The 57,671-nt window shown below is 72.6% G+C and carries 48 protein-coding genes (2 of these 48 only partly in view); 31 read left to right on the forward strand and 17 right to left on the reverse strand.

Annotated elements, in window-relative coordinates; translation table 11 throughout:
* Both pepN (IE275_RS07950) and IE275_RS07955 read left to right on the forward strand, forming a co-directional pair.
* Positions 1-1,056: the final stretch of an aminopeptidase N gene (gene pepN, locus IE275_RS07950; protein ID WP_189709125.1), read on the forward strand. Its footprint begins 1,515 nt before the window's first position; only the last 1,056 of its 2,571 coding nucleotides appear in the window; the start codon falls outside the window, past its left edge; the stop codon is at positions 1,054-1,056.
* 187 nt (positions 1,057-1,243) lie between these two features.
* Positions 1,244-2,317, forward strand: a complete 1,074-nt coding sequence (locus IE275_RS07955; RefSeq protein ID WP_189709127.1) for a hypothetical protein — start codon at positions 1,244-1,246, stop codon at positions 2,315-2,317.
* A 77-nt stretch (positions 2,318-2,394) separates the two neighbouring features.
* Here IE275_RS07955 and IE275_RS07960 read toward each other — a convergent pair whose 3' ends face one another.
* Positions 2,395-4,167 carry a TIGR03767 family metallophosphoesterase gene (locus IE275_RS07960; RefSeq protein WP_189709129.1) on the reverse strand — a complete coding sequence of 591 codons (1,773 nt, stop codon included), beginning with the start codon at positions 4,165-4,167 and terminating at the stop codon, positions 2,395-2,397.
* Positions 4,168-4,427: 260 nt separating this feature from the next.
* Positions 4,428-4,892 (reverse strand): NUDIX hydrolase, encoded by a 465-nt coding sequence (locus IE275_RS07965; RefSeq protein ID WP_189709131.1) that lies wholly within the window; start codon positions 4,890-4,892, stop codon positions 4,428-4,430.
* A gap of 237 nt (positions 4,893-5,129) precedes the next feature.
* Between IE275_RS07965 and IE275_RS07970 the strand changes: the two genes are divergently transcribed.
* Entirely contained in the window at positions 5,130-8,444 is a 3,315-nt protein-coding gene (locus tag IE275_RS07970) for a S8 family serine peptidase (RefSeq protein ID WP_189709133.1), read from the forward strand.
* Positions 8,445-8,523: 79 nt separating this feature from the next.
* Here IE275_RS07970 and IE275_RS07975 read toward each other — a convergent pair whose 3' ends face one another.
* Together IE275_RS07975 and IE275_RS07980 are read right to left on the reverse strand one after the other, a co-directional pair.
* The gene (locus tag IE275_RS07975; protein WP_189709135.1) at positions 8,524-9,297 is read right to left on the reverse strand and encodes a hypothetical protein; all 774 of its coding nucleotides are present in this window, start codon (positions 9,295-9,297) and stop codon (positions 8,524-8,526) included.
* Between the two features lies 1 nt (position 9,298).
* Positions 9,299-9,826 carry an RNA polymerase sigma factor gene (locus IE275_RS07980; protein ID WP_373299181.1) on the reverse strand — a complete coding sequence of 176 codons (528 nt, stop codon included), beginning with the start codon at positions 9,824-9,826 and terminating at the stop codon, positions 9,299-9,301.
* Positions 9,827-10,145: 319 nt separating this feature from the next.
* On the opposite strand from IE275_RS07980, the gene IE275_RS07985 reads away from it, so the two are divergent.
* Positions 10,146-11,162, forward strand: coding sequence for an aspartate-semialdehyde dehydrogenase (locus IE275_RS07985; RefSeq protein ID WP_189709139.1), 1,017 nt, complete (start codon positions 10,146-10,148; stop codon positions 11,160-11,162).
* A 30-nt stretch (positions 11,163-11,192) separates the two neighbouring features.
* Here IE275_RS07985 and IE275_RS07990 read toward each other — a convergent pair whose 3' ends face one another.
* The gene (locus IE275_RS07990) at positions 11,193-11,672 is read right to left on the reverse strand and encodes a DUF1203 domain-containing protein (protein ID WP_189709140.1); all 480 of its coding nucleotides are present in this window, start codon (positions 11,670-11,672) and stop codon (positions 11,193-11,195) included.
* A 59-nt stretch (positions 11,673-11,731) separates the two neighbouring features.
* Positions 11,732-12,916 carry an MFS transporter gene (locus tag IE275_RS07995; protein WP_189709142.1) on the reverse strand — a complete coding sequence of 395 codons (1,185 nt, stop codon included), beginning with the start codon at positions 12,914-12,916 and terminating at the stop codon, positions 11,732-11,734.
* A 160-nt stretch (positions 12,917-13,076) separates the two neighbouring features.
* On the opposite strand from IE275_RS07995, the gene pepN (IE275_RS08000) reads away from it, so the two are divergent.
* On the forward strand, positions 13,077-15,644 hold the full coding sequence (gene pepN / locus IE275_RS08000; protein ID WP_189709144.1) for an aminopeptidase N: 2,568 nt from the start codon (positions 13,077-13,079) through the stop codon (positions 15,642-15,644).
* A 104-nt stretch (positions 15,645-15,748) separates the two neighbouring features.
* On the opposite strand, the gene IE275_RS08005 is transcribed toward pepN (IE275_RS08000), so the two are convergent.
* Positions 15,749-16,729: an EamA family transporter gene (locus IE275_RS08005; RefSeq protein ID WP_189709146.1), complete on the reverse strand. Its 981-nt coding sequence runs from the start codon at positions 16,727-16,729 to the stop codon at positions 15,749-15,751.
* Between the two features lie 78 nt (positions 16,730-16,807).
* On the opposite strand from IE275_RS08005, the gene IE275_RS08010 reads away from it, so the two are divergent.
* Positions 16,808-17,329 (forward strand): MarR family winged helix-turn-helix transcriptional regulator, encoded by a 522-nt coding sequence (locus tag IE275_RS08010; RefSeq protein ID WP_189709148.1) that lies wholly within the window; start codon positions 16,808-16,810, stop codon positions 17,327-17,329.
* 13 nt (positions 17,330-17,342) lie between these two features.
* Here IE275_RS08010 and IE275_RS08015 read toward each other — a convergent pair whose 3' ends face one another.
* A complete protein-coding gene (locus IE275_RS08015; RefSeq protein WP_189709150.1) occupies positions 17,343-18,842 on the reverse strand; it encodes an FAD-dependent monooxygenase in 1,500 nt (499 codons plus the stop codon).
* Positions 18,843-18,970: 128 nt separating this feature from the next.
* Between IE275_RS08015 and IE275_RS08020 the strand changes: the two genes are divergently transcribed.
* On the forward strand, positions 18,971-19,582 hold the full coding sequence (locus tag IE275_RS08020) for a TetR/AcrR family transcriptional regulator (RefSeq protein ID WP_189709152.1): 612 nt from the start codon (positions 18,971-18,973) through the stop codon (positions 19,580-19,582).
* Between the two features lie 182 nt (positions 19,583-19,764).
* Here IE275_RS08020 and IE275_RS08025 read toward each other — a convergent pair whose 3' ends face one another.
* The 3 genes from IE275_RS08025 to IE275_RS08035 form a co-directional block, all read right to left on the reverse strand.
* Positions 19,765-20,022, reverse strand: coding sequence for a hypothetical protein (locus tag IE275_RS08025; protein ID WP_189709154.1), 258 nt, complete (start codon positions 20,020-20,022; stop codon positions 19,765-19,767).
* A gap of 73 nt (positions 20,023-20,095) precedes the next feature.
* Positions 20,096-22,162 (reverse strand): 4-alpha-glucanotransferase, encoded by a 2,067-nt coding sequence (gene malQ, locus IE275_RS08030; RefSeq protein ID WP_189709156.1) that lies wholly within the window; start codon positions 22,160-22,162, stop codon positions 20,096-20,098.
* Complete coding sequence (locus IE275_RS08035) at positions 22,163-22,369, reverse strand: hypothetical protein (RefSeq protein ID WP_189709158.1); 207 nt, start codon at positions 22,367-22,369, stop codon at positions 22,163-22,165.
* A gap of 221 nt (positions 22,370-22,590) precedes the next feature.
* On the opposite strand from IE275_RS08035, the gene IE275_RS08040 reads away from it, so the two are divergent.
* The 5 genes from IE275_RS08040 to IE275_RS08060 are packed head-to-tail and all read left to right on the forward strand — an operon-like array spanning position 22,591 to position 27,047.
* Complete coding sequence (locus tag IE275_RS08040; RefSeq protein ID WP_189709160.1) at positions 22,591-23,166, forward strand: RNA polymerase sigma factor; 576 nt, start codon at positions 22,591-22,593, stop codon at positions 23,164-23,166.
* Positions 23,163-24,320, forward strand: coding sequence for a zf-HC2 domain-containing protein (locus IE275_RS08045; RefSeq protein WP_189709162.1), 1,158 nt, complete (start codon positions 23,163-23,165; stop codon positions 24,318-24,320). The genes IE275_RS08040 and IE275_RS08045 overlap by 4 nt, the downstream gene beginning before the upstream one ends.
* Positions 24,317-25,123, forward strand: a complete 807-nt coding sequence (locus IE275_RS08050) for an ABC transporter ATP-binding protein (protein WP_189709164.1) — start codon at positions 24,317-24,319, stop codon at positions 25,121-25,123. The genes IE275_RS08045 and IE275_RS08050 overlap by 4 nt, the downstream gene beginning before the upstream one ends.
* On the forward strand, positions 25,120-26,448 hold the full coding sequence (locus IE275_RS08055) for a hypothetical protein (protein WP_189709166.1): 1,329 nt from the start codon (positions 25,120-25,122) through the stop codon (positions 26,446-26,448). The genes IE275_RS08050 and IE275_RS08055 overlap by 4 nt, the downstream gene beginning before the upstream one ends.
* Positions 26,445-27,047, forward strand: coding sequence for a hypothetical protein (locus IE275_RS08060; RefSeq protein ID WP_189709167.1), 603 nt, complete (start codon positions 26,445-26,447; stop codon positions 27,045-27,047). Before IE275_RS08055 ends, IE275_RS08060 begins: the two co-directional genes overlap by 4 nt.
* 177 nt (positions 27,048-27,224) lie before the next feature.
* Here the strand turns inward: IE275_RS08060 and IE275_RS08065 are convergent, their stop codons facing one another.
* Positions 27,225-27,761 (reverse strand): HNH endonuclease, encoded by a 537-nt coding sequence (locus IE275_RS08065; protein WP_189709169.1) that lies wholly within the window; start codon positions 27,759-27,761, stop codon positions 27,225-27,227.
* A 314-nt stretch (positions 27,762-28,075) separates the two neighbouring features.
* Between IE275_RS08065 and IE275_RS08070 the strand changes: the two genes are divergently transcribed.
* From IE275_RS08070 to IE275_RS08145, 16 genes are all read left to right on the forward strand, one after another.
* On the forward strand, positions 28,076-29,182 hold the full coding sequence (locus IE275_RS08070; protein WP_189709171.1) for a mechanosensitive ion channel family protein: 1,107 nt from the start codon (positions 28,076-28,078) through the stop codon (positions 29,180-29,182).
* 136 nt (positions 29,183-29,318) lie between these two features.
* The gene (locus tag IE275_RS08075; RefSeq protein WP_189709173.1) at positions 29,319-29,945 is read left to right on the forward strand and encodes a Uma2 family endonuclease; all 627 of its coding nucleotides are present in this window, start codon (positions 29,319-29,321) and stop codon (positions 29,943-29,945) included.
* A 119-nt stretch (positions 29,946-30,064) separates the two neighbouring features.
* Positions 30,065-30,898 carry a hypothetical protein gene (locus IE275_RS08080; protein WP_189709175.1) on the forward strand — a complete coding sequence of 278 codons (834 nt, stop codon included), beginning with the start codon at positions 30,065-30,067 and terminating at the stop codon, positions 30,896-30,898.
* Positions 30,899-31,137: 239 nt separating this feature from the next.
* Complete coding sequence (locus IE275_RS08085) at positions 31,138-32,349, forward strand: ROK family transcriptional regulator (RefSeq protein WP_189709177.1); 1,212 nt, start codon at positions 31,138-31,140, stop codon at positions 32,347-32,349.
* Positions 32,350-32,443: 94 nt separating this feature from the next.
* Positions 32,444-33,793, forward strand: coding sequence for an ABC transporter substrate-binding protein (locus IE275_RS08090; protein WP_189709179.1), 1,350 nt, complete (start codon positions 32,444-32,446; stop codon positions 33,791-33,793).
* A 2-nt stretch (positions 33,794-33,795) separates the two neighbouring features.
* On the forward strand, positions 33,796-34,764 hold the full coding sequence (locus IE275_RS08095; protein WP_189709181.1) for a carbohydrate ABC transporter permease: 969 nt from the start codon (positions 33,796-33,798) through the stop codon (positions 34,762-34,764).
* A gap of 1 nt (position 34,765) precedes the next feature.
* Entirely contained in the window at positions 34,766-35,659 is an 894-nt protein-coding gene (locus IE275_RS08100; protein ID WP_189709183.1) for a carbohydrate ABC transporter permease, read from the forward strand.
* 7 nt (positions 35,660-35,666) lie between these two features.
* The gene (locus IE275_RS08105; protein ID WP_189709184.1) at positions 35,667-36,932 is read left to right on the forward strand and encodes a 6-phospho-beta-glucosidase; all 1,266 of its coding nucleotides are present in this window, start codon (positions 35,667-35,669) and stop codon (positions 36,930-36,932) included.
* Positions 36,923-37,897, forward strand: a complete 975-nt coding sequence (locus IE275_RS08110; RefSeq protein ID WP_189709186.1) for an N-acetylglucosamine kinase — start codon at positions 36,923-36,925, stop codon at positions 37,895-37,897. The genes IE275_RS08105 and IE275_RS08110 overlap by 10 nt, the downstream gene beginning before the upstream one ends.
* Before the next feature lie 203 nt (positions 37,898-38,100).
* Positions 38,101-39,549, forward strand: coding sequence for a GlnX family signal transduction membrane protein (locus IE275_RS08115; protein ID WP_189709848.1), 1,449 nt, complete (start codon positions 38,101-38,103; stop codon positions 39,547-39,549).
* A gap of 14 nt (positions 39,550-39,563) precedes the next feature.
* A complete protein-coding gene (locus tag IE275_RS08120) occupies positions 39,564-40,601 on the forward strand; it encodes a glutamate ABC transporter substrate-binding protein (protein WP_189709188.1) in 1,038 nt (345 codons plus the stop codon).
* A 51-nt stretch (positions 40,602-40,652) separates the two neighbouring features.
* Positions 40,653-41,972, forward strand: a complete 1,320-nt coding sequence (locus IE275_RS08125) for a coiled-coil domain-containing protein (RefSeq protein ID WP_189709190.1) — start codon at positions 40,653-40,655, stop codon at positions 41,970-41,972.
* 2 nt (positions 41,973-41,974) lie between these two features.
* A complete protein-coding gene (locus tag IE275_RS08130) occupies positions 41,975-44,470 on the forward strand; it encodes a serine/threonine-protein kinase (protein WP_189709192.1) in 2,496 nt (831 codons plus the stop codon).
* A 12-nt stretch (positions 44,471-44,482) separates the two neighbouring features.
* Complete coding sequence (locus IE275_RS08135; protein ID WP_444545876.1) at positions 44,483-46,051, forward strand: PP2C family protein-serine/threonine phosphatase; 1,569 nt, start codon at positions 44,483-44,485, stop codon at positions 46,049-46,051.
* Between the two features lie 121 nt (positions 46,052-46,172).
* Complete coding sequence (locus IE275_RS08140) at positions 46,173-47,522, forward strand: vWA domain-containing protein (protein ID WP_189709196.1); 1,350 nt, start codon at positions 46,173-46,175, stop codon at positions 47,520-47,522.
* 47 nt (positions 47,523-47,569) lie between these two features.
* A complete protein-coding gene (locus IE275_RS08145) occupies positions 47,570-49,186 on the forward strand; it encodes an FHA domain-containing protein (RefSeq protein WP_189709198.1) in 1,617 nt (538 codons plus the stop codon).
* Positions 49,187-49,204: 18 nt separating this feature from the next.
* Here the strand turns inward: IE275_RS08145 and IE275_RS08150 are convergent, their stop codons facing one another.
* A complete protein-coding gene (locus IE275_RS08150) occupies positions 49,205-50,221 on the reverse strand; it encodes a methyltransferase domain-containing protein (RefSeq protein WP_189709200.1) in 1,017 nt (338 codons plus the stop codon).
* A 130-nt stretch (positions 50,222-50,351) separates the two neighbouring features.
* Between IE275_RS08150 and IE275_RS08155 the strand changes: the two genes are divergently transcribed.
* Complete coding sequence (locus IE275_RS08155) at positions 50,352-50,756, forward strand: globin (protein ID WP_189709202.1); 405 nt, start codon at positions 50,352-50,354, stop codon at positions 50,754-50,756.
* A 54-nt stretch (positions 50,757-50,810) separates the two neighbouring features.
* Here the strand turns inward: IE275_RS08155 and IE275_RS08160 are convergent, their stop codons facing one another.
* The 3 genes from IE275_RS08160 to ettA are packed head-to-tail and all read right to left on the reverse strand — an operon-like array spanning position 50,811 to position 53,575.
* Positions 50,811-51,494 (reverse strand): DUF8185 domain-containing protein, encoded by a 684-nt coding sequence (locus IE275_RS08160; RefSeq protein WP_189709204.1) that lies wholly within the window; start codon positions 51,492-51,494, stop codon positions 50,811-50,813.
* A complete protein-coding gene (locus IE275_RS08165; protein ID WP_189709206.1) occupies positions 51,491-51,904 on the reverse strand; it encodes an acyl-CoA thioesterase in 414 nt (137 codons plus the stop codon). Before IE275_RS08165 ends, IE275_RS08160 begins: the two co-directional genes overlap by 4 nt.
* 6 nt (positions 51,905-51,910) lie before the next feature.
* Positions 51,911-53,575, reverse strand: coding sequence for an energy-dependent translational throttle protein EttA (gene ettA / locus IE275_RS08170; RefSeq protein ID WP_189709208.1), 1,665 nt, complete (start codon positions 53,573-53,575; stop codon positions 51,911-51,913).
* A 374-nt stretch (positions 53,576-53,949) separates the two neighbouring features.
* On the opposite strand from ettA, the gene IE275_RS08175 reads away from it, so the two are divergent.
* Together IE275_RS08175 and IE275_RS08180 are read left to right on the forward strand one after the other, a co-directional pair.
* Positions 53,950-55,155, forward strand: a complete 1,206-nt coding sequence (locus IE275_RS08175) for a cytochrome P450 (protein WP_189709210.1) — start codon at positions 53,950-53,952, stop codon at positions 55,153-55,155.
* A gap of 582 nt (positions 55,156-55,737) precedes the next feature.
* A complete protein-coding gene (locus IE275_RS08180) occupies positions 55,738-56,796 on the forward strand; it encodes a type III polyketide synthase (protein WP_189709212.1) in 1,059 nt (352 codons plus the stop codon).
* A 96-nt stretch (positions 56,797-56,892) separates the two neighbouring features.
* Here the strand turns inward: IE275_RS08180 and IE275_RS08185 are convergent, their stop codons facing one another.
* Positions 56,893-57,671: the 3' end of a multicopper oxidase family protein gene (locus tag IE275_RS08185; RefSeq protein ID WP_189709214.1), read on the reverse strand. Its footprint extends 934 nt past the window's final position; only the last 779 of its 1,713 coding nucleotides appear in the window; its start codon lies off the right edge, out of view; the stop codon is at positions 56,893-56,895.

Below are 57,671 nucleotides of genomic sequence, written 5' to 3' on the forward strand. Positions count from 1 at the left end.
CTCGTGCGGTACGCGCGTGCCGAGACGGACGTGGACGGCCCGCGCACGCTGGTGACGGAGCTGGCCGGCCAGGACGCCCCGGAGCTGGTGCTGGTCAACGACGACGATCTGACGTACTGCAAGATCCGGTTCGACGAGACCTCGCTGGCCACGCTGCGCGAGCACCTGGGGGCGACGGCCGATCCGCTGGCCCGTGCCCTGTGCTGGTCGGCGCTGTGGAACCTGACCCGGGACGCGCTGCTGCCCGCGCTCGACTTCGTGGATCTGGTGACGCGGTTCGCGCACCGCGAGTCGGACATCGGCGTCCTTCAGATGCTGCACGCGTGGGCGGACTCGGCGCTGGTCCACTACGTGCCGCGGGACCGGCGCCGGACGGGCGAGCTGATGCTGGCCGAGGTGGCCCTGCGGGAACTGCGGGCGGCGGGGCCGGGCAGTGAGCACCAGCTGGCCTGGGCCCGGTTCTTCGCGTCGGTGGCCTCGGCGCCGGACGACCTGGCCCTGCTGCGCGGTCTGCTGGACGGCGCGGAGAAGATCGAGGGGCTGGTGGTCGACCAGGAACTGCGCTGGGCGTTCCTTGAGCCGCTCGCGGCGCACGGGGTCGCGGACGAGGGCCTGCTCGCGGCCGAACTGGCCCGCGACGACACCGCGTCCGGCAAGCGCCACCAGGTCCGCTGTCTGGCGGCCCGCCCCTCGGCGGCGGTGAAGGCGCAGGCGTGGGCGCAGCTGGTGGAGTCGGACACACTGTCCAACGCGCTGGTGGAGGCCACGATCGCGGGCTTCGCGCAGTCCTCGCAGCGGGAGCTGCTGGCGCCGTACGCGCAGAAGTACTTCGCGGTGATCGGGCGCATCTGGTCCGAGCGTTCCATCCAGATCGCGATGAACGTGGTCAAGGGGCTGTTCCCGGACCTCCAGGACTCCCCGGAGACGCTCGCGGCGGCGGACGCCTGGCTGGCCGCGCACACGTCGGCGCCCCCGGCGCTGCGCCGGCTGGTGCTGGAGGGCCGGGACGACCTGGCGCGGGCGCTGCGCGCCCAGGAAGCTCTGCCCAAGGATTAAGCCGGCCGTCACCGTTACGGAATTCGTTCAGTCATACCCGTAACCCCTGGTCCGCCCCGGGCGGACCAGGGGTTTTCCGCGCCCTATCGGCACCCGAACACCCGTCCTTTAGTGCCACCTTGTCCGGATTTGTCGACGAGCGTGTAACAGCGGTTACAGGGCACCCAGGATGCGGAATCCCCGAGTCATGAACCACAACACCCCGCTCCCCCCGGCCTCCCCCCGCCCCCTGCGCCACGTCTCCACCGACGTGCAGCGCCGTGTCATGACCGAGGCCCAGCTCCGCTCGCACGGCGTGTCGCCGGCCGAGGCCGGTGAGCAGTGCCGTCCCGGCGGGCCCTGGCAGCAGCTCCTGCCGGGCGTGTACGCGCTCCACCCGGGACCGCCGACCAGCCAGGAGCGGTTGCACGCGGTGCTGCTGTACGCAGCCCGCGAGACGCCGGCGACGGCGGCGGCCGGGGTGCCGGCGCAGCCGGACGCGGACGGCCCGCACCGCCCGGTGTACGCGGAGGCCATGATCACGGGCCTGGCGGCGCTCACCCTGCACGGCTTCACCACCGCTCCCCCGCTGCCCGCCCTGGAACGCGTCGACGTCCTGGTCCCGCGGCAGCGCCGGCTGCGTTCGTCGGGTTTCGCCCACGTCGTCCGCACGGTGAACCTGCCGGTCCCGGAGCAGGCGACGGGTGTCCCCGTGGCCCCCGTGCCGCGCGCCCTGGCCGACGCGGTGGCCGGGCTGACGGACGCGGGCGCGGTACGGCGGCTGCTGACGGAGGCGGTGCGCGGGGGCCACTGCGAACCGGCGTCGGTGGTGAGGGAGTTGAGCGGCGCGAAGCTGCTGAGCCGGCCGCACGTGGTGGACGCGGTGGACTCGCTGCTGGCCGAGGGCCGGGCGATCGCGGAGGAGCGCCTGTACCGGATGGTCACCGAGTACGGGCTGCCCGACCCGGTGTGGAACGTCGACCTGCGGCTGCCCGGCGGGCCGCACCTGGGCGGGCTGGACGCCTACTGGCCCGAGCAGGCGGTGGCCGTCGAGCTGGACACCCGGGCGCCCCGCCAGGGCCATCGGCAGGACGACGACGCGCTCTGGTCGGAGTACGCCCGCAAGCGGGAGCACCTGGAGCGGCTGGGCATCACGGTCGTCCACATCACGCCCAGGAAGCTGCGGGACGCCATGGAACAGCAGGCGGCCGTGGTCCGCACGGCCCTGATGGCGGCCGGGGACCGCGATCCGGCCGCGTATGTCGTGGTGCTGCCCCGGTAGGAGGGGACCGGGGCAGCACCAGGAGGGGAGAGGAGGGGCCACCGGACCCGGGGACCCGTGGCCCCTCCTCCAAAGGGTCACCGCCGCTTCAGCAGCAGCTCCGTGTTCCGGTCCCGGGCCTCGCCGCTCAGCCGGGCCCCGTCGGAGCGGGCGTTCGCCGAGAGCTCCCGGTAGAGGGAGGCCAGACCGGTCTGGGACAGGTCGCCGAAGTCCGTGCGGTGCGGGGCCGCGGACTCGATCAGGGTGGTGTGGACCGAGAGGGTGCCGTCCTTGTTGTCGACCAGCTCGACCACCCGCGCCAGCTGCGGGAACTCCACGTGGGAGGCGGTGGAGACCTCCCAGAAGGAGCCCGCGGAGCCCCGGTGCGGGGTGATGTCGTTGCGGTGGATGTGGCCGTTCACCCACGCCACCACATTGCGGTGCCGGCCGAGAAGGGCCACCAGCTCGGCGCCCTCGTGGCGGCGCTCGCGCGGGTGCGCCGGGTCCGGGCGGGTGTTGGACATGCTCTCGCTGGTGTGGTGGCTGAAGACGACGGCGTACTGGTCCCGGTGCGCGCGCAGCGTCGCGTCCAGCCACGTCAGCTGCGCCGTGCCGATCGAGCCGTTGTAGTGGCCGCCGGGGTCGGTGGTGTCGAGGCTGATGCCGAGCACGTTCTCGGCGATCGGAAAGCTGTAGTACTGCGTGCCCGCCTCCAGGTTGGCCCGTGTGTAGCCGTGGCCGACCGGGCCCGCGCCCCGGTACACCGGGTCCAGATGGGCCCGGACGTGCTCGGCGGGCGTGTACGGCGCCCGGCGTTCGTCCGGGGTGACCGCGCGCTGGGCACGGGCCGTGGACTTCAGCAGGTCACGCAGGACGGTGCCCCGGGGGTCCCGGTCCTCGCTGATGCTCCGCTGGAGCCGCACCGCCTCGGCGGGGGTCAGCTCCATCAGCTTGCGGCCGCCCACGGCGTACTCGGCGAGCCAGCTGTCACCGTGCGCGTAGCAGCCCAGCGGCATGGCGTCGTGATTGCCGACGGTGGAGTACCAGGGCAGGGTCAGGCCGGGGCTGCGCACCTCACGGATCGCGGCCGCCAGGAAGCCGTCCAGGCGGGGGAAGCCGCGCTGCTTGTAGGCGTCGCGGGAGGCGGAGTCGGGCTGCCAGTACAGGGGGACGCCGCTGTTCTGGACGCCCTCGTAGTGCCGCGGGTCGCCGGAGTTGGGGGTGATGCGCCCGCCGCTCATCACCGTCAGGTACCAGTCCAGCTCGGTGCGGGCGTTGTTGTCGGTGTTGTCGCCGGTGGTGACGACGAAGTCCAGCGGCGCCCCGGTCACCGGAGCGGCCCGCAGCGCGTTGACCCGCTCCACGAGCGAGACGGCGCCCTGCACGGTGAGCGCCTCGTGCGGGCGCCAGGAGATCTCACTGGCCGCCCGCAGGTACTCCAGGCGCATCGGGTGCTGGCTGTCGATCAGGTGCAGGTCGGTGAGCTGGACGAAGGCCGCGAGCGTCGTACGGCGGCCCGCGCGGCCGGACTTGGGCGCGGCGAGATCGCCGCGCACGACGCGCCCCCAGCCGGGCTGGCTGTCCAGGCGGCGGTAGCCGGATCCGGGGCGCGGGGCGGCGACGGAGGCGAGCGTGGTGCCCTTGGTGAAGGGGGCGAGCGGAGCGGCGGCGGGCGCCGCCGAGGCCCGCGGGCCGGCGGCCGCGGGCTCCGGGCGGGCCGCGGGCACCTGCGCGGCGGGCGCCGCCTCGCTGTCGGTGGGCCGCAGGGCGTAGCCGACGCCCGCGGAGACGGAGACGGCCGCGGTGGCGGCGAGGACGGTACGACGGTCGACCCCCAGCACGGAGGACGTGACAGAGCGTGTGCGCGACATGGCGCGATCTCCCCGAGTGCGAACGCGTCGGCAGTGGACGCGGGTCGGTCGCAGCCGCGAACGTCCCGCTCGTACCGGATGCTCGACACCGGGAATGGCCTGCGCGTGAACGCCCCAGCAACGACAGACGCCGATCGCGAACGTGGATCTAGGCCGGCGCGACGGGCCGTCGACTGCTCCCCGGCCGCTCCTCGGACCGCCCGGAGCCGGTCACTCCCCGTTCATCTCGCGGGGCAGGACCCCCACGCCGCGCACCGTCCCTACCCCTTCGGCGGTACGAACACCCGGCCGTCCACCGGCCGTTCCCGCCACAGCTTCAGCGCGATGTCGACCAGCCGGACCCGGGTCAGCGCGGGCACGTCGGCCAGGTCGTGCCAGGCGGCCAGGTCGGTGGAGCCGTCGACCTCGTAGCGCAGTGCGCCGCCGACGATCCGGCCCTCGTAGACGATGCGCAGCCCGTGGTGGTCGACGGGGCCGCGCAGGCCCTCGCGGGGGAAGACGTGGCGGGAGGAGTCCATCCCGAGCAGGCCGGTGACCTCGACGCGGTAGCCGGTCTCCTCGTCGAGTTCGCGCACCACGGTGTCGAGAGGGTCCTCGCCGTGCTCCATGCCGCCGCCGGGCAGCACCCACTCCGGCGTGCCGTCGGTGGCCGGCGAGCGGGCCAGCAGGATCCGGTCGTCACGGACACAGACGGCGTAGGCCGCCACCCTCAACTTCTTCCGCACACAACGACGTTAGCCGTTCGGGAGCGGACACGGGCGCACAGCGTACGGACACCGCCCATACAGGGTTCACGTAGAGGGTTTTCCCCATACATCCATATCGATTCGGTCAACGCTCCCCAAACAACCGCCTCTTACGTAAAGCTTTGCGGTCGTCCGGGTCCACATTCCGGACGTTCGCGATCGGGTATGACCAGCCCGTTCGCCCGACGCTCGTTCCTTTACGTACAAGGGATGCCGATGACCTTCTCCCCCCAGCGCGAAGCCGCCCCGGGCGCCAGACGCGTGGTCCGTATAGCCGTGGCCGCGGGCCTGGTGGCCGCGCTGTCCGCGGCCGGACCCATACCCATGGCCTTCGCCGCGGACGCCGGCCAGACCCCGGCCGCCGACCCGGGCGCCAAGTCCGCCCCCGCCAAGCTCGGCTCCGACGACGCCGACCTCCTCGCCGAGGCCAAGGCCGACGGCGACAAGAACGTCACGATGATGGTCGCGACCGCGCCGGGCAGCACCGAGCAGGTCGCCGCGCAGCTGGACGCCGTCAAGGGCGGGCTCGTGGGCCGGACCTTCGACAAGGTCGGCTACGTCCGCGCCACCGTCCCCACCGACCGGGCCGACGCGGCCATCGCCGCCGCCGCGAAGCTCTCCTCGGTGCACGCCATCGACCTGCGCGAGGACATCCCGCTGGACGACCCGACGCCGGGCGCGGACACCGCCAAGGGCGCCAAGGGCACGTCGAGCGCCAAGACCTACCCCGCGCCGGGCAGGAACACCCCCGCCGAGAACCCGTACAACCCGTCCTTCGAGACGGGTGCCGTCGACTTCGTGAAGAAGAACCCGAAGGCGGACGGCCGCGGTGTCACCATCGGTGTCCTGGACTCCGGTGTGGACCTGTCGCACCCCGCGCTCCAGAAGACCACCACCGGCGAGCGCAAGATCGTCGACTGGGTCACCTCGACCGACCCGGTCTCCGACGGCGACCTCACCTGGCGCCGGATGACGAACGTGGCCGACGGCCCGCAGTTCACCCGGACCCCCGCGACCACCGGCGTCGCCGAGACCTTCAAGGCCCCGGCCGGCTCGTACCGGTTCAACTACTTCTACGAGTCCGCGACCACCGGCGGCGACCAGCTGGGCGACGTCAACCGCGACGGCGACACCACCGACGCCTGGGGCGTGCTCTACGACGCCGCGACGAACACGGTGCGCGTCGACGCGAACGACAACCTCGACTTCACCGACGACGCCGCCATGAAGCCGTACAAGGAAGGCTTCCAGAGCGGCTGGTTCGGGACGGACGACCCGGCGACCGATGTCGCCGAGCGCATCCCGTTCGTCGTGGAGACCCGCAAGGACGTCGTCTACGACGCGGCCGGCAACAAGGCCGACTACGTCAACATCGGCATGATCTCCAGCGAGCACGGCACCCACGTCGCCGGCATCACCGCCGCGAACAGCCTGTTCGGCGGGAAGATGAACGGCGCCGCCCCCGGCGCGAAGATCGTCTCCTCCCGCGCCTGCGTCTTCGGCGCCGGCTGCTCCAACGTCGCGCTCACCGAGGGCATGATCGACCTCGTCGCCAACCGCGGCGTCGACATCGTCAACATGTCCATCGGCGGTCTGCCCGGTCTGAACGACGGCAACAACGCGCGCGCCGAGCTGTACACCCGCCTGATCGACACCTACGGCGTCCAGCTGGTCATCTCGGCCGGCAACGAGGGCCCCGGCGCCAACACCATCGGCGACCCCGGCCTGGCCGACAAGGTCATCTCGGTCGGCGCGGCCATCTCCAAGGAGACCTGGGCCGCCAACTACGGCTCGCAGGTGAAGAAGAAGTACGCGCTGCTGCCCTTCTCCTCCCGCGGCCCGCGTGAGGACGGCGGCTTCACGCCGACCCTGGTCGCCCCGGGCGCCGCGATCAACACCGTCCAGACCTGGCTGCCGGGCGCCCCGGTCGCCGAGTCGGGCTACAAGCTGCCGGCCGGCTACGCCATGCTCCAGGGCACCTCGATGGCCTCCCCGCAGGCCGCGGGCGCCTCGGCGCTGCTCATCTCCGCCGCCAAGCAGAAGGACATCGCCCTCACCCCGGCGACCCTGCGCACCGCGCTGACCTCGACCGCGGACCACATCAGGGGTCTCCAGGCCTACGAGGAGGGCGCCGGCGCCATCAACATCGTGGACGCCTGGAAGTCCATCAGGAAGGGCGCCACGGCCCACGAGTACACGGTCAAGGCCCCGGTCGACACCGCGCTCGACTTCGCGCTGAAGACGCCGGGCTTCGGCACCGGCATCTACGACCGTGAGGGCGGCCTCAAGGCCGGCCAGAAGAAGACGTACGAGGTCACCGTCACCCGTACGACCGGTGCCGACAAGGCGATCCGCCACGAGCTGCACCTCGAGAACAACGCGGCCGGCACCTTCCGGATCGTCGGCTCCGACGAGGTGAAGCTGGGCCTGAACAAGCCGGTCACCGTCACGATCCAGGCCGCGCCGAAGTCCGCCGGGCTCAAGAGCGCGATCCTGGAGGTCGACGACCCGAAGACCGAGGGCATCGACAAGCAGATCCTCAACACGGTCGTGGTCTCGACGCCGGTGGCGCACACCTTCTCCGCGAAGAACACCGTGCAGCGCAACAGCTTCCAGTCCTACTTCCTGACCGTCCCCGAGGGCGCCACCTCCCTCGAGGTCGCCATCGGCGGGCTGAAGGACAAGAGCCAGACCCGGTTCATCTCGATCCACCCGTACGGTGTCGCCGTCGAGGACAGCGCCACCATCTACTGCTACAACAACTACCTCGACGGCAACGGCTGCAAGCCCGACGCCCGCTCCTACGCCGACCCGCAGCCGGGCGTCTGGGAGATCGAGGTCGAGTCGCGCCGCACCTCGCCGCTGCTCGACAACCCGTACAAGCTGGACGTCACCGTCTACGGTGCCGTGTTCGACCCGGCGACCGTGACCGTGCCCGAGGCGAAGGTCGGCACCCCGGCCCCCGTCTCCTGGAAGGTGACGAACAACTTCGCCGCCATCGACGGCAAGCTGGCCGGCGGCCCGCTCGGCTCCTCCAAGGCGGCCCGCCCGACCATCGCCAACCACGAGAACCAGACCACCACGGTCGAGGTCCCGGCGGGCGCCAAGTCCCTCGACGTCTCCATCGGCAACGTCTCGGACGCCGCCGCCGACCTCGACCTGACGGTCTACGACGCCGCGGGCAAGCAGGTCGCGCAGCAGGCCGACGGCGACTCGGAGGAGGCGGTCTCCATCCCGTCGCCGGCCGCCGGCACGTACACCATCGAGGTCGCGGGCTACTCGGTCCCGTCCGGCAGCACGGCGTACGACTACCTGGACGTGTTCTTCTCGTCCTCGCTCGGCACCGTCGGCGTCGACGAGTCGACGCCGGTGAAGCTGGCCACGGGCGCCTCGGCGTCGGTCTCCGCGACCGTCACCGCCGCGGCCCCCGCGCCGGAGGGCCGGGCCTTCTTCGGCCAGGTCCAGCTGGTCAACGCGCGCGGCACCGTCGCGGGCGTCGGCAACGTGGCCATCGGCAAGGTCACGCCGTAACGGCACAGGGCTGAGGGGGCGGGCGTCCGTACGGGCGCCCGCCCCTTCGTCGTACCAGGGACCGCCCCCTGCGGGTGTCTCACCCGCAGCCCGTGTCCGCCGCCTGGGGCAGGGCGCGCAGCAGCGCCGACCGTTCGGCGGCGATGTCGGCCTCACCGACCGTCCAGACGTCCGGGGAGGACGATCCTCGCTCCAGCGCGACCAGGACGTGGTCCCCCTCGGCGACCAGCGGATCCATGTCCTCGGTCAGGACGAAGCCGACCTCCTCGCCCTCCCTCCCGGTGTCCTGCGGCTTGTACGAGCGGGTCACGCGCAGGGTGACGCGCTCGTCGGCCGTCCCCGGCACAGGTTCGACGGCCGTCACGTCGCCCTCGACGACCAGCCCGGCGCAGGCCAGATAGCCGGGGTCCCCGAAGGCGCTGCCCGCGGCCTCCTGATCGGCGCTCTTGCCGGCGCTGTCGGCGCTGCTGGCCGCACCGGAGTCGTCGGACGCGCCCCCGCCGGCCTGGAGCACCAGCCAGCCGGACCCCACGACCAGGGCACCGGCGGCGGCGACACCGACGGCGCGCAGGGCGAAGGGGACGAGCCGCCGGGGCCGGCGCAGGGGCCGTACGACGGCCGTGGCCCGCTCCGCGGGCGCGGCTGCCGGGGCGGGTTCCGTGAGGGTGTCGGCGAGGAGGCCGAGCTGTTCGCGGAGCACGGCCAGGTCGGCGACGGCCGCGCCGTGGGCGGCGAGATAGCCGGGGTCGGCCCGGGCCTCGTCGGACAGGGGCGCCTCGGTGAGCGCGGCCATGAGGGCGTCCATGCCGTCGTAGCTGTCGTGCGCGGGGCCGTGTTCGTTCTCGGCGGGCATGTCACACCACCTCGTCCTCGTGCAGGCGGGCGCGCAGGGCGCGGACCGCCGTGTGCAGCCGGCTCTTGACCGTGCCCTCCGGGACGCCCAGCTCCTGGGCTATGGAGCGCACCGGCAGATCGGCGAAGAAGCGCAGCACGACGACCTGCCGCTGGGCGTCCGGCAGATCGTCCAGCCCCTCGGCGACGGCGAGGGAGAGCACGCTGGTGTCCTCGCCCGAGGGGGACTCGTGCTGGCGCAGCGAGGCCAGCCGTTCGCCGAGGCGTTCCTGGCGCCGCTTGGCGCGGTGCCAGTCCATGGCGAGGTTGGAGGCGACGACCGCCGCCCACGCGGAGACGTCACGGGGGGCCTCGTGGCCCTTCGCCGCGCGCTCCAGCAGCCGCAGGCGGACCTGCTGTACCCCGTCCAGCAGGTCCGCCTGCGGTACCCCGCCCAGGGCGAGCACCGCCCGCACCCGGCGTTCCTGCGCCGCGTCCAGGGGGTCGCCGTGTTCGGCGCCCTGGACGCGGCGGGCGATTCTGCGCAGCACAGACACCCCTCCCCTCGCCGCGTTGCCTCTACGACGCCGTAGCGCGCCGAAACGTTCGACGGAACCGTGGGAATGTGTTCAGAGGCGTACGTCACACCGCGCCACGGGGCAGCACAGCTTGCGGCGCCAGATGGCCGAGGGGCGAATTTCTCCAGCTCAGGGGGTGTGGGGGCGGGAGTTCCGCAACCGGGCGCCGCGGCGGGGCGTCCCAGCCCTCGGGCATGCCGGCCAAAGAATTGGACAGGTGGGCCGGGGTCGGCCGCATGATGGAAAAGCCACGGCCAGGCAATACGTACGTAACGAGACAGAGGGAGTCGCCGTGAGGGTCGGAATCGTCGGAGCCACCGGTCAGGTCGGCACGGTCATGCGCAGGATCCTCAAGGAGCGGAACTTCCCGGTCACCGAGCTGCGGCTGTTCGCCTCGGCCCGTTCCGCGGGCACGGAGCTGGACGGCGTGACGGTGGAGGACGCATCGACGGCCGACTACTCGGGCCTGGACATCGTCCTGTTCTCGGCGGGCGGCGCCACGTCGAAGGCGCTGGCCGAGAAGGTCGCCGCGCAAGGCGCCGTGGTGATCGACAACTCCTCGGCCTGGCGCAAGGACCCGGAGGTCCCCCTCGTCGTCTCCGAGGTGAACCCGCACGCGATCGCGAACCGCCCCAAGGGCATCATCGCCAACCCGAACTGCACGACGATGGCCGCGATGCCGGTCCTGAAGCCGCTGCACGCGGAGGCGGGCCTCGAGGCGCTGGTCGTCGCCACCTACCAGGCGGTGTCCGGTTCGGGTGTCGCGGGCGTGGCGGAGCTGCACGGCCAGGCGCAGAAGGTGATCGCCGACGCCGACAAGCTGACGCACGACGGCGAGGCGGTCGACTACCCGGAGCCGCAGGTCTACAAGCGCCCCATCGCCTTCAACGTGATCCCGCTCGCGGGCTCCATCGTCGAGGACGGCCTGGACGAGACGGACGAGGAGCAGAAGCTCCGCAACGAGTCCCGCAAGATCCTGGAGATCCCCGGGCTGAAGGTCTCCGGCACCTGTGTGCGGGTCCCGGTCTTCTCCGGCCACTCCCTCCAGGTCAACGCCCGTTTCGCGCGGCCGCTGTCGGCGCAGCGCGCGACGGAGCTGCTGGCCGGGGCCGAGGGCGTCGTCCTCACCGACATCCCGACCCCGCTCCAGGCGGCCGGCAAGGACGCGTCGTACGTCGGCCGCATCCGCCAGGACGAGACCGTCGAGCACGGCCTCGCCCTCTTCATCTCCAACGACAACCTCCGCAAGGGCGCGGCCCTGAACGCGGTGCAGATCGCCGAGCTGGTGGCGCGCGAGCTGAAGGGCTAGGGCCTCCCGGCCTCCTAGGGAGACGCCCCCCTAGGGCCTCCCGACCTCGTAGAGGAAGCATCCGTACTCGACGGCCCGGACGTGGACGAACGCCACCTCCGGGTCGTCGAACGCGTCACGGACCCCGTCCTCGATCCCGTCGGCCCCGACGAGCGTCCCGCCGAGGATGCGCCCTTCGGGTGAATACCGCCGCACGACCCGGTGGGCCCCGCCGAAGGGGTACGGCTCGTCCCCGTCCGGCCCCGGGCACTCCCCGGCGTGCACGAACACGGGCCCCTGCTCGTCGTAGGCCCCCGGGTCGGTCCCGGTGCCCGCCGCCCATCGCCGCAACGGCGCGTAGCTCACCAGGGCGAGGGACTCGCCCGCCTCGCTGCGGCGCAGACAGCACCGCAGCGGCGCCCCGCCCTCCGGGTCGGCGAAGGGGACGGCGGCCCGTCCGAAGTCGTCGGCGACCAGCAGTTGTGCACGCACCTCGGCGGGAACGGCCCGCACCTCGTAGTCGATGTCCATACGGTCCAGCGTCCCGCCGCCCGGCCGGTGTCACCGGCGGTTTCCGGACGGGGTGTTCGTCAGTCGCGGTGCCTGGTCAGCGGCAGCGCCAGCAGCGCCAGCCCCGCCCCCAGCCACAGCGCCTCCGTCACTCCCCTGGCGTCGGCCACCCGCCCGCCGGCGAACGCGCCGAGGGCGATCGCGGTGTTGAACACCCCGGCGGACAGCGCGGACACGGCCTCCCGGGCGCGCGGCACCGCGGCGGCCGACAGCCAGGTCTGGGCGGACACGGACACACCGCCGTAGGCCAGCCCCCAGCACACCAGCAGCAGCGCCGACGCCCCGAGCGAGCCGCCCGCGAGGACGAGCAGGCCGACGGCCAGCCCCACCCCGGCCGCGACGGCGCACAGGGTCCGCCGCGGGTCGTGGGCGGCGAGCGTCCCGGCGGCGAAGGTGCCGACGAGCCCGGCGACCCCGTATCCGAGGAGCAGGGTGCTCACCTCCCCGGCCCCGAGCCCCGGCACCCGTTCCAGCACCGGCCGCACATACGTGTACGCCGTGAAGTGGCCGGTGACCAGCAGCCCCACCACCACCAGCCCCCGACGTACCCGGGGAACGGCCGCCACCCGCCCCAACTCCCGCACGCCCACCGCGTGTTCGGCGGGCAGCGGGGGCAGTGCGAGGGCCAGCGTCCCGGCGACCGCCACCGCGAGGAGGGCGAGCGCCCCGAAGGCCCACCGCCAGCCGGCCGTCGCGCCGAGGACCGTACCGGCCGGCACCCCGAGCACGGAGGCGACGGCGATCCCGCTGAACACGACGGCCGTGGCCCGTCCGACGGAGGCCGCCGGCACCAGTCGTACCGCCAGCCCGGCGGCGACCGCCCACACCCCGCCGATGCACACCCCGACCAGCGCCCGGGCGACGAGCAGCACGATCACGTCCGGGGCGAGCGCGGACAGCAGGTCGGCCACCGCGAGCAGCAGCAACAACGCGCACAGCACGCCCCGCCGGTCGGCGCGCCGCACGGCGACCGGCAGCAGCGGCGCGGCGACGGCGGCGACCAGTCCGGGCAGGGTGAGCGCGAGCCCGGCGGTCCCGGCGGACACGCCGAGCCCGTCGCCGAGCGAGGTGAGCAGCCCGACCGGCAGCATCTCGGTGGTGACGACGGAGAAGGTGGCCCCGCCGAGCGCGAGCACGGGGGCCCAGCGGCCCGCGGGAGTGGGAGAGGCGCCCGGGGAGACCGAGGTGGGGGTGGTGGACGACATGCCTCCACCATTCAGCGCGGGGCGGACGCTTCCCACCCCGTCCCGGAGAGCGGACACCCGGCGGGCGGCAACGGACACCGGCACCCCAGGAACGTCGTCGCCCCAGGCAGCCGTCCCGTGGAAGGATGGCGCAACCCACACATAACGAGGAGATGACCGCGTGCCTGGCACAAACCTGACTCGCGAAGAGGCGCAGCAGCGGGCGAAGCTGCTCACCGTTGACTCGTACGAGATCGATCTCGACCTCTCCGGCGCGCAGGAGGGCGGCACCTACCGGTCCGCGACCACGGTGCGCTTCGACGTCACCGAGGGCGGTGCCGAGTCCTTCATCGACCTGGTGGCACCGGCCGTCCACGAGGTGACGCTCAACGGCGACCCGATCGACCCGGCCGAGGCGTTCAAGGACTCCCGGATCGCGCTGTCCGGGCTGCTGGAGGGCCGCAACGTCCTGCGTGTCGTCGCCGACTGCGCCTACACGAACACGGGTGAGGGCCTGCACCGGTTCGTCGACCCGGTCGACGAGCAGGCCTACCTGTACACACAGTTCGAGGTGCCGGACGCCCGCCGGGTGTTCGCTTCGTTCGAACAGCCGGACCTCAAGGCCACCTTCCAGTTCACGGTGAAGGCGCCGACCGGCTGGACCGTCATCTCCAACTCCCCGACGCCCGAGGCCAAGGACGACGTCTGGGTGTTCGAGCCGACGCCGCGGATCTCCACGTACATCACCGCGCTGATCGTCGGGCCGTACCACTCGGTCCACAGCGTGTACGAGAAGGACGGGCAGAGCGTCCCGCTCGGCATCTACTGCCGCCCGTCCCTGGCCGAGTTCCTCGACTCGGACGCGATCTTCGAGGTCACCCGGCAGGGCTTCGACTGGTTCCAGGAGAAGTTCGACTACGCGTACCCGTTCAAGAAGTACGACCAGCTGTTCGTCCCGGAGTTCAACGCGGGCGCGATGGAGAACGCGGGCGCGGTGACCATCCGCGACCAGTACGTGTTCCGGTCCAAGGTGACGGACGCCGCGTACGAGCTGCGCGCCGAGACCATCCTGCACGAGCTGGCCCACATGTGGTTCGGCGACCTGGTCACCATGGAGTGGTGGAACGACCTGTGGCTGAACGAGTCGTTCGCCACGTACACGTCCATCGCCTGCCAGGCGTACGCGCCCGGGTCGCGCTGGCCGCACTCCTGGACGACGTTCGCCAACTCCATGAAGACGTGGGCGTACCGGCAGGACCAGCTGCCGTCCACCCACCCGATCATGGCGGAGATCCGTGACCTGGACGACGTCCTGGTCAACTTCGACGGCATCACCTACGCCAAGGGCGCGTCCGTACTGAAGCAGCTCGTCGCGTACGTCGGCATGGACGCGTTCTTCGCGGGCGTGCAGGCGTACTTCAAGCGGCACGCGTTCGGCAACACCCGGCTGTCCGACCTGCTGGGCGCGCTGGAGGAGACCTCCGGCCGCGACCTGGGCACCTGGGCGGAGAAGTGGCTGCGGACCGCCGGCATCAACGTCCTGCGCCCCGAGATCGAGACGGACGCGGACGGCGTCATCACCTCGTTCGCCATCCGCCAGGAGGCCCCGGCGCTTCCGGCGGGCGCCAAGGGCGAGCCGACCCTGCGTCCGCACCGTATCGCCGTCGGTCTGTACGAACTCGACGACGACAGCGGCAAGCTGGTGCGCGACGAGCGCATCGAGCTGGACGTCGACGGCGAGCTGACGGCCGTGCCGCAGCTGGTCGGCAGGCGCCGGCCGGACGTCGTCCTCCTCAACGACGACGACCTGTCGTACGCGAAGGTCCGCCTCGACGAGGCGTCCCTCGCGTTCGTCACCGAGCACCTCGGCGACTTCGCGTCCTCGCTCCCCCGCGCCCTGTGCTGGGCGTCGGCCTGGGACATGACCCGGGACGCCGAACTGCCCACCCGCGACTACCTGGCCCTGGTGCTGTCCGGCATCGGCAAGGAGTCCGACATCGGCGTGGTCCAGTCGTTGCACCGTCAGGTCAAGCTCGCCATCGACCTGTACGCCGACCCGACCGCCCGCGAGGCCCTGCTCACCCGCTGGACCGACGCCACGCTGGCCCACCTGCGGTCCGCCGACGCCGGCAGCGACCACCAGCTGGCCTGGGCCCGCGCCTTCGCGGCCACTGCCCGGACGCCGGAGCAGCTGGACCTCCTGGAGGCCCTGCTGGAGGGGTCGCAGACGATCGAGGGCCTGGCGGTCGACACCGAGCTGCGCTGGGCGTTCGTGGAGCGTCTCGCGGCGGTCGGCCGGTTCGACGAGGCGGAGATCGCCGGCGAGTACGAGCGGGACAAGACGGCCGCCGGCGAGCGCCACGCGGCCACCGCCCGCGCCGCGCGTCCGACGCCGGAGGCCAAGGCCGAGGCGTGGGCGTCGGTCGTCGAGGACGACAAGCTGCCCAACGCGGTCCAGGAGGCGGTCATCGGCGGCTTCGTCCAGACCGATCAGCGCGAGCTGCTGGCGGCGTACACGGACAAGTACTTCGAGGTCGTCAAGGACATCTGGGACTCCCGTTCGCACGAGATCGCCCAGCAGATCGCGGTCGGTCTGTACCCGACGATCCAGGTCTCCCGGGAGACCCTGGACCGGACGGACGCCTGGCTGGCCGCCGCCGAGCCGAACGCGGCCCTGCGCCGCCTCGTCTCGGAGTCCCGCTCGGGCGTGGAGCGCGCGCTGAACGCCCAGGCGGCGGACGCGCGGTAGGTCCCGCCGGAACGGGGACCCGGTTCCCGTACGGAGGCGAGGGCGCCCGGTGTCGCACCGGGCGCCCTTTCCCGTGCCCCCGTGGCCCCGTGGCCCCGTGGCCTTCAGGTGCCGGTGAGCCGGTGAGCGGGTTCCGGACGCCTCGCGGCGGTCGAGGTCGTCGGGGACGTCCGAGCCGTCGGGGTGGTCGGAGCCGTCGGGGTCGTCGAGGGCGCCGTCTTCGCCCGGCGCGGGCCGCCCGTGGCGAGCTGGCCCGCCACCGTCGCGCCGAAGGCGAGGGCCATGCCCGTGAGCTGGAGGGGGGTCAGGGACTGGCCGAGGGCGGCCCAGCCGACGACGGCCGCGGTCAGCGGGGAGAGCGGGCCCAGGAGGGTGACCTGGGTGGCGGTCAGGCGACCGATGCCGCGGAACCAGAGCCAGTACGAGACCGCGGTGTTGGCGAGCGCCAGGTAGAGGTAGCCGGCGGCCGCGCGGCCGTCCAGCGCGGGCGGGGCGCCCTCCACGAGGAAGGCGACGGGCGCGATGAGCAGACCGCCCGCGGTGAGCTGCCAGCCGGTGAGGGCCAGCGGGCCGACGCCCTCGGGGCGGCCCCACTTCTTCGTCAGGACGACACCGGCCGACATGGAGGCGGTGGAGCCGAGCGCGGCCAGCACACCGAGCCCGTCCAGCGCCCCGGCCGCCTTCAGCACGACCAGGCTGACGCCGACCGCGGCGACCACCGCCGCCAGCAGGGTCCGTACGGTCGGCCGGCTGCCCAGCAGCAGGGCCGAGAGGCCGACCACGAACAGGGGCCCGACCGAGCCGACGACCGCCGCCATGCCGCCGGGCAGCCGGTAGGCGGAGAGGAAGAGGAGCGGGAAGAAGGCGCCGATGTTCAGCGCGCCGAGGATCGCGGCCTTGCCCCACCAGACGCCCCGGGGCAGCACCCGGCCGAGGGCGAGCAGCAGCAGCCCGGCGGGCAGGGCGCGCATCAGGCCGGTGAAGAGCGGCCGGTCGGGTGGCAGGAACTCGGTGGTGACGGCGTACGTGGTGCCCCAGGAGACGGGGGCGAGGGCGGTGAGCAGGACGGTCGTGATCCTCTGCATGGAAATAGCTTAGCACTAAGCAACTTAACTGCAAGCTACTTTCTTGCGGGCGACCGGAAGCGGACGGATACTCACCGCATGAACACCCCGCAGCCCCCGCGCAAGGACCCGGTCGACGCGATCATCGAGCAGTGGGCGAAGGTCCGGCCGGACCTCGACACCGCCGCGATGGAGGTCTTCGGCCGGATCCACCGGATCTCGCGCGCCATGGCCGACCGGTCGGAGAAGGCGTACGGCGCCCTGGGCCTGGGCCGCGGCGAGTTCGACGTGCTGGCCACCCTGCGCCGCTCCGGCGCGCCGTACACCCTCTCGCCCCGCCAGCTGTCGGCCACGCTCATGCTCACCACCGGCGGGATGACCGGCCGCCTCGACAAGCTGGAGCGGGCGGGGCTGCTGCGCCGCTCCCCCGACCCGCACGACCGCCGGGCCCTGCGGGTGACGCTGACCGAGGAGGGGCTGGCCCTGGTCGACCGGGCGGTCGGCGCGGGCCTCGCCGCCCAGACGGAGACCCTCTCCGCCGCCCTCGGCCCCGAACGCGCCGCCCAACTGGCCGATCTGCTGCGGGAGCTGCTGTTCACCGCGGAGACGGCCGAGCGGTAGCGCCCGCCCTCCTTCAGCCCAGGTGTGCGGCGAGCGCCGCCTCGACCGCCGCCGCGTCCGCACTGTCGGCCGCCCAGGCCACATACCCGTCGGGCCGCACCAGCAGGGCCGTACGGCGGTCGCTCGCCCAGCGCTCCGCCGCGAGGCGGTCCTTGCGGGCGGCACCCGCCGCCTCGTACGCCTCCGGGGTGATGAGGACGAACCGGCCGCCGCGCAGGGCCTCGTGGAGACGGCCGCCGCCGGCCAGCGCCACGTCCGGGACACGGGTGCCGGTGAGGCGGTGGGCGCCACGGGGTGCGGGGTAGCGGTAGCCGATGCCGGTGATCCGGCCGAGCGCGCGGCGGCGGGCGGGGGCGGCCACGCCGAGGAAGGCGGTGAGGGCGCCGCGCAGGGCCAGGGTCCAGGGCCGCTTGGCCATCGCCAGGCGGACGATGCCGCCGCTGCTGCGGAGCACCGCCTTGCCGACGGGGTGGCGTTCGGCCTGGTAGGTGTCGAGGAGTTCCGGGCGCGCGTGGCCGTGGAGCACCTGGGCGAGCTTCCAGCCGAGGTTGGCGGCGTCCTGGAGGCCGGTGTTCATGCCCTGGCCGCCGGCCGGGGTGTGCACGTGCGCGGCGTCCCCGGCCAGGAAGACACGGCCGACGCGGTAGGCGGGCGCCTGGCGTTCGTCGCTGTGGAAGCGGGACATCCAGCGGGCGTCGTACATGCCGAAGTCCCGGCCGAGGGCGAGGCGGGTGACCTCCTTGACCTCGTCGAGGCCGAGGGGCTCGCTGTCGGCGACGTTCCGGGCGCGGTTCCAGCCGATCACCCGGTAGTAGCCGTCACCGAAGGGCGCCAGGAAGGCGAAGGCGTCGCCGGCGGTGTTCACGGTGAGCAGCGACTCGGGCTCCTGCGCGAGCCGGACGTCCGCGAGGACGACGGAACGGATGACCGAACGGCCCGGGAAGGGCAGCCCGATCGCGTTCCGCACGGCGCTGCGCATGCCGTCGGTGCCGACGACGTACGCGGCCCGCAGCTCCTCGGTCTCCCCGGCCGCCGTGCGGACGGTGACGGTCGCACCGTCGGCGTCCTGGGCCAGTCCCGTGACCTCGGACTCGTACCGGAACACCACCCCCGCCTCCGTCGCCCGCCGGTGCAGGGCCTTCTCCACCTCGTACTGCGGGATCACGAGGAGGTGGTTGAAGCGGGAGGGGAGTGTGTCGAGGGCGAGGGTGAGGCGGCCGAAGAGCCGCAGACGGTCGAGGGGGCGGCCGGCCTCCTCGAGGCCGTCGGCGAGGCCGCGGGCGTCGAGCTGCTCCAGGGTGCGGGCGTGCAGGACGAAGGCGCGGGAGAGGTTGCTGAGGTGGTGCGGGCGCTTCTCGACGAGCGTGACGGGGACGCCGGCGTCGGCGAGGTCACCGGCCAGGAGGAGGCCGGTGGGGCCGGAGCCGACGACGATCACGTTGCCGGTGATACCGGTGATACCGGTGGCGCCCGTGGTGCCCGTGGTGCCCGTGGTGCCCGTGGTGCCGGTCATTTTGGCCTCCTGAATGCCAACGCTTGTTGGTCAACATGTGTTGGTCAACGCTTGTTGGCAACGGTAGGACACCCACCCGGGGTCGTCAACACTTGTTGGCCAACACATGTTGGCCTACGCTCGTCGGCATGAACGGCAGTGACAGCAGCACCACAGACTCCGCTTCCGGCACCGGCACCGGCCGCCGCCGCTCCGAGGCCACCCGCGACGCGATCCTCACCGCCGCCCGCGAACGCTTCGCCTCCGACGGCTACGAGCGGGCCACCATCCGGGCCGTCGCCAAGGACGCCGGCATCGACCCCTCCATGGTCATGCGCTACTACGGCAACAAGGAGGGCCTGTTCGCGGCGGCCGTCACCGTCGACCTGAAACTGCCCGACCTCACCGCACTCCCCCGCGAGGAGCTCGGCCGCGCCCTCGTCACCCATTTCCTCGACATGTGGGAGGAGAACGAGGTGCTCACCGCGCTCCTCCGGGTCGGCGTGACCAACGACGCCGGCGCCGAGCGCATGCAGGCCATCTTCCGCGCCCAGCTCCTCCCGACGGCCCACGCGGTCTGCCCGGACCCCGAACAGGTCCCGACCCGGGCGGCCCTGTGCGCCACCCAGCTCCTCGGCCTGGCCCTCACCCGCTACGTCCTGCGCCTCCCCCCGGCGGTGACCCTGCCCCGCGAGGAGGCGGTGGCCTGGCTGGCCCCGACGATCCAGCGCTACCTGACGGCGGCGCACCCGGCTGCCTGACCCACCGCCCCCGGACGGCCCCGGACAGCCCCGGACGGCCCCCGCCGGCGGGAGACCGGGTTCCGGCCCGCGCGACCCGGCGCACACGAAAAAAGGCGCCACCTCCGTCGCCGTACGACGCGAGGTGCGCGTACAGCGGTGGGGGCGGCGCCTTCAGGAGGCGTGCGGTCGGGTGGGAGGCGTCAGGCCTTTGCCTTCGGCTTGTGCACGCGGTGCTCGGGGCTGGACTTGTCGAGGACCATCACCAGGCCGGTGATGACCGCGAAGATCACGATCGGGAGCACGACGAAGAGGCCCAGCGTGTCGACGACACTCAGGCCCGTGCCGGGGTCGTCGCCGTCGTCGCGGGTGAGCGCGAGCGCGGGGGACGACATGAGCAGCATCATCAGCGTCGTACCGGCAGCCAGGGCGCCGGCGCGCAGGGCGTTCTTCTTGTCCACAGAGCAAAAGTAGCGAACGCCCGGAAGAGCCGCGCGCCCGGGGTGCCCGTACGGGGTCCGGGCCGCTCCCGGCCTACCCCGGCGGGGCCTCCCGCAGGACGTCGACGAGGGCGTGCAGCCGCGGTGAGGCGGTCAGTTCCTCCAGGCTCACCGGGCGGCCGTCCGGGTCGGCGATCGGCAGACGCCAGTTCGGGTACTGGTCCCAGGTGCCGGGGAGGTTCTGCGGGCGGCGGTCGCCGACGCCGTCCGGGAGCCAGACGCCGACCATGCGGGCGGGCGTGCTCCGCAGGAACCGGTGGACGGCCTGGACCTCGGCCTCCTCGGAGGAGGAGTCACCGCCGCCGGCCCGGCCGGCCAGCAGCCCGAGCCGGCTGAGCAGCGCCAGCCACTCCCCCGCGTCGGCGGCGGCCTCGGCCCGTTCCTCCTCGACGGCGCGGGTCAGCAGGCCCAGCCGGTCGCGGAGTTCGACGTGTTCGCCGGTGAGACGGGCGGCGGTGGACGGCAGGTCGTGGGTGGTGGCGGTGGCCAGGCAGTCGGCACGCCAGTGGTCCGGGGGCAGCGGGCGGCCGTCGCCGCCCCAGTCCCGTTCGAACCACAGCACGGACGTGCCGAGCACCCCGCGCTCGCGCAGCGCCTCGCGCACACCGGGCTCGACGGTGCCCAGGTCCTCGCCGATCACCGTCGCGCCGGCCCGGGAGGCCTCCAGCACCAGGACGGCGAGCATGGCCTCGGCGTCGTACCGGACGTACGTGCCCTCGGTGGGCGGTTCTCCCTGCGGGACCCACCACAGCCGGAACAGGCCCATGACGTGGTCGACGCGCAGCGCGCCCGCGTACCGGAACAGGCCCCTGAGCAGCCGTCGGTACGGGGCGTAGCCGAACTCGGCGAGCCGGTCCGGGCGCCAGGGCGGCAGGCCCCAGTCCTGGCCGCGCGCGTTGAAGGCGTCCGGCGGGGCGCCCACCGACATCCCGGCGGCGAAGTACTCCTGCTGCGCCCAGGCGTCCGCGCCCTGGGGGTGCACGCCGACGGCGAGGTCGTGCACGACACCGACCGGCATCCCCGCCTCGCGGGCGGCGCGCTGGGCGGCGGTGAGCTGGGCGTCGGTGAGCCAGGCGAGACGGGAGTGGAAGTCGACACGGTCCATCAGTTCCCGGCGGGCGCCGGCCGTCTCGGCGGACCGGGGGTCGCGCAGCCCCTGCGGCCAGCCGTTCCACTCGGGGCCGTGCACCTCGGCGAGCGCGCACCAGGTGGCGTGGTCCTCCAGGGCCTGGCCCTGCTCGGCGAGGAAGTCGCAGTAGGCGGCGCGCCGGCCGGGGCCGAGGGGCACCCGGGCGACGAGTTCCAGCGCCTCCCGCTTCAGCGCCCACACCGCGTCCCGGTCGATCAGCTCGCCCTTCTCCAGCACGGCCTCGCGCAGCCGCCCGGCCCGCTGCGCGAGGGCACGCGCGCCGGGGTCGGCGTAGGCGAACTCGGGCACGTCCTCGACGCGCAGATGCACCGGGTCGGGGAAGCGGCGGGAGGACGGCCGGTACGGGGACGGATCGGTCGGCGCGCCCGGCACGCTCGCGTGCAACGGGTTGACCTGCACGAACCCCGCCCCGAGGGTCCGCCCGGCCCAGCTCGCCAGCTCCCCCAGATCACCGAGGTCGCCCATGCCCCAGGAGCGCCGGGAGAGGAGCGAGTAGAGCTGGACGAGGAGTCCGTACGAGCGGGACGCGGGCGCGGGCAGCCGGGGCGGGGCCACGACGAGGTGCACGCGCGCGGTGCGGCCGTCGGGTGCCGTGGCGGTCAACCGGTGCACCCCGTGCGGGAGTTCCTCCACCCCTTCCCGGGTCTCCCCCCGCTCGGTCTCGACCCGCAGGCCGGTGCCCTCGGGGAGGGCGGCGAGCGCCTCGCACGGGCTGCCGCTCCAGCACACCACGGTCGGCGGCAGCAGCCGCTCGCGCAGCTCCGCCTCCCTGGCCGCGAGCGCGGCCCGCACGGCCTCCGGGCCGCTCGCGTCGACACCGAGCGCGGCCAGGACACGGGTGACCGCGGTCGCCGAGGCGGTGACCGTACGGTCCGGGGACGGCTGGTAGGAGACGGCCACGCCGTGCAGCGCGGCCAGCCGGGCGAGGTCCTCGCCGAGGGGTGCGGTCATCTACGGCCTCGTGGAGTCGGAGTCCGCGGCGGCGAGCGGCGGTTCGCTGGTGAGCGGCTCGGCGTCGGGCAGCGGCGGCTCACTGGTGAGCGGCGCCTCGGCGCAGGAGCCCTCGGCACTGAAGCCGCACAGGTGGGGCTCCGCGAAGGGGGCTTCGAGGGTGGCGGACGGGTCCGCCGGGCGTTTGGAGTGGGCCGGTGCGATCACGGTGGCTCCTTGTCGCGTGGGGGGACGGGTTACCGCAGCCCTACCCAGCGGACGCGACGGCAGACGTCCGGGGCATCGACCGTGCGCATCTCGCCACATTCCCCACCTCGACATTTCTCGCGAAAGCAACTTGTCGCACCTTATCGGCCACACGCGCCCCCGGGCCGTGAACCGGCGGCGCGCGGCCGTCCGACAGAGAGGGTGTGAGACGGTTCCGCCCCATGAGGGGCCACGGGGAGAGCGCCACGGACGCGGCACTGCTGCGGGCCGTGGCGGACGGCGACGCCACGGCGCTGGCCACGCTGTACGACCGGCACGCCGGCTGGCTGCACGCGCGGCTGGCCCGGCGCTGCGCGGACACCGAGGTGGTCAGGGAGGTGTTGCAGGACACCTTCGTGACGGTGTGGCGGTCGGCGGGCGGTCACCGCGGCGGGGAGGCGGGCGGCTGGCTGTGGACCATCGCCGCCCGGCGGCTCGTCGACGCGCGGCGGGCGCAGGAGCGCGTGGCGCGGGTCGGGACGGCGCCGGCCCCGGAGGCCGTCCCCGTCGAGTCCGCCGAGGAACGGGTGCTGGCCGGGCTGGAGTTCGGCGACGTCGGCACCGCCCTCGGCCGGATCTCGCCCGAGCTGCGGGAGGTGCTGCGCGCGACCGTGGTCGACGGGCTCACCACCCGGGAGACGGCCCGGCTGCTCGGCATCCCCGAAGGCACGGTCAAGACCCGGGCGATGCGGGCCCGCGCCGAACTCCGCGCGGCCCTGGCCCAGTTGAACCCCACACCGGCGGGAGGCCCGGCGTGAACGCATCCTCGTGGCACACCGACGACACCCTCGCCGCCCGCTATGCCGACGGCACCCTGCCCGACTCCGACGCCTGGTCCCTGGAGAAGCACCTGGAGCAGTGCGGGACGTGCGCGACCCGCGTCTCCCGGGCGGTGGCGAGGACCGGCACGGCGACGGTCCTGGCAGAGGTACGAGAGGCCGTCCTGGCGGAGGCACGGGGGGCCGTCCCGGCGAAGGCACGGGGGGCCGTCCCGGCGAAGGCACGGGGGGCCGTCCCGGCGAAGGCACGGGGGGCCGTCCCGGCGAAGGCACGGGGGGCCGTCCCGGCGAAGGCGGCCGAAGTGGCCGGACCCGCGCCCCTGCCGACGCCGGTCGCGCGGCCCGCCGTCCCGGCGCCCCGTACCCACGGCGCCCGCCTCTGGTCCTCCCGCACCGGCGGACCCCGCGCCTCCGCCCCGGCCCGCCCCCTCCGCCCCTTCCGCTCCGCCCGCACCGGCGGGCCGGGCGGCACCTCCGCGCTCGCCCGCGTCCTCTGGGCCGCGGGGCCCGCCGTGCGCGGTGCCTGGCTGGTCGCCGTCGTCGTCGTGGCGGTCGGGGCCGTCGGGCTCGCGTACGGGGCCGGGGTCGGCGGAGTGCGCCCGCTGCTGCTGGCGGTCGCGCCGCTCGTGCCGGTCGCCGGGGTCGCCCTGTCCTACGGGCGGCACGCCGATCCGCTGTACGAGATCGTCGCCTCGACCCCGTCCGGCGGGCTCCGGCTGGTACTGACCCGGACGGCCGCCGTGCTCGGGGTCAGCCTGCCGCTGCTGACCCTCGCCGGTCTGCTGCTGCCCGCGTCGGGCGCCCCCGGGGCGGCCGCCTGGCTGCTGCCGGGCCTCGCGCTGACGCTGGCCTCGCTGGCCCTGGCCGGTTACCTCGGCCCCCGGGCCGCGACCGCGGTGACCGGCGGCGGCTGGCTCGTGGCCGTCCTCGTCCCGGCCCTGGCCGGACCCGGCGCGGCACCCCTCGCCCGCCTGGCCGCCCCCGGCGACACCCTCGTCGTCCGCCTCACCGAACAGCTCTCGCGCTGCCTCGACGGCCCGCTCGCGCAGGGCGCGTGGGCGGCCGCGGCCGTGCTCTGCGCGGCCCTGCTGGCCGTCCGCCGCTCCGCCTACGACCGGCTGGACCGGCGATGACCCCCTCTTCGGGAACGTCTGGAGACCTCTTGAGCACGATACGAGTGACCGGTCTGCACGTCCGGCACCGCAGAACCGTCGCCCTCGACACCGTCGATCTCGCCCTGGGCCGGGGCGTGCACGGTCTGCTCGGGCCGAACGGCGCCGGGAAGACCTCCCTGATCCGGGTGCTGTCCACGGTCGCGCGGCCCTCCGCCGGCCGGGTGGAGATCCTCGGCGAGGACGTCGGCGACCCCCGGCGGTGCGGCCCGGTCCGGGCCCGGCTCGGCTATCTGCCGCAGGAGTTCGGCTACTACCCGGGCTTCACGGTCAGCGAGTTCGTCGCGTACGTGGCCTGGCTGAAGGAACTGCCCGCCGCGGACACCCCGGCCGCCGTCGCCCGCGCCGTCGCGCGCGTCGGCCTCGCGGACCGCGCCGACGCGAAGGTGCGGACGCTCTCCGGCGGCATGATCCGCCGGGTCGGCATCGCCCAGGCCATCGTCAACGACCCCGACGTCCTGCTCCTCGACGAGCCGACCGCCGGCCTCGACCCCGAGCAGCGGGTGGAGTTCCGCGCGCTGCTGCGCGAACTGGGCGCCACCGCCACGGTGATCGTCTCCACCCACCTGGTGGAGGACGTGGCCGCCGCCTGCACGGAGGTGACCCTCCTGGACGCGGGCCGGGTCGCCTACCGCGGCACCCCCGCATCCCTGAGCGCCCTCGGCGAGCGGACCGGGCCGGACGGCATGGGCGACAACCCCATCGAGCGCGGCTACTCGGCGGCCCTGCGCGCCCACCGCACCGGTGCGGAGGCCCTGCGATGACCCTGGTGGAGACACCCCCCGCGCCCGTGCGGCACGCGCATCCCCTGCGCGCCGAGACCGTGCGCGGCTTCGCGCCCCTGGCCGGGGCGGCGGTCCTGCTGACCACGGCCGTCGTGCTGGGCGGCTCGGCCGACCGGTGGCAGGGCGGCTGGGCGGAGACCCGTACCGAACTGCACGACGCGCTGCTGGTCCTGCTCCCCCTCGCGGCGGCCGCCGGCTGCCGGCAGGGCGGGCGGGAGCGCCGGCGCCGTACCGAGGAGCTGTGGGGGACGGCCGTGCGCGGGCCGCTGGCCCGGTTCCTGGTGTCGGCGCTGCCCCTGGCGCTCTGGGTGGCCGCGGGATATCTGCTCGCCGTGGCCGGCGCGCTGCTGGCGACCTGGCCGTACGCCCGGGGCGACCGGCCGTATCTCGCGCTGCTGCCGGCGGACACGGTGGCGCTCGCGGCCGCGGCGGTGGCCGGGCAGGTGGTGGGGCGGCTGGTGACGTGGCGGCTGGCGCCACCGCTGCTGGCGACGGCCGGGTTCGTCGCGCTGGGCGTGTCGTTGTCGGCGCGCGAGAGCGCCGGACGTTTCCTGAACCCGGCCTTCCCGGTCGCCGTCGGCGAGGTCCCGGCCGGCTGGCAGCCGGTCGCGGCCATCGGGTGGACGGCGGGGCTCGTGGCGGCGGCCGTCCTGGCCCACGCGGCCCGCCGGCGGTACGCGGCGCTGCTGCCGCTGGCGGCCGCGGTCGCCGCGGGCGCGGTGCTGGTGACCGCGGGCGACGGGCCGTGGCGGACGAACCCGGCCGAGGGCCGCCAGGTCTGCGACACCTCGACCACGCCCCAGATCTGTGTGAACGCCCGCTACGGCGAGCTGTTGCCCCAGGTCACGGCCGCTCTGTCGCGGGTCACCGACCGTCTGGACGGCGTACGGAACCTGCCGGTCCGTTTCGAGGACCGGACCGGTGAGCCCCGCGCCGACGAGGTGCAGCTGCCGATGCTGACGCCGATCGGCTGGTCGATGGTGCGGGGACGGCTGACCGATCCGGAGCAGTACGCGTGGGAGGCGGTGGCGGCGCTCCAGCGCCGGGCGGACTGCGACGCGCTGGACCCGCGCGTGGGTCTCGCCGACGACGCCGTGGAGAACTACCTCGCGCCGAGCCCCGCGCGGGAGCAGTTCGACGCACTGGACGCGCGGGGCGACCAGGAAGAGCGTGACGACCTGGAGCGGCGCAGGGCGGCCCGGGCCCGGCTCCTGGCGATGGGCGAGGAGGAGCGCCGGGAGTGGCTGTCGGCGTACTTCGCGACGACGGGCTCCTGCGACTCGACGGAGGTGCCGGCCCTGTGAACGGAGTGCTGCTCTACGCCCGTTCCCGCGCCCTGCCGGTCACGCTGGCCGCGCTGGCCGGCACCACCGCCTTCGCGGTGTGGGCGGCGGACCGGATGGACACCTATCTGGACCCGCACCGGAAGCTGCCGCTCGTGGCGCTGGCCCCGCTGCTGGCCGCCGCCGTGATCGGCGGCAGCCTGCACACCGCGTCCGATGAGCTGGACCGTACGGCCGTACGCCCCTGGTGGCCCCGGCGGCAGGCCCAGCTGCTCGGTCTGACCGCCCTGGCGGCGGCCCTGCTGCCGCTCGCCGTGCTCGGGGACACGCCCGGCTTCGGCCCGCCGGCCATGATCCGCAATCTGCTGGGGTGTACGGGGATCACGGCGGCCGCGGCCGCCGTGCTGGGCGCCCGGCTGAGCTGGCTGCCGGCGTTCGGCTACGTCACCGCGGTGTACCTGGCGTCGGGCGGGGTGCGCGGGCGGGCGGTCACCGTGTGGGCGTGGCCGATGCAGCCGGGGCACGAGGCGGGGGCGTGGGCGGCCGCCGGGGGCGCGTTCCTGCTGGGCACGGTCCTGTACGTCGTACGGGGTGCGCGGCCGGAGGGACCGCGCGGCTGAGACCGCGCCCGCCGACCCTCGTACCCGGCCCCGCGTACCCGTACCCGCGACCGTGGCCGTACGCGTCCCCGCGACCGTCCTCGTGACCGGTGCGCGTCCCGAAGGGCCCCGTGGCAGGACCGGTCGGCCGGACCGGGTGGGCCGGCGGCGCCACGGGGCATGAAGAAGCCCGGATCGTCAGGCGGAGATGCCGTCGATCCGGGCCAGGGCGTCGTCCGCGCCGTACGGCTGCAAGTAGGGCAGCCAGCGCGGGTCCCTATGGCCGGTGCCGATGATGCGCCAGGCCAGGCCGGTGGGCGGAGCGGGTTTGTGCCGCAGCCGCCAGCCGATCTCGACGAGATGGCGGTCGGCCTTGACATGGTTGCAACGACGGCAGGACGCCACCACGTTGTCCCACACGTGCTTGCCCCCGCGGCTGCGCGGGATGACGTGGTCGACGCTGGTTGCGACGCCACCGCAGTACATGCACCGGCCCCCGTCCCGTGCGAAGAGCGCACGGCGGGTGAGAGGAACGGGCCCCCGATAGGGAACCCGGACGAATCGCTTCAGCCGGACCACGCTGGGTGCGGGGACTGTGACGGTGGCACTGTGCAGGAAGGCGCCGGATTCCTCGAGGGAGACGGCCTTGTTCTCCAGGACGAGGATGAGCGCGCGGCGGAGCGGTACGACGCCGAGGGGCTCGTACGACGCGTTGAGGACCAGGACATGCGGCACGGATGCCTCCTTGGGCGTCGGCGGCGCGTGGCTCGCGCCGGGACGATCTGAGGTCAGTCTCCCCTCTTGCCTGGTGGACGCGCCACCATGTCCCGGTAACGGGCTGGGAGTGTTTTCGACCACACCCCGATGCATCCCCAGGACCGTGGCCTGTTCAAGCACGCGTGAGGACCGTCTCTCCTTCCCGTATCTCGCCGAAGCACACACAATGCCCCGTTAGTGTGGTGGTCCTGCCCGTCCGGTGACCTTTTCGTGACCTTGAAGACCTTGACCACCGCACCGGGGGTGGACCGCTGCGCCTGGAGGTACCTGCCGTGTCCTTGTCCGCCGTCCTGATGGCCGCCGGCTCGTCGCCGTCCCCGACCCCCTCGGGGTCGCCGACCGTGACGGTCCCGACTCTCCAGGACGCCCAGGAGAGCGCGACGAACGCCGCCAGCTGGGTCGAGCAGAACTGGTCGACGTGGCTGGCGATCGGCCTGCGGGTGCTGCTGGTCCTGGTGATCGCGGTGGTGCTGAGAAAGTTCGTGCTGCGGGCGATCACCAAGCTCATAGACCGGATGAACCGGACCGTGGAGTCGGTCGACGGCAGCACCCTCGGCGGTCTGCTGGTCAACGCCGAACGGCGCCGTCAGCGGTCGCAGGCGATCGGCTCGGTGCTGCGCTCGGTGGCGAGCTTCCTGATCCTCGGCACCGCGGCCCTGATGGTCCTGGCCACCTTCGAGATCAACCTCGCCCCGCTGCTGGCGTCCGCCGGTGTCGCGGGCGTGGCGATCGGTTTCGGTGCCCGGAACCTGGTCACGGACTTCCTCTCCGGCGTGTTCATGATCCTGGAGGACCAGTACGGCGTCGGCGACCAGATCGACGCGGGCGTGGCCACCGGCGAGGTCATAGAGGTGGGCCTGCGCGTGACGAAGCTGCGCGGCGACAACGGCGAGATCTGGTACGTCCGCAACGGCGAGGTCAAGCGGATCGGCAACCTCTCGCAGGGCTGGGCGACGGCCGGGGTCGACGTGACCGTGAAGGCGTCCGAGGACCTCGACCGGGTCAAGGCCACACTGGACGAGGTCGCCGAGAAGATGAGCAAGGAAGAGCCCTGGAACGAGCTCCTGTGGAGCCCGATCGAGGTACTGGGCCTGGACAGCGTGCTCCTGGACTCGATGGTGGTCCGCGTCTCGGCCAAGACGATGCCCGGCAAGTCCCTCACGGTCGAACGCGAACTGCGCTGGCGCGTCAAGCGCGCCTTCGACGCGGCGGACATCCGCATCGTGGGCGGCGCGACGGTCCCTCCGGAGGAGGACCCGGACGTGGACCCGACGGCCTCCGTCGCGGCCCCGTCCGTCTACGCCAACACGGCGTCGCCGCAGGCACAGGCGGCCACCCCGCTCACGCCCGCGGCGGCTCCGGCAGCTCCGGTGAAGTAGGGGAACGGTTTCAGCACGCTCGTTCGAGTGAACGGCAGGGGCATTCGGCGCCGCGTGGTCGCCGGGTGCCCCATCGTTCTGCCGGGGCACCCAGCGCGGGCTTAGCCTGGCATCAGCGTGACGAGGAGAACCAGGGATGAGCGCCGAACCCATCATGGAGATGGTCATGACGGAGCAGGACCCCATCGATCTGTTGATCGCGTTCGAGGAGGCGTCCGTGGCGCCGATTCGACCCGAGTACGTCGAGGGGACGGTCATCGTGCCGCCGCAACCGAACCACGAACACAACCACGGCGCTTTCAAGCTCGCCGTCCAGTTCTTCACGGCAGGGCACGACTTGGCGGGAGTGGGCAACGGCTTTCGGGGCGCACACAAAGACGGCAGCACCATGGCTCTGGTCATCCCGGACTTCTACATCCTGCGCCGCCGCCCGACAGAACTCGATGAGGCCTACCGCAAGGCTCACAAGAGCTGGTACCCCATCGACATGATCGCCCTGGTCGGCGAGGTCACCTCGACCAATCACGCGATCGATACGGGTGCCAAGCTGGCCACGTACGCCGCCGTCGGCATCCCCGTCTACGTCCTGGTCAACCGCCACGCGGGAACGGTCCACTGCTACACGGATCCGGTCGTCCCCGGCGAAGACCCCACCGAGGCCTACTACGACACCGACACCAAGGTCGACCTCGGCGACGCGCTCCCCCTCCCGGCGCCCTACCCGACCCTGGACACGGCCCCGTTCCTCGAGGCCGACATTTAACGATCTTCACAGGCACCCCGCCATTCCCCCAGGTCACACCCACCCCCTATCGTCGCCCCCATAGCGGGCCCTTGTTCTGGAGCGCAACGCCCAGGGGCCCGGCTCGAATGTGGGGATACATGAGGAAGCTCGCCATAGGCACCGCCGTGTCCGGTGCCCTGGCTCTGGGGGTCCTGGCCGCGCCCGCCGCACAGGCGGCCTCGCCGGCGCTGACGTTCGCCGGTGTGACGGTCAACAAGGGGAAGGCGATCGTCGTCGGCACCACCGCCAAGGTGAAGGTGCCGGTCACCTACACGCTGACCCGTCCGGCCGATCTGACGATCGACTACAAGTCGAACTTCGCGGGTGTGCTGATCTACCGCGGATCGCTGAAGGACCAGGACAACTCGATCGAACCGGACGCCGCGCCGGTCTGCACCACGAAGGCCACCACCAGCACCACGGTGACCGAGTCGTGCACGGAGACGCTCGTCATCGACCCGTGGGACAGCCTCTACGAGGCCGCGGACGCCGGGACCTGGAAGGCCGCCGGGTTCTACGGCCACCTCGACCAGGACCTCGACGACTCCGACGACGAGATCAGCCTCGAGTACGGCTACTCGATGTGGGGCGGCCTCGGCACCCCGAAGGTCCAGCGCGCCGCCAAGGTGACCGTCAACGCCACCCCGGAGCCCGCGCGCGCCGGCAAGACGCTCACGGTCAAGGGCAAGCTGACCCGCGCCAACTGGGGATCCGGCACGTACACCGGCTACGCGGGCCAGAAGGTGACCCTTCAGTTCAAGGCCAAGGGCACCAGCACCTACAAGACGCTGAAGACGGTCACCACCGGCACCGGCGGCGCCCTCTCCACCACCACGAAGGCGACCAAGAGCGGCGCCTACCGCTTCGTCTTCGCCGGCACCTCCACCACCGCCGCCAAGTCGGCCGTCGGTGACTACGTCGAGGTGAAGTAGCCGCACGGGCCGGCCCACGGCCCGGCCCACGGGTGTCCCACCCACCGCCCCCGAGGTAACGACTCTGTTGCCTCGGGGGCGGTTTCCGTTTTCCTGCCTTGACGCCCGCTTCGCGCCGGGATTACCTTCCCTTCCAGCCGATAGGAAACTTTCCTAACAGTGGCCGGAGCGAACCGGAAGTGGACTCGCGTCCCGTGTCACTGAAAAGCTGGGCAGTTCAGAAAGGCAGGTGTCGACCCATGGCAGGAACCGCCGGTACGCCGGGCACCCCGCGCGTCCTGCGCGCCATGAACGACCGCGCCGCCCTCGACCTCCTCCTGGCGCACGGACCCCTGTCCCGCACCCGCATCGGCAAGCTCACCGGCCTGTCCAAGCCCACCGCCTCCCAGCTGCTGGCCCGGCTGGAGGCGGCGGGCCTGGTCCTGGCCACCGGCACCACCGAGGGCCGCCCCGGCCCCAACGCCCAGCTGTACGAGGTCGACCCGGCCGCCGGATACGCCGCCGGGCTCGACGTCACCCCCGAACGCGTCCTCGCCGCCGTCGCCGACATCACCGGCAGGACCGTGGGCACGTACGAGGTGCCGGCCCCCGCCAGAAAGGCCACCGGGGCCGTCGTACGGCAGGTCACCGAGGCCCTCGACGGCGCGGTGAAGGCCGCCGGCCTCACCCGGGACGACGTGCGCCGGCTCGTCGTCGCCACCCCCGGCGCCTTCGACCCCACCACCGGCCGGCTGCGCTACGCCTCCCACCTCCCCGGCTGGCACGCGCCGGCGCTGCTCGACGACCTCGCCGCAGCCCTGGCGATGCCGGTCGAGTACGAGAACGACGTCAACCTCGTCGCCGTCGCCGAACAACGGCTCGGCGCGGCCCGCGGCCACGAGGACTTCGTCCTCCTGTGGAACGAGGGCGGTCTCGGCGCCGCCCTGGTCCTCGGCGGCCGGCTGCACCGCGGCTGGACCGGCGGCGCGGGGGAGGTGGGTTTCCTGCCGGTTCCGGGAGCGCCGCTGGTCCGGCAGGTCACCAAGGCCAACAGTGGCGGCTACCAGGAGCTGGCCGGCTCCCAGGCCATCCCCCGGCTGGCCCGGGAACTCGGCATGAACGACGTCCCGTCCGGTCCGTACGCCGAGGCGGCCGCCACCCTCGTCGAACGGGCCGTCACCGAGGACACCGTCCTCGGCCGACTGCTGCTGGAGACGTACGCGACCCGGCTCGCCACCGGTCTCGCCTCCCTCGTCTCCGTGCTCGACCCCGAACTCGTCGTCCTCAGCGGCACCTCCCTGACGGTCGGCGGCGAGGTGCTGCGCGCCCTCGTCGAGGCCGAACTGGCGGAACTGGCCGCGTCCCGGCCCAAGCTGGTCATGGGCGACGTCACCGAACAACCCGTGCTGCGCGGCGCGCTGGAGAGCGCGCTGGCGGCCACCCGCGACGAGGTCTTCGACACCTCGCGCTGACGCGTCCCGCAGCGACTCCGCGACCCCCGCCGCCCCCTTCTCTTCACCGCATCTCACTCCACCTCGCCCCGTCCCGTCCCTGGGAGGTTCCGTCATGCCCACACGCATCCCCGAAGTGGTCCGAAAAGCGGCTTTCGCCCTTACCGCGTCCACCGCCCTCCTCCTCAGCACCACCGCCTGTACCGGCCAGTCCGCCACCGGCGCGGACGACGACGCGTCCAAGGAGACGACCCTCACCTTCTGGCACGCCTGGAGCGCGCCGAACGAGGTGAAGGCCGTGCAGGCGCTGGTCGACGGCTTCGAGAAGGCCCACCCGAACATCCATGTGAACGTCGTCGGCAACATGACCGACGACAAGATCAACCAGTCGCTGCGGGCGGGCGGCAGCAAGGCACCCGACGTCATCTCGTCCTTCACCACCAACAACGTCGGCAAGTTCTGCTCGTCGGGCGCGCTGATCGACCTCAACCCGTTCTTCGAGAAGTCGGACATCGACCCGGCCACCACCTTCCCGAAGGCGATGAACGAGTACACCCAGTACGACGGCAACCGCTGCGCCGCCCCGCTGCTGGGCGACGCCTACGGTCTCTACTACAACAAGACGGCGTTCGCGAAGGCCGGCATCACCGCCCCGCCGAAGACCTGGTCCGAGTTCGAGGCCGACGCCAAGAAGCTGACGATCGCCCAGGGCGACACGTACGAGCAGCTCGGCTTCATGCCGAACTACCACGGCTGGGAGACCACCACCGAGCACTACATGGGCCAGTTCGGGCCGACGTACTTCGACCGGGACGGCAAGTCGACCATCGCCACCGATCCGGCCGTGGCCTCCGCGTTCACCCTCCAGAAGAAGCTGGTCGACGCGCTCGGCGGCTTCAAGAAGCTGGAGAAGTACCGGTCCGGCCTCGGCGACGAGTGGGGCCCCAAGCACCCCTTCCAGACCGGCCAGGTGGCCATGCAGCTCGACGGTGAGTGGCGCCTGGGCATGGCGCTGGACACCAAGCCCGACTTCGAGATCGGCGTCGCGCCGCTGCCCGTCCCCGACGACCGGGCGGACCAGTACGGCAAGGGCTACATCACCGGCACCATCACCGGCATCGCCGCCACCAGCAAGAAGCAGAACGCGGCCTGGGAGTTCGTCAAGTACATCACCACGGACACGGACGCCGTGGTCGGCTTCTCCAACGCGATCCACAACGTCCCCTCCACCCTGGCGGCCCTGAAGTCCCCCGCCCTGAAGTACGACCCGCGCTTCAAGACCTTCCTGGACATCGCCGCGAACCCGCACTCGACCACCTCCCCGGCCTCGGTCAACGGCGGCGTCTACCTCACCACCGTCCAGCAGCTCGGCTACGACTACGAGAGCGGCAAGGTCACCGATCTGAAGGCCGGTCTGCAGAAGGCGGCCGACCAGATCGACACGGACATCGCGCAGGCGAAGTAGCGATGAGCGCCCTCACCCCGAGGACGGGGCTCCGGTCCTCCGGACTCGCCGCGAAGCAGCGGAAACAGGCCCTGCGCACCCTCGCCTTCCTCTCGCCCTGGCTGATCGGGTTCACGGTCTTCTTCGCGTACCCGATGATCTCGACGATCTACTTCTCGTTCATGCACTACGACGGCTTCAAGCCGCCGACCTGGAGCGGGACGAAGAACTGGACGTACGTCTTCGAGTCCTATCCCTTCTTCTGGCCCGCCCTGCGCAACACCCTGTGGCTGGTCGTGATCATGGTGAGCCTGCGGGTCCTGTTCGGACTCGGGATCGGTCTGCTCATCACGAAGATCAAGACGGCCACCGGGGCCTTCCGCACCCTCTTCTACCTGCCCTATCTGGCCCCGCCCGTGGCGGCCACCATGGCCTTCGCGTTCCTCCTCAACCCCGGCACCGGTCCCGTCAACTCCCTGCTGGAGAAGATCGGCATCCCGGCGCCGGGCTGGTTCAACGACCCCACCTGGTCCAAGCCGGCGCTCACCCTGCTGGCGCTGTGGGGCGTCGGCGACCTGATGGTGATCTTCATGGCCGCGCTGCTCGACGTCCCGAAGGAGCAGTACGAGGCGGCGGAGCTGGACGGCGCGTCGGCGTGGCAGCGGTTCCGGTACGTCACGCTGCCGAACATCTCGCCGATCATCATGTTCGCCGTCGTCACCGGCGTCATCCAGGCCATGCAGTACTACACACAGCCCCTGGTGGCCGGAAAGGTCGCCTCGGGCGTGATCCAGGGCGCGGGCACCATGTTCGAGCCCGGCTACCCCGAGCACTCCACGCTCACCCTCCCCCAGCTCGTCTACAACCTCGGCTTCCAGCGCTTCGACTACGGCTCCGCCTGTGTCGTCGCCCTGGTCCTGTTCGCCCTGTCGATGGCGTTCACCGCGCTGTTGATGCGGCGCCGGGGCGGTCTCATCCAGGCAGGTGACTGACATGGCCCAGGTACTGGAGCGGCCGGTGGAGCTGGACACCCCGGCCTCGCCCGCCGAGCGCACCGCGCGCCGCAAGGCGCTCCTGGAGTGGATCGCGATCCACTCGCTCGGCATCGCGGCCGCCCTCTTCTTCACCCTCCCGTTCGTGTTCGTGTTCCTGACCTCCCTGATGAGCGACTCGCAGGCGCTCAGCCGGGACCTGATCCCGCACACCTGGGAGTGGGCCAACTACCGGAAGGTCTTCGACACCCCGGGTTTCCTCACCTGGTGGAGGAACACGCTGATCTACGCCGGACTGGGAACGGTCCTCACGGTCCTCTCCTCGATCCCGGTGGCGTACGCGCTGGCCAAGTTCCGCTTCCGGGGCCGCAATCTGTCGCTCATGCTGGTGATCGCGACGATGATGCTGCCCCCGCAGGTGGTCGTCATCCCGATGTACCTGTTCTGGGCGAAGCAGCTGGACCTGTCCGGCACGCTCTGGCCGATGATCATCCCGCTGGCGTTCGGCGACGCGTTCTCGATCTTCCTGCTGCGCCAGTTCCTGATGACCATCCCCAACGAGTACGTGGACGCGGCGAAGGTGGACGGCTGCGGGGACCTGCGCACCCTGCTGAAGGTCGTCCTGCCGATGGCGAAGCCCGGTATCGCCGCCATCGCCCTCTTCCAGTTCTTCAACGCCTGGAACGACTACTTCGGCCCGCAGATCTACGCCTCGGAGAACCCGGGCGCGTGGACCCTGTCCTACGGCCTGGAGTCCTTCAAGGGCGCCCACCACACCGACTGGAACCTCACCATGGCCGCCACCGTGCTGGTCATGGCCCCGGTGATCCTCGTGTTCTTCTTCGCACAGAAGGCGTTCGTCGAGGGTGTCACCCTGACCGGAGTAAAGGGTTGAACCTTCTGTGAAACTCACCGTGGTCGGCGGCGGCTCGACCTACACACCCGAACTGATCGACGGCTTCGCGCGGCTGCGGGACACGCTCCCCGTCACGGAACTGGTCCTGGTGGACCCGGCGGCCGAACGGCTCGACCTGGTAGGCGGCCTGGCCCGCCGTATCTTCGCCCGGCAGGGGCACCCCGGCCGGATCGTGACGACGTCCGACCTGGACGCGGCCGTGGACGGCGCCGACGCCGTCCTCCTCCAGCTCCGCGTCGGCGGCCAGGCCGCCCGCGAGCAGGACGAGACCTGGCCCCTGGAGTGCGGCTGCGTCGGCCAGGAGACCACCGGCGCCGGCGGTCTCGCCAAGGCGCTGCGCACGGTCCCGGTGGTCCTGGACATCGCCGAACGGGTCCGCCGGGCCAACCCCCGGGCCTGGATCATCGACTTCACCAACCCGGTGGGCATCGTCACCCGCGCCCTGCTGCGGGCGGGCCACCGCGCGGTCGGCCTGTGCAACGTGGCGATCGGCTTCCAGCGGAAGTTCGCCGCGCTGCTGGACGTCTCCCCGTCCGACATCCATCTCGACCACGTGGGCCTCAACCACCTCACCTGGGAGACGGCGGTACGGCTCGGCGGCCCCGAGGGCGACGACGTCCTGCCCGGCCTGCTGGCCGTGCACGGCGACGCCATCGCCGGCGACCTGCGCCTGCCCCGCCCGGTCCTCGACCGGCTGGGCGTGGTCCCGTCGTACTACCTGCGCTACTACTACGCCCACGACGAGGTCGTCCGCGAACTGCGCACCAAGCCGTCGCGGGCCGCCGAAGTGGCCGCCATGGAACGGCAGCTGCTGGAGATGTACGGCGACCCGGCCCTGGACGAGAAGCCGGAGCTGCTGGCGAAGCGCGGCGGGGCCTACTACTCGGAGGCCGCCGTGGACCTCGCGGCGGCGCTGCTCACCGGTGCGGGCAGCCCGTACCAGGTGGTGAACACCCGCAACGACGGCACGCTCCCCTTCCTCCCCGACGACGCCGTCATCGAGGTCCAGGCGGCGGTGGGCCCCAAGGGCCCCTCCCCGCTCCCCACGGGCCCGGTGGACCCCCTCTACGCGGGCCTGACGGCCAACGTGACGGCGTACGAGGACCTGGCGCTGGAGGCGGCGCTGCGCGGCGGCCGCGACCGGGTCTTCCGCGCGCTGCTCGCCCATCCCCTGGTCGGCCAGTACGCGTACGCCGAGCAGCTGACCGACCGACTGATCGCACACAACAGGGAGCACCTCGCGTGGGCCTGACGGCAAGTGTCCTCGCCATCGACGCGGGCAACAGCAAGACCGACGTGGCCGTGGTGGCGGCGGACGGGGAGGTGCTCGCCACGGCCCGCGGCGGCGGTTTCCGTCCTCCGGCGGACGGTGTGGAGGCGGCGGTCGACGCGCTCGCGGACACCGTCACGCGCGCGTACAGCGCCGCCGGCGTCACCTCGGTGGCCCATGTCTCGGCCTGCCTCGCCAACGCCGACCTGCCCGTCGAGGAGGAACAGCTGGCGGCGGCCCTGCGCGCACGCGCGTGGGGCACGTCCGTCGACGTCCGCAACGACACCTTCGCGATCCTGCGGGCGGGTGTCGCCGAACCCCGGGGGGTGGCCGTCGTCTGCGGTGCCGGCATCAACTGCGTCGGCATGCGCCCCGACGGCGAGACCGCCCGCTTCCCGGCGCTCGGCCGGCTCTCCGGCGACTGGGGCGGCGGCTGGGGCCTGGCCGAGGAGGCCCTGTGGCACGCGGCCCGCGCGGAGGACGGCCGGGGCGAGGCGACCGCCCTGGCGCACGCCCTGCCGGCCCACTTCGGGCTGCCCACCATGTACGCCCTGATCGAGGCCCTGCATCTGGGGCGCCTCCCCGACGCGCGCCGGCACGAACTGACGCCGGTGCTCTTCGCGACGGCGTCGGCCGGGGACGAGGTGGCCCGCACGATCGTCGACCGCCTGGCGCGGGAGGTGGCCACGATGGCCCTGGTCGCCCTGACCCGCCTGGACCTCTTGGTGGACGAGACCCCGGTTCTGCTGGGCGGCGGCGTCCTGACGGCGGGTCACGGTCAACTGGACGACGGCGTACGCACCCTGCTGGCGGAGAAGGCACCCAAGGCGGTGGTGAGGGTGGTAAGGGCCCGCCCGGTCCTGGGAGCGGCGCTCCTGGGCATGGACCGGCTGGGGGCGGGGGCCGAGGCGCAGAAAAGGGCGCGTTCCCACTTCGGCGCGGGGTGAGCGCGCAGTCCCGGGGCCGCGGGGAACGGCACGACCAGCCACAACGGCACCCTCGTCCCGAACAGACCCCGCCCTCGGGGAAGGAACCGAACACCCGCCCACCGCGTATTCATGAGCGGAGGGTCACTGCGATCTGATCAAGATCCAGCCAACCGGGTTCGCATTGTCACTCCCGCCAGCGATACTTGCGGCGAGGCATGACCATGGGGGAGGTCAGACACGTGGCAAACCCGCCAACGACCAGCACGGCACCACCGCCGCCGACGCCTGCGCCGGTGCCCGCGCCGACGGCCGCGCCGGTGCCGACGCCCGCGCCCGCACCGGCGCGGCGCACGGCGTTCGCCGAGGGCCTGGACAAGGCTCGCGCCGCGGCGACCACCGAACCGGGCCGGCTGCGCATCATCGGCGCGTTGCTCGCCCTCCTCGTGGTCGCGTTCGGCGCCGTCACCGCCTGGCAGACCGCCGACCGCGCGGCCGCCGCCGACGACGTGCTGCACAAGAGCCAGCCCCTGAGCACGGCCGCCGCCGACATCTACCGTTCCCTCGCGGACGCCAACACCGCGGCTTCCAGCGGCTTCCTGGCGGGGGGCCAGGAGACCGCGGAGTCCCGGCAGCGCTACGAGGAGGACATCGACCGGGCCGCCGAGTACCTGGTCACCGCGGCCAACAACGCCGACCCCGGCTCGCCCTCCAGCGAGGCGATCACCAAGCTGAACAAGCTGCTGCCGGAGTACAAGGGCCTGGTCGAGCGCGCGCGGACGTACAACCGGCAGGGCTTCCCGGTCGGCGGTGCCTATCTGCGGTACGCCAACCAGAAGATGCAGAAGGAGATGCTCCCGGCCGCGGAGGACCTCTACAAGAAGGAGAACCAGCGGCTGGAGGACGACTACGCGGACGCCACGCCCTACCCGTGGGCGGCGATCGCGCTGGGTGTCCTGGCGCTGGCCGGCCTGGCCTGGGCGCAGCACCGCAACTACCGGCGCACGAACCGGGTCCTGAACCACGGCCTGGTCGCGGCCACGGCGACCGCCACCGTCGTCCTGCTCTGGCTGGTCATCGGCCACAGCGTGGCCCGCGCGGGCCTGAACGACTCCTACGAGCACGGCGTGCGCTCGCTGAACGTCCTGCACGACGCCCGGATCGCCTCCCTCAAGGCGCGCGGCAACGAGAACCTCACGCTGGTGGCCCGCGGCGCCGAGACGACGAAGGTGACGGCCGACGGCAAGGAGGTGACGGTCGACAAGTACGACCACGAGTTCACCTCCGAGATGGCCACCCTCGGCAAGGGCCTCGCCCAGGCGGCGAAGCTCGCCGACGACAAGGCCGGCGAGCAGCCGGTCACCTCGGCCGAGAGCAACATGGCCGAGTGGAAGAAGCGCCACACCGCGGCCCGCGGCCAGGACGACAACGGCAACTACGAGCAGGCGCTGGCCCTGGTGATCGGCGGCAAGGGCGCGACCGGCGAGTGCTTCGACAGTGTCGAGACGAACCTGGAGAACGCGCTTGCCCATGAGCAGACCGAGTTCCGGCAGGCGGCCGGCGACGGCCTGGACGCGATGACCGGGCTGACCGTCGGCGCGGCCGTCCTCGCCGTCCTGGGCGCGGCGGGCGCCGTCCTCGGCATCGGCCGCAGGCTGTCGGAGTACCGGTGAGAGGGGGCGTGACGATGCGTGCGCGACGTGTGCGGGCCGGTCTGAAGGGCTGGGGCGGTGTAGGGGCGATGGCGGCCTTCTGCGCCCTCGCGCTGGCCTTCGTGCTGCTGCTGCCGCGAACCCAGTCCCCCGACGACGGGTCGGCGGGCCTCGACGGCCCCGGGGTCGCCGAGGGCCACCAGGCGGCCGACGCCGCCTGCAAGGACAAGGACGCGGAGAAGCTGACCCTGTCGCCGTCCGCGGCGGACGGCGACACGATCGCCGCGATCAAGGCCCGGCAGGGCGAGAAGCGCAAGCTGATCGTCGGTGTCGACCAGAACAGCTACCGCTGGGGCTACCGCGACCCCAACAACACCACGGCCGCGCTGGAGGGCTTCGACATCGACCTGGTCCACCGGATAGCCGAGGACATCCTCGGCGACCCCGACGCGGTCCAGTTCAAGGCCATCCCGACCAACCAGCGCATCCCGGCCATCCAGGAGGGCCGGGTCGACATGATCGTCCGCACGATGACGATCACCTGCGACCGGCTGTCCGATGTCGCGTTCTCCGCGCCCTACTTCAAGACCGGCCAGCAGCTCCTCGCCCCCAAGTCGTCGAAGATCAAGGGGTACGACGCCACGCTGGCGGACACCAAGGTGTGCACGGCGGCCAGTTCGACGGCCAACACCCGGCTGACCGAGGACCGGGACGCGGGCCGGATCCCGAAGAGCGTCAACCTCGACACCGTCGTCCCCAACCAGCTGGACTGCCTGGTCCGGTTGCAGCTCGGCGAGGTCGACGCCGTCGTCACCGACGGCGCGCTCGCGGCCAGCCAGGCCGCCCAGGACCCGACGGTGGAGCTCAAGGGCGACCCGTTCACCACCGAGTACTACGGCGTGGCGATGAACAAGGACGCCGACGATCTGGTCCGCCGGGTCAACCGGATCCTGGTGGAGTACCGGGCGAGCGGCTGGCAGGCGTCGTACGACACATGGCTGTCGGCGACACTGGGAACCGACGCGACCACGTCGAAACCGCCCACGCCCGCGCAGTACCTGCGCGAGAGCTGACGGAGCAACGGCAGGAAGCGAACGAACCGAACCAGCGACGAGAGGTGATCGATGGGCGTCACGGGACCCCCCGGGCCGGTGATGGACCGGGACGAGGTCGACCGTGCGCTGGCGCGGCTCGGCGCGGAGCACGAGGCGATCGAGACCTCGCTCCTCGCGCTCCAGGACCATGCGGGCCGCCGACTCCTCGAGGGCGCCGAACTGACCGGCGTCACCAGGGAACGCTGGGCGGGGGCGGAGGCGTCGATCACCCTGCTGTGGGCGTACTTCGACGCGTACACGGACGCGCTGCGCTCCGCGCGGGAGATCCGTTCGCGGCGCCGCTGGTCCAGCCGTGAGGACCTGGCGGACCTGACGGAGCTGCTGCGCGGCGAGTCGGTGACGGTCGCCGGGTCCGCGCTGGCGGGCGCGCCCACACTGCTCGGCACGGGCAGGCTCAGCCAGAGCTTCTCGCTCGTCTCCCTCGTCGACCGGATGAACGAGCTGTACGCGTCGTCGCTGGACATGGTCGTCGCCGCCGACGCGGTGTGGTCGGCGCTGCCCGCGCGGATAGATTTACTGGCCGCGGAGCTCCAGCGCACCCGCCGGCTGGCGCACTCGGTGGGCGTCCGCCCGGGCGAGCACCCGGCGGGCGACGACCTGGAGCGCATCACGCGCACGCTGACGCGTCTGCGCGAGCAGGTGGTGTCCGACCCGCTGGCGTACTGGGTGCCCACGCAGGGCAGTTCGGCGCCGGGCGGCGGCCGCCCGGACACCACGGTGTACGACCGTGAGGCACGCGCGCTGGAGGACGTCCGGCGGGAGATCGACGCCGTCCTGACGGTCCGCCAGGACGCGGAGCAGCGGCTGGTGAGACTGCGCGACGTCCTCAGCCGCGCGGACCGTACGCTCGCCGAGGCGCGCACCGCGCGCGGCGAGGTGCTCGCGAAGATCGCCGCGACGGAGGTACCGGTGGTCAGCGGCCCGCCGACCGTGCTCCAGGAGCAGCTGGCGACGGCCGCCGAGTACCGCAGACACGCCCAGTGGCACCGTCTGTCCCCGCTCCTGGAGTCCCTGGAGCAGAAGGCGGAGGACGAACTGCTGCGGGCCCGCGAGTCGTTGACCGCGGTCACCCAGCCGCTGGCGGTCCGCGCGGAGCTGCGCGGCCGGCTCGACGCGTACAAGGCGAAGGTCGCCCGGCTCGGGCTCGCCGAGGACCCGTTCCTCATCGAGCGCTACGACGCGGCGCGGCGCATGCTGTGGAGCGCGCCCTGCGATCTGCGCGTCGCCGGACAGGCCGTCCTGCGCTACCAGCAGGCGGCCGCCGAACTCCTGTCCGCCCCGCGCGCGGCGGAACAGGGCGGACCTCAGGACCACAGGGGGGAGCGGTAGCCATGAGCCAGGCAGGACAGTCGTGTCAGCGACCGGGCTGCGAGGGATCGTACGAGGACGTGGGCGGCGGCGAGCTGTACTGCGACACCTGCGGTCTGGCGCCGGTCGTGTCCGCGGGCGGTCCGGTGAGCTCGCCGCCGACCGGGATCACCGGCGGCGGCAAGGGCTCGGCGGGCAGCGGCAGTTCCCGCTCGGCCCGCAGCTCCCGTACGTCGTCGCAGTCGGCGAAGTCGCGCCGCTCGGTGTCGGGCCGGCTCTCGCGCTCCCTGTCGGGGAAGTCGACGGGCCGTTCGGTGTCGGTGCGCAGCTCCGGTTCGACGGCCGGCTCCTCCGGGCGGGCCCGGCTCGGCGTGGGCCTGGTCCAGGTGCCGCAGGTGCCGCGGCCCGACCCGCGCGCGATGGTCCTGGACAACCCCGAGGTGCCCGAGCGCAAGCGGTTCTGCTCGCGCTCCGACTGCGGTGCCCCGGTGGGCCGTTCGCGCGGCGAGCGGACCGGGCGCACGGAGGGCTTCTGCACCAAGTGCGGCCACCCGTACTCCTTCGTCCCGAAGCTGCGGTCCGGGGACGTCGTGCACGGTCAGTACGAGGTCGTGGGCTGTCTGGCGCACGGCGGCCTCGGCTGGATCTACCTGGCGGTGGACCGGGCGGTGTCGGACCGCTGGGTGGTCCTCAAGGGCCTGCTGGACACCGGCGACCAGGACGCGATGGACGCCGCGATCTCCGAGCGGCGCTTCCTCGCCGAGATCGAGCACGCCAACATCGTGCGGATCTACAACTTCGTCGAGCACCTCGACCAGCGGACCGGCTCGCTCGACGGCTACATCGTCATGGAGTACGTCGGCGGCAAGTCCCTCAAGGAGATCGCCAACGCCCGCCGCACGCCCGACGGCAAGCGGGACCCGCTGCCGGTGGAGCAGGCGTGCGCGTACGGCATCGAGGCCCTGGAGGCGCTCGGCCATCTGCACAGCCGCAACCTGCTGTACTGCGACTTCAAGGTCGACAACGCCATCCAGACCGAGGACCAGCTCAAGCTGATCGACATGGGCGCGGTGCGCCGGATGGACGACGACGAGTCGGCGATCTACGGCACGGTCGGCTACCAGGCGCCCGAGGTCGCCGAGGTCGGCCCGTCGGTGGCGAGCGACCTGTACACGGTCGGCCGGACGCTGGCGGTGATGACGTTCGACTTCCAGGGCTACACGACGGTCTTCGTCGACTCGCTGCCCGACCCGGACAACATCGAGGTCTTCCGCCGCTACGAGTCCTTCTACCGGCTGCTGGTCCGTGCCACCGACCCCGACCCGGCCCGCCGGTTCGCCTCCGCGCAGGAGATGGCGGAGCAGCTGACGGGTGTGCTGCGGGAGGTCGTCTCGCTCCAGAGCGGCCGGGCGCGCCCGGCGCTGTCGACGCTGTTCGGCCCCGAGGTGAAGGTCACGGACACGGAGCTGTTCCCGAGACTGGACGGCGAGGTGTCACGGCTCGGCGCACGGATCGTCAAGCCCCTGCGTCCCCAGGGGGATCCGGCCTCGCCCGCCCCGCTCCCGGCCGTCACGGCGGGCCTGGTGCGCGCGGTCCCGGCGCCGACGGCCTCGCTCGCGCTGCCCGTCCCGCACGTCGACCCGTCCGACCCCAACGCGGGCTTCCTCGCGGGCCTGCTGGCCTCCGCGCCGGCCGAGCTGATCACGGCGCTCGGGGCCGCGCCCGCGGCGTCCGTGGAGACCCGGCTGCGGCAGGTCCGCGCCTGGCTGGAGAACGGCGACCACCAGGCCGCCCACACGTCCCTGGGCACACTGGAGGACGAGCGCCCCGACGACTGGCGGGTCGTCTGGTACCGCGGTGTGGCCTCGCTGGTCACCGGCGACCACGAGGGCGCCGCGCTCGCCTTCGACGCGATCTACGACGCCTTCCCCGGCGAGCCCGCGCCCAAGCTGGCGCTCGGCCTGTGCGCGGAGGTGCTGGGCCAGTTGGACAACGCGGCCGAGTACTACGGGCTGGTGTGGTCGACCGACCCGAGCTATGTGAGCGCGGCGTTCGGGCTGGCGCGGGTGCAGCTGGCGGCCGGGGACCGGCGGGGTGCGGTGAAGACCCTGGAGTCGGTGCCGGAGTCCTCCATCCACTACACCGCCGCCCGGGTGGCGGCGGTCCGCGCCCGGCTGCGGCAGCGGACCGCGGTCGCGTCCGACGTACCCTTCCTGGAGGACCTCACCGCCGGCGCGGCGCAGGTCGAGGCGCTGGACGCGTACGGTCTCGACGCGACCCGGCGCGAGCAGTTGTCCGCGGAGGTCCTCGGGTGCGCGCTGGACTGGATACTCTCCGGTGGCCAGGGCGCTGGCCCCGGGGCGCGTCGGGCACTGCTCGGCAGCGAACTGGACGAACGGGGGCTCCGTTTCGGCCTGGAGCGCTCGTACCGCACGCTCGCCCGGCTGGCGAGCGGCGGTGAGGAGAGGATCGACCTGGTGGAACGTGCCAATCGTTACCGCCCCCGGACGTGGGTGTAGTTGATGTCGCAGATGCCCCGGCAGGCAGCGCTGCCGACGTGTCCGAGCTGCGCGGAGCCGCTCGATGCGGGTGACCGTTTCTGCGGAGCGTGCGGATACGACCTGTCGGTCGTGCCGCCCCACCCGGAGGACCATCCCACCCTCACCATGAACGGCGCGGCGCCCCCGCTGCCCCCGGAGGCGGCGGCCTGGTCCACGGCGGCTCCCGGGCACGCGCCGGGGGCCGAGGCGAGCGGAGCGGGGCTGCCGGGGGCCACGGGTCGCACCGGCGCCGGTACGGCGGCGCAGTCGGCCGGGGTGCCCCTGCCGCCCGCCGCGCCGCCCCGGCCCCCGGGCCCGGCCCAGCCCGCGCACGGCGGCATGCCCGTGCCCCCGCCCGCCGGCGCCCCGGTGCCCCCGCCTGCCGCGGCCCCCATGGCCCCGCCCCTCGGTGCGTCCGGTGCGTCCGGTGTGTCCGGCACACCCGGTGCGTCCGGTGTGTCCGGTGCGCCCGGCGCTCCTGGTTCCTCGGGCCTCCCGGTCTCCCCCGGCACGCCCGAGGCCTCCGCGGCCCCCGACGCCCCGGTCTCCGGTGTCCGTTTCGACCGGCCGGCGGAGCCCGAGGAGTATCCGCTCCAGGCGCCGGACCCCCGGGTGGCCGCCGAGGCCGCCGTGGTGGCCGAGCCCGCGAAGGTGTGCGTGGCCTGCCGCGCCGGCCGGGTCGACGACGACGGGTACTGCGAGAACTGCGGGCACGCCCAGCCCCGCGAACGCGACCACATGGAGCTGGAGTCGGGCCCGTTGGCCGCCGTGAGCGACCGCGGTCTGCGCCACCACCGCAACGAGGACGCCTTCGGTCTCGGCACCGCCGCGCTGCCCGACGGCTCCCGCGCGCTCGTCGCGATCGTCTGTGACGGCGTGTCCTCGGCGACCCGCCCCGACGAGGCCTCCATGGCCGCGTCGAAGGTGGCGAGCGAGTCGCTGCTGGCGGCCCTGCCGCACGGCACGCACCCGCAGGCGGCCATGCACGAGGCGATCATCGCCGCCTCGCACGCGGTCAACGCGCTGGCCGACGAGCCCGCCGGCGCCCGCGAGCACACCCCGCACCAGAACTCCCCCGCCTGCACCCTCGTCGGCGCGGTCGTCACCGCCGGTCTGCTGGTCGTCGGCTGGGTCGGCGACAGCCGCGCCTACTGGGTGCCGACGGACCGCAGTTCGCCCCCGGCCCGGCTCACCGAGGACGACTCCTGGGCCGCCCAGATGGTCGCCGCGGGCCTGATGAACGAGGCCGAGGCGTACGCCGACGAGCGCGCCCACGCGATCACCGGCTGGCTCGGCGCGGACGCCTACGAACTGGAGCCGCACACCGCCTCCTTCAAACCGGACCGGCCCGGTGTGGTCGTGGTGTGCACCGACGGCCTGTGGAACTACGCGGAGGCGGCCGGGGAGATGGCCGAGGCGGTCCCGCTCGACGCCGCCGTACGTCCGCTGCACAGCGCCCGGGTCCTGGTCGGTCACGCCCTGGACGGCGGGGGCCACGACAACGTAACAGTGGCCGTCGTGCCGTTCCCCGCGCCGCCGCAGGGGGCAGGATCCGCCTGAGGCGGCACAAAAGCCGTAGCGGACACAGCTCACGGGGAAGCCTCGACGGACCGGAGGGGACCGGTCCGTCCACAGTCTTCGCCTCGCTCCGGCGAGGCGCACAAGGGGGATTTGAGTACGTATGGCCAATTTCTCGAAGTCGAACGTGCCGCAGTTCTCGGTGGACGTCTACCAGAACGAGTACCTGCCGGAGGGCGGCCGCGAGGTCAACGCGATCGTCACCGTGACCGCCACCGGCGGCGGCACGGTGGGCAGCGCGGTCACCGCGCCGCACGTGTACGCGCCGGGCGAGAGCCCGTCCGCCGCCGTGGCGATCATGGTGGACTGCTCCGGCTCGATGGACTACCCGCCGACCAAGATGCGCAACGCCCGGGACGCCACAGCCGCCGCCGTCGACACCCTGCGCGACGGGGTGCACTTCGCGGTGATCGGCGGCACGCACGTGGCCAAGGAGGTCTACCCGGGCGGCGGCCGGCTCGCGGTCGCCGACCCCACCACCCGCGAGCAGGCCAAGCAGGCCCTGCGCCGGCTGAGCGCGGGCGGCGGCACGGCGATCGGCACCTGGCTGCGGCTGGCCGAGCGGCTGCTGTCCTCGGCCGACGTCGGCATCCGGCACGGCATCGTGCTCACCGACGGACGCAACGAACACGAGTCGCCCGAGGACCTCAAGGCCGCCCTCGACCTGTGCGCGGGCCGCTTCACCTGTGATGCCCGGGGCGTGGGCACCGACTGGGAAGTGAAAGAAGTCACAGGGATCGCCTCCGCACTGCTCGGCACCGCCGACATCGTCGCCGACCCGGCCGGCCTCGCCGCCGACTTCACGCAGATGATGGAGACGGCGATGGGCAAGGAGGTCGCGGACGTCGCGCTGCGCCTGTGGACCCCGGTCGGCACCACCGTCAAGTTCGTCAAGCAGGTCGCCCCGACCGTCGAGGAGCTGACCGGACGCCGTACGGAGGCGGGCCCCCGGGCGGGCGACTACCCCACGGGTTCCTGGGGCGACGAGTCCCGCGACTACCACGTGTGTGTCGAGGTCCCGGCCGCGAACATCGGCCAGGAGATGCTCGCCGCCCGGGTCTCCCTGGTCGTCCCGCAGCCCGGGGAAGGGGCCGTGCAGAACCTGGGGTCCCCGGGCCTGGTCAAGGCCGTGTGGACCGACGACATGGCCGCCTCGACCTCGATCAACCCGCAGGTCGCGCACTACACGGGCCAGGCCGAACTGGCACAGGTCATCCAGCAGGGGCTCGACCTGCGCAAAGCGGGCGATTTCGATGGAGCAACGGCCAAACTGGGCAGGGCCGTTCAGCTCGCGAGCGTCTCGGGGAACGCGGATACTGCGAAACTGCTTGCGAAGGTGGTGGACGTGGTCGATGCCACGACAGGTACTGTGCGACTGAAGGCGAAGGTCGCGGACGCCGACGAGATGACGCTCGAGACCCGGTCCACAAAGACTGTTCGTGTAAAGAAGTGACCTGAGCGGCCCATGTGGGACACCGAAGGAAAGGGGGACGCGCCGACATGCCGACCTGCCCGAACGGACACCAGTCGGGTTCCGACGACTGGTGCGAGGTCTGCGGTCACCGCATGGCCGGTGCCGTACCTCCTCCCCCGCCCCCGCCGCCCCCGGGCGCCGGCGGCTACGGTTTCCCGCCCCCGCAGAACACCCAGCCCGGGGGCCGGCCGTACTCCTCCGCGCCGGACCGTGAGCCCGAGCTGTGCCCGCAGTGCCGTACGCCCCGTGAGGGCGGTGCGCCGTTCTGCGAGGAGTGCCGGTGGAACTTCCTCACCAACACGGCGACCTCGTACACCCCGGCCGCCCCGCGCCCGCCGGCCCCCGGCCCCGGTGCGGGTCCCGGCGCGGGTCCCGATCCGCGCTTCCAGGCGCCGCCCCCGTCCTTCGGCGGCAGCGACTCCTTCGACTACCAGAGTTCCCGTCCGTCCCAGGTGAACCGCCCCGCCGAGCCGATCCCGCCGGGCCCGCCGTACGGCGGCGATCCGTCGTCCCGACCGGGCGGCGCACCGCCGTTCGGACGCGAGGGGTCGGGCCCGGGCGGTCCGGGTGGCCCCGGCGGTCCGGGTGCGTTCGGGCGTGAGCCGTCGGGTCCGGGCGGTACGGCCGGCGGTCCCGGCGGTCCCGGTGCCTTCGGGCGTGAACCCTCCGGTCAGGGCGGTCCCGGCGCCTTCGGGCGCGACCCCTCCGGCCAGGGCGGCCCCGGTGTCACGTCCGGTGGCCCCAACGCCTTCGGACACGACCCGTCCGGTCCTCCCGGCCCGCCCGCCGGTGGTGGCGGCGGCGCTTTCGGGCGCGCGCCCTCGGGCCCGTCGTCCGACCCGTTCCGGCGCGACCCCTCGGGTCCGGGTGGCCCCGGCGGTCAGGGCGGCCCCGGCGGTCCCGGTGCCTTCGGCGGTGACCCCTCGCGGTCGGTCCCGCCACCGCCCGGTCCGGGCGCGACGGGCCACGGCGGTCCCGGCGGTCCCGGAGGCCAGGGCGTCCCGCAGGCGTACCAGCCCTCCGGTCCCACCGCCCCGCCCGGCTACCCGCAGGAGACGGGCCGGCCGCCGCAGTCCGGCGGTCCGTCCTTCGGCGGCGGTGACGACGACTGGGTGATCTCCCCGCCGTCCCACCAGGCCCCCGGCGGCCCCGGCCCGCACCAGGGCGGCGGCTACGGCTATCCGCAGCCCGGCGCCCAGCAGGCGCCGCCGCCCGGTCCCGGCTACCCGCAGCAGCCGACCACCTGGACGGCGACGATCGGCCCGGACCGTGCGTACTTCATGGCGATGATGCACCGCTCGGGGCCGGAGGCCGCGGGGCTCAACCTGCCCGCGTACTCGCCCGAGCAGCAGCGCACGCTCACCGGCAACCAGGTCACCATCGGCCGTCGCCGGCACTCCACCGGCGAGACCCCCGACATCGACCTGTCGGTGCCGCCGGAGGACCCGGGCGTCTCGCACCAGCACGCGGTGCTGGTCCAGCAGCCGGACGGCACCTGGGCGGTCGTCGACCAGAACTCGACGAACGGTACGACGGTCAACAACGGCGAGGAACCGATCCAGCCGTTCGTCCCGGTACCGCTCCAGGACGGCGACCGGGTGCACGTGGGCGCCTGGACGACGATCACCGTCCGCCGCGGCTAGGGCGTCGCACAGGACCGGTCAGGACGCCGGAAGGGGCCAGGAGTACGGCCCCTCCGGCTCGTCCAGCCAGGCCCATGCGGCCCCGCCGGCCACCGTGATGCCGTACCGCTCGCGTCCCGGCATGCCCTCGCGCGCCCACAGGGCGTACGCCTCCTGAGGGTCGAGGGTGCCCCGGGTGAGGGCCAGCAGGAAGTGGAACAGGTCGCTCTCCCTGGCCAGGCGCGGCACCCCTCCGTACGCGGCCGGCTCGGGCTCGGGCCGGCTCTCCCCGCGCAGGGGCACGAAGTAGGCGGACGTGTGCAGGAAGAAACCCTCGGCGTGCTCGGCGTCGCGCACCGTCAGCGCGACCAGACCGGTCGCCAGCGGGGTCAGGATCAGCCCTCCGGGGCGGCACTGGGCGACCCACGCGCGCGGGATCGACGCCAGCGTGCAGGTCGCGATGATCCGGTCGAACGGCGCCCGCTCCGGCACCCCGCGCGCCCCGTCCCCGGTGACGACGGTCGGGTGGTACCCGGCGGCGGCGAGATGCCTGCGCGCCGACTCGGTGATCTCCGGGTCCAGGTCGACCGTGGTGACGTACGCGTCGCCGAGCCGGTGCGACAGCAGCGCCGCGTTGTAGCCCGTGCCGGCGCCGATCTCCAGGACCCGGTGGCCGTCCTCGACGCACAGCGCGGCCAGCATCAACGCCATCAGCGAGGGCTGGCTGCTGGAGGAGAGCAGCTCGCCGTCGCGCAGCCGGGTGGCGAGCGGGGTGTCCTCGTAGGCGCCGCGCAGCCACTGTTCCCGGGCGCGCGGGTCGCGGCTCTCGCCCCAGCGCCGCTGATGGCCGCCGGCGCCGCTGACGTAGTAGTACGGCACGAAGAGATGGCGCGGGACCGCCGCGAAGGCGTCCCGCCAGCGGGGGTCGGCGGCGAAGGCCCCGCTCGCCTCGATCTCGCGCACCAGCTCCGCGCGCTCGAAGGCGGCGAGGTCCGCGAGGCCGGCGAGATCCGCGAGGCCCTGGTCGTGGTCACGGCCGGGATGGTGGGCGCCCATGTCTCCACTGTGCGGCGCCGGGCCCCGGGAAGCGAGCGTCCCGGCGGCGCCGCTTCGGTGTTGCCGGGGGCGTGCGCGGGGTGGTCCTAAGCCTGGAGACCTCCGTCTCCGCGTCTGAGACCATGGGGAGGTGAAAGAGATTCGGCGCGGCACGCTTCAGGAGCAGACCTTCTACGAGCAGGTCGGCGGGGAGAAGACCTTCCGCCGGCTGGTCCACCGTTTCTACGAGGGAGTCGCCGGGGACCCGATCCTCAAGCCCATGTACCCCGAGGAGGACCTGGGTCCTGCGGAGGAGCGCCTCGCGCTGTTCCTCATGCAGTACTGGGGCGGGCCCACGACGTACAGCGAGAACCGCGGCCATCCGCGCCTGCGGATGCGCCACGCCCCGTTCGTCGTCGACCGGGCCGCGCACGACGCCTGGCTGAAGCACATGCGGGACGCGGTCGACGAGCTGGGCCTGTCCGAGGAGCACGAGACGACGCTGTGGAACTACCTGACGTACGCGGCACAGTCGATGGTGAACACCCCGGAGTGACGCGCCGGCGCCACCGGGGCCAGGGGCGGGACCGCGGCCGGGGTCGAGGTCACGTCAGCGGACGCTGAGGGCCGGCATCCCGAGCCCCGCCCCCGCCCGCCGCACGGCGATCGACCCGTACGGCGTGCGCAGCCGCAGCCACGCACCCGACGAGAGCAGCGCCAGGTCCGCGGCATCCTGCGCGGACCGCAGGAACCCCAAGGACTGCGCCGCGTGCACGGCCCGTACGGGCAGCCCGGTCTCCCCGACCGTCCGGGACCAGATCTCCCGTCCGATCCGGTCGAGTGCGGCCCGGGTACGGCCTTCGGGCGCCAACTCCTCGGTACGGCGCCGGAATTCGCCGACCGCCACGCCGACCGTAGCGCGCAGCGCGTCCGGCGCGGGCAGCCCCTCCTCGGCCCGCCAGCCCCCGCGGGGCGGCAGCACGCCGGCCCACGGCGGCCCGGTGACCGCCGACGGGACCGCGGCCGTGGCCGCCGACTCGGCCACCGTCTCCAGCAGTTCACCGGCGGACACAGTCACGTCGAGCGTGACGTCGAGCCCGTCCTCGTACGGCTTGGCGAGCCGGACGGCGCGGATCGCGAGGACCTCGAAGGACGGCGGCCGGCCGAAGACGGCGAGTGCGGTGCCGGCTCCCTGGAGCCGGACCGCTGCTCCACGGTCGTAGTGGAGCAGCCGGGAGAGGAAGGCCGCGAGGTCCGCCGCCTCCCTCTCGTCGGCGAGGTGGAGCACCGTCATGCGGCGACGGCCTCCTCCGTGTCGTCGTCCTGGTACTCCTCGAGGAACTCGCGTTCCTCGGCGGTGATCCGGCGCGGCCGCTGCGTCGCGAAGTCGAACGGCACGATGACGGTGGAGGCCCGGACGTACACGACGTCCCCGTCCTTCACCTCGTAGGAGATGGTGAAGGACGCGGCCCTTATCTGCGTGACCCACAGCTCGATGTCCACGGGCGTGTGCCGGTGGACGAGCTGCCGCTTGTAGTCGATCTCGTGGCGCGCCACCACGGACCCCTGCTTGAAGTCCTTCTCCGGGCGGAACAGGAAATCGATACGGGCTTCCTCCAGATACCGGAGGAACACCACGTTGTTGACGTGGCCGTACGCGTCCATGTCCGCCCAGCGCAGTGGGCAGCGGTAGATGTGCCGCAAGATCGATCAGCCCCGGGTCAGCTTCTTGTAGGTGGCACGGTGCGGACGCGCGGCGTCCGCACCCAGCCGCTCGATCTTGTTCTTCTCGTACGACTCGAAGTTGCCCTCGAACCAGAACCACTTGGACTCGCCCTCGTAGGCGAGGATGTGCGTGGCGACCCGGTCGAGGAACCAGCGGTCGTGGGAGACCACGACGGCGCAGCCGGGGAACTCCAGCAGCGCGTTCTCCAGGCTGCTGAGGGTCTCGACGTCGAGGTCGTTGGTCGGCTCGTCGAGGAGCAGCAGGTTGCCGCCCTGCTTGAGGGTGAGCGCGAGGTTGAGGCGGTTGCGCTCACCGCCGGAGAGCACGCCGGCGGGCTTCTGCTGGTCGGGACCCTTGAACCCGAAGGCGGAGACGTACGCCCGCGAGGGCATCTCCACCTGACCCACGTTGATGTAGTCGAGCTCGTCGGAGACGACGGCCCACAGCGTCTTCTTCGGGTCGATGTTCTCGCGGCTCTGGTCGACGTACGAGATCTTGACGGTCTCGCCGACCTTGATGTCGCCGGAGTCCGGGGTCTCGAGGCCCTGGATCATCTTGAAGAGCGTGGTCTTGCCGGCGCCGTTGGGGCCGATGACCCCGACGATGCCGTTGCGCGGGAGCGTGAAGCTGAGGTCGTCGATGAGGACCTTCTCGCCGAAGGCCTTCGAGAGGTTGTTGACCTCGACGACGATGGAGCCCAGGCGCGGGCCCGGCGGGATCTGGATCTCCTCGAAGTCCAGCTTCCGCATCTTGTCGGCCTCGGCGGCCATCTCCTCGTACCGGGCGAGACGGGCCTTGGACTTGGCCTGACGTCCCTTGGCGTTGGACCGCACCCACTCGAGCTCTTCCTTGAGCCGCTTGGCGCGCTTGGCGTCCTTCGCCCCCTCGACCTTGAGGCGGGTCGCCTTGGTGTCGAGGTAGGTGGAGTAGTTGCCCTCGTAGGGGTGGGCGCGACCGCGGTCGAGCTCCAGGATCCACTCGGCGACGTTGTCGAGGAAGTACCGGTCGTGGGTGACGGCGACGACGGTGCCGGGGTACTTCGCGAGGTGCTGCTCCAGCCACTGCACGGACTCGGCGTCCAGGTGGTTGGTGGGCTCGTCGAGGAGCAGCAGGTCGGGGGACTCGAGCAGCAGCTTGCACAGCGCGACGCGGCGGCGCTCACCACCCGAGAGGTTGGTGACGGGCCAGTCGCCGGGCGGGCAGCCCAGGGCGTCCATGGCCTGCTCCAGCTGAGTGTCCAGGTCCCACGCGTTGGCGTGGTCGAGGTCCTCCTGGAGCTTGCCCATCTCGTCGAGCAGCGCGTCCGAGTAGTCGGTCGCCATCAGCTCGGCGACCTCGTTGAAGCGCTTGAGCTTGCCCATGACCTCGGCGGCGCCGTCCTGCACGTTCTCCAGAACGGTCTTGGACTCGTCGAGCGGCGGCTCCTGGAGCAGCATGCCGACGCTGTATCCGGGCGACAGGAACGCGTCACCGTTGGAGGGCTGCTCGAGCCCCGCCATGATCTTCAGAACGGTGGACTTACCGGCACCGTTCGGCCCGACCACACCGATCTTCGCGCCGGGCAGGAAGCTCAGCGTTACGTCGTCAAGGATGACCTTGTCGCCGTGTGCCTTGCGCGTCTTGCGCATGGTGTAGATGTACTCAGCCAAGAGAAACCGTCCGGCAGCTTGAAATCTGGCAGTGGGCAGGTGGGCAGATACACCCCATCTTGCCTGAGGTCCATCCCTGGGTGTTAACCCGTTCGGTCGGGCGGCTGTGAGCTGGGGTTTCTGTGCCGGCGACCGCGGGTGGTACGTCACCTGGAGTGACTGGCGGGTCACGGCGGGGGGTGTCGGGCGGTCCGTGACGACAGGGCCCCGGTCCTCGGCTCGGGGAGCTGTGATCTCGGGGTTCGGGCAGGGGCCGATCTCTTAGGCCGATTGGCCGGAGGGGTGAGTGCCGTCGCGGGTGATCGGGCACCCATGTGCTGTCCGGCCCCCGGGCATCTTCGAGCCACTCATCAGACCCCCGTCGGGAGCCTCGCATGGAACCAGCCGCTGTCCCGAGAACCTGTCCCTTCGACTATGCCGAGGCGCTCGAGTTCGATCCTGTGCTCAAGCACTTGATGATCGAAGAGCCCGTCTCCCGCATCCGGCTGCCGCACGGTGACGGCGAGGCCTGGCTCGTCACAGGCTACGACGATGTGCGCACGGTGACCACCGATCGGCGTTTCAGCCGAAGCGCCGTCATCGGCCGGAATTTTCCGCGCATGACCCCTGAACCCATCGTTCAGGACGAGGCGATCAACGTGATGGACCCACCGGGCAGCAGCCGCCTGCGCAGCCTGATCTCCAAGGGCTTCGCGCCCCGCCACATGGAACGCATGCGGGTCCGTACCCAGTATGTCGTGGACGAGCTGCTGGACCGGATGGAGGAGCACGGTTCTCCCGCGGACCTCGTCGAGCACCTGGCGGACCCCCTGCCCCTGGCCACCATCTGCGAGGTCCTCGACATCCCCGAGGCCGATCGTGCCCAACTGCGTTCCCACGCCCGGACCATGATGGACACCGGCGTCGCCAACCGGGACAACGCCGTACGGGCCAAGGCCGATCTGCGCGCCTACTTCGAGAAGTTGACGACGCAGCGGCGCGAGAACCCCGGTGAGGACCTGATCAGCACGCTGGCCACGGCCCGTGACGGGGACGAGATTCTCAACGACCGGGAACTGGCGGTGATGGCCATGGTCCTGCTCATCACCGGCCAGGACACCACCACCTACGAGATCGGGAACATCGCGTACGCCCTGCTCACCCGTCCCGAAGAGCTCGCCGTGCTGCGCTCCGAACCCGGGATGCTCCCGCAGGCCATCGAGGAACTGCTGCGCTTCATCCCCTTCCGCAAGGGCGTCGGCATCCCCCGCGTCGCCACCGAGGACGTGGAACTGAGCGGGGTGACGATCCGCGCCGGGGACATCGTGCACGTCTCCTATCTGACGGCCAACCGTGACGGCCGGAAGTTCGACCGTCCCGATGAGCTGGATCTGGAGCGCACCGGCCCGGCCCACATGACCTTCGGCTGGGGTGGGCATCACTGTCTCGGCGCTCCGCTCGCCACCGCGGAACTGCAGGTCGCCATCGGCAGCCTTCTGGAGCGCTTCCCCGACCTGAGGCTCGCGAAGCCGGCCGAGGAAGTGCGCTGGAACACGACGTCGATCTGGCGCTATCCGCTCGCGCTGCCCGTCCTGTGGTGACCGCGGCACCCCCGGCAGCGCGCCGGGTCCATGGGTCCGAGGCGCCCTCGTAGGCCTGTGGACGGCCGCCGCCCGCAGCACTGGCGCCCGCAGCACTGTGCCCCGCCGCCCGGCCCGGCGGCGGGGCACGGTGCTCGGCTCCGGGGGCGCATCGCCCGTCTGCCGGCGATCAAGGCTGGTTCAAGGATGGTTGAAGGGGCACCGGGTTCCCCCTCCCGAATGCTCCGATCGGGGCGGGACGGAGCCGGGTTCGGGGGCGAGGGACCTGGTCATCCATGGTCCGGGCCGTCCCGGCGTGCCGCTCGCTCGACATGCGACGCTCACCCACTCGTCGTAGCGTGAGCCGGACGGCTGATCAAGCCGTGGCGGATCACTTTCCGCCCCAACGGGGAGAGCTTGAGTCTTCGACCATCTGCCCCGACCGCGCCCCGTGCCAGGGTCTCGAAACCGGCGCCGCGCCCACCACAGGTCCGTTCGCACGGCTTTCGCGCGGACGGATCCGGGGCGGCCGCCGCCGGAAGACGAACAGCCCGCATCCGGCCAGGGCCCGGCTGTGTGGACCACGTCCGCGGGAGGCATTCCATGGCGGTTCTCTGCAAGCCTGCAATCCAGGTACCCGAGTACGTCATCACCAACGAAGAAACCCTCGAACTGGCGCGACGGTTGCACGGCGACCATCCGCAGCTCGATCTGATCCTGCGCCTGATCGAACACACCGGGGTGCAGAAACGACATCTGATCCAGCCGATCGAGACGGTGCTGCAGCACCCGGGCTTCGACGCCCGCAGCGCCACCTACGAGGCGCACACCAAGGCCCGCGTTCCGGCCGTGGTGCGCCAGGCACTCGACCACGCGGAGCTGGAGCCGCAGCAGATCGACATGATCGTCTACGTCTCCTGCACGGGCTTCATGATGCCCCCGCCGACCGCATGGCTGATCGGCGAGATGGGCTTCCGGCCGGAGACACGACAGATGCCGATCGCCCAACTCGGCTGCGCGGCAGGCGGCGCGGCCATCAACCGGGCACACGACTTCTGTACGGCGTACCCGGACGCCAACGCGCTCGTCGTCGCCTGCGAGTTCTGCTCGCTGTGCTACCAGCCCACCGATCTGGGCGTGGGGTCGCTGCTGTCCAACGGCCTGTTCGGCGACGGAATCGCCGCGGCCGTGATCCGGGGCGACGGTGGCACCGGAGTCCGCCTGGAGCGCAACGGCTCGTACATCATCCCGGACACCGAGGACTGGATCTCCTACGCGGTCCGGTCCACAGGTTTCCACTTCCAGCTCGACAAACGCGTGCCCGGGACCATGGAGCCTCTCGCCCCGGCGTTGCAGGCCGTCGCGGAACAGCACCAGTGGAACGCCAGCAAGATGGACTTCTACATCATCCACGCGGGCGGTCCGCGCATCCTGGACGACCTGAGCCTCTTCCTCGACGTGCCGCCCGAGGCGTTCCGCTTCAGCCGCGCCACGCTCACCGAGTACGGAAACATCGCCAGCGCGGTGGTACTCGACGCCTTGGCCCGCATGTTCGCCGAGGCATCGGCCCTGGACGGCCACCGCGGCCTGATGGCCGGCTTCGGGCCCGGCATCACGGCCGAGATCTCCCTGGGCACCTGGACCTCGGAGTTCGAATCCTGACGCGTCGAGCGGCCAGGTAGCCCGCCACAGCCCCTCATCTTCGGGAGAACCGCAGGTGAGGGGCGTGCGCGGTCAGCGGCAAGGTGGCGGCCGTCCTCAGGTGCGGTAGCCCAGGATCGTCATCATCCCGGACTCCGAGTGGTACTGGTTGTGGCAGTGCAGCATCCACAGTCCCGGGTTGTCCGCGTTGAAGTCGACGACGAGCTTGCGGTGCGGCAGGACCAGGGCGGTGTCCTTGCGGGCGCCGGCCGCGTCGATGCCGGCGAGGCCGAAGGTGTGGCCGTGCAGGTGCATCGGGTGCCACATGTCGGTGGAGTTGACGAGGGTGAGGCGGACCCGTTCGCCCTCGCGGATCGGGTGGCGCTGGTCCAGGGAGTAGGGCTGGTGGTCGAAGCTCCAGTTGAACCGCCTCATGTCGCCGGTCATCCTGAAGCGCAGCTCGCGGTCCGGGGCGCGGTCGCAGAAGGCCACGGATTCGTCCGGCACGAGCCGCCTGGCCGGTACGACCCGGCCGTCCAGCTCCGCCGGGTGGACCCCGGGGCCGGGGCGCCGTCCGCTTCCGGTGCGCAGGACCGCCAGGGCCTTCGCGTTCTTGCCCTCGGCGAGCGCGACCAGCGGGAACACCCCGTCCTTGGCGGTGACCAGCACGTCGTAGCGTTCGGCCATGCCCAGCAGCAGCGCGTCCGTCCGCCGGTGCTCGACCGGGTAGCCGTCGGTGTGGGTCACGGTCATCTGGTGGCCGCCCAGCGCCACCCGGAAGGCCGTTTCGGCCCCGGCGTTGATGATCCGCAGCCGGATCCGGTCGCCGGGGCGGGCCCGGAAGACCGAAGGGGCGTCCGGCACCCGGCCGTTGACCAGGTAGTAGGGGTAGTCGA

Origin of the sequence: Streptomyces phaeofaciens (assembly GCF_014648915.1) — a bacterium.
GTDB classification, from domain to species: Bacteria; Actinomycetota; Actinomycetes; order Streptomycetales; family Streptomycetaceae; genus Streptomyces; species Streptomyces phaeofaciens.

Coding starts and splice junctions, on each gene's coding strand:
- IE275_RS07955 (WP_189709127.1), top strand. CDS start 1,244: ATGAACCACAACACCCCGCTCCCCCCGGCCTCCCCCCGCCCCCTGCGC.
- IE275_RS08160 (WP_189709204.1), bottom strand. CDS start 51,494: ATGACGGTGCTCCACCTCGCCGACGAGAGGGAGGCGGCGGACCTCGCG.
- IE275_RS08175 (WP_189709210.1), top strand. CDS start 53,950: ATGGAACCAGCCGCTGTCCCGAGAACCTGTCCCTTCGACTATGCCGAG.
- IE275_RS08130 (WP_189709192.1), top strand. CDS start 41,975: ATGAGCCAGGCAGGACAGTCGTGTCAGCGACCGGGCTGCGAGGGATCG.
- IE275_RS08115 (WP_189709848.1), top strand. CDS start 38,101: ATGGGGGAGGTCAGACACGTGGCAAACCCGCCAACGACCAGCACGGCA.
- IE275_RS08150 (WP_189709200.1), bottom strand. CDS start 50,221: ATGGGCGCCCACCATCCCGGCCGTGACCACGACCAGGGCCTCGCGGAT.
- IE275_RS08015 (WP_189709150.1), bottom strand. CDS start 18,842: ATGACCGGCACCACGGGCACCACGGGCACCACGGGCACCACGGGCGCC.
- IE275_RS08135 (WP_444545876.1), top strand. CDS start 44,483: ATGCCCCGGCAGGCAGCGCTGCCGACGTGTCCGAGCTGCGCGGAGCCG.
- IE275_RS08010 (WP_189709148.1), top strand. CDS start 16,808: ATGAACACCCCGCAGCCCCCGCGCAAGGACCCGGTCGACGCGATCATC.
- IE275_RS08080 (WP_189709175.1), top strand. CDS start 30,065: ATGAGGAAGCTCGCCATAGGCACCGCCGTGTCCGGTGCCCTGGCTCTG.
- IE275_RS08055 (WP_189709166.1), top strand. CDS start 25,120: ATGACCCTGGTGGAGACACCCCCCGCGCCCGTGCGGCACGCGCATCCC.
- IE275_RS08090 (WP_189709179.1), top strand. CDS start 32,444: ATGCCCACACGCATCCCCGAAGTGGTCCGAAAAGCGGCTTTCGCCCTT.
- IE275_RS08085 (WP_189709177.1), top strand. CDS start 31,138: ATGGCAGGAACCGCCGGTACGCCGGGCACCCCGCGCGTCCTGCGCGCC.
- IE275_RS08140 (WP_189709196.1), top strand. CDS start 46,173: ATGGCCAATTTCTCGAAGTCGAACGTGCCGCAGTTCTCGGTGGACGTC.
- IE275_RS08050 (WP_189709164.1), top strand. CDS start 24,317: ATGACCCCCTCTTCGGGAACGTCTGGAGACCTCTTGAGCACGATACGA.
- IE275_RS08180 (WP_189709212.1), top strand. CDS start 55,738: ATGGCGGTTCTCTGCAAGCCTGCAATCCAGGTACCCGAGTACGTCATC.
- IE275_RS08005 (WP_189709146.1), bottom strand. CDS start 16,729: ATGCAGAGGATCACGACCGTCCTGCTCACCGCCCTCGCCCCCGTCTCC.
- IE275_RS07990 (WP_189709140.1), bottom strand. CDS start 11,672: ATGGACATCGACTACGAGGTGCGGGCCGTTCCCGCCGAGGTGCGTGCA.
- IE275_RS08120 (WP_189709188.1), top strand. CDS start 39,564: ATGCGTGCGCGACGTGTGCGGGCCGGTCTGAAGGGCTGGGGCGGTGTA.
- IE275_RS08125 (WP_189709190.1), top strand. CDS start 40,653: ATGGGCGTCACGGGACCCCCCGGGCCGGTGATGGACCGGGACGAGGTC.
- IE275_RS08100 (WP_189709183.1), top strand. CDS start 34,766: ATGGCCCAGGTACTGGAGCGGCCGGTGGAGCTGGACACCCCGGCCTCG.
- IE275_RS07960 (WP_189709129.1), bottom strand. CDS start 4,167: ATGTCGCGCACACGCTCTGTCACGTCCTCCGTGCTGGGGGTCGACCGT.
- IE275_RS07975 (WP_189709135.1), bottom strand. CDS start 9,297: ATGCCCGCCGAGAACGAACACGGCCCCGCGCACGACAGCTACGACGGC.
- IE275_RS08145 (WP_189709198.1), top strand. CDS start 47,570: ATGCCGACCTGCCCGAACGGACACCAGTCGGGTTCCGACGACTGGTGC.
- malQ (WP_189709156.1), bottom strand. CDS start 22,162: ATGACCGCACCCCTCGGCGAGGACCTCGCCCGGCTGGCCGCGCTGCAC.
- IE275_RS07970 (WP_189709133.1), top strand. CDS start 5,130: ATGACCTTCTCCCCCCAGCGCGAAGCCGCCCCGGGCGCCAGACGCGTG.
- IE275_RS07995 (WP_189709142.1), bottom strand. CDS start 12,916: ATGTCGTCCACCACCCCCACCTCGGTCTCCCCGGGCGCCTCTCCCACT.
- IE275_RS08040 (WP_189709160.1), top strand. CDS start 22,591: ATGAGGGGCCACGGGGAGAGCGCCACGGACGCGGCACTGCTGCGGGCC.
- IE275_RS08020 (WP_189709152.1), top strand. CDS start 18,971: ATGAACGGCAGTGACAGCAGCACCACAGACTCCGCTTCCGGCACCGGC.
- IE275_RS08095 (WP_189709181.1), top strand. CDS start 33,796: ATGAGCGCCCTCACCCCGAGGACGGGGCTCCGGTCCTCCGGACTCGCC.
- IE275_RS08075 (WP_189709173.1), top strand. CDS start 29,319: ATGAGCGCCGAACCCATCATGGAGATGGTCATGACGGAGCAGGACCCC.